We start from the raw sequence: 55,646 nt of genomic DNA, 5'->3' as shown, positions 1-55,646 counted from the left end.
TTTCAGGAAGCCGGGCGCCTTGATGTCCCGGCCCATCACATTTGCGATCTGCCGGGCGAGAAGTTTCGAAGAGAGCGGATAGCTCCAGCGGTAATGCATGGCCGGGCGCCAGAGCCATTCGTCGGCATAGTCTTCGATCAAGCGGCAGAGGAAGGCTTGGCCCGGGTCTTCCGGGAGGATCGGTGGGCTAGGGTGCTGGGTTTCGAACCAGTCGATCATCGGGCTGGAATCGGTCATCCAATGGCCGTCCGGCAGTTCCACGGCAGGCATCTGCATGGCGCCGGTCTTTTCAGGGATTGTGTGCATGAACTCCTGCGCGCTCATCGGGCAGAACTCGTAGGGGATTTCCTTGTAGCGCAGATAGGATTCCAGCTTGCCCGTGAAATAAGAAACCTTGAGCCCGTAGACTTTCAGCATGACGCCCTCCCCCGGCCGCATGTAACGGCACTTTAACTGTCAATAGTTGCATCATCTGCCAAAAAGCTGGCGGACTCAAGCGCCCATGACAAACAGGCGGCGGGCGGTGGCGGTGATGTGCGTCAGATACTGCTTCTGCGACCAGCCGCAGACCTGCGTCAGGTGTTCCCAGTTCGGCAGCAGCAAGAGCGTCCAGAGGAGATCCGTCGCTTGCGGTGCTGTCATGCCGGGGGCAAGGTCGCCGTCGCGTTTCAGGGCGTTGATGGCGGCTTCACAGCCTTCCCGCATGTCCTGCATCCGCTGGGCCCAGGCGCTGCGGGCTTCCTCATCCGTCGGGCTCATATCGATCAGCGCTCGCCCGATGGGATAGATCTCCGGCAGGTAACCGGCCCATGCTTCAATGAATGCGTCGAGGCGTTCCGAACCGGTCTTTGCCGCCCGGCTTGGGGCGAGGCGCGCGTCGGAGTCTTTCAACTCATCCACATAAAACGTGGTGGCGATCAGCAGGTCTGCGCGGTTGGCGAAGTGCAAATAGACCGCCTGCCGGCTGATGCCGGCGCGCTTGGCAATGTCTGACATCCGCACGCCAGTGCCGCCACCTTCAGTCAGGAGGTCGGCTGTGGCCTGGAGGATTCTTTTACGAGTATCGGGATTGGGGCTTGACATAGTGTCAAGTGATCACCTATTTGACGCCGTGTCAATTGACATCGTGTCAAGCAAAAGGAGGCAATCATGCGAATAGCAGTTTTCGGATCGACCGGCGGTGTTGGGCGGCACGTCGTTGCCCAGGCCCTCAAAAAGGGAATGGCTGTAACGGCGCTTGTCCGGTCCCCCGGCAAGTTGGCGGACCTGCCGCAGGGCCTGACGCTGGTTCCGGGCGATGTGTCGGATGAAGAGGCGGTCTATTACACGGTGGCCGGCGCAAATGCGGTGGTCTGCGCTCTTGGCGCACCCCTGCAGGACAAGAGCGGGATTCGTGCCAGCGGTACGGCCCAGATCATACGGGCCATGAAAGATGCCTGCGTCGACCGGCTGGTCTGCCTGTCCTCCATCGGGGCAGGGGACAGCTATCCCCTGATCCCGGCGCACTACAAATACCTGCTTGGCCCACTGATGATGGAGCACATGTTCGCCGACCATGAGGCACAGGAAGCAGAGATTGCTGCCTCAGGCCTCGACTGGATCATCGCGCGGCCTGGCCCCTACCGGGATGGCGACCGCACCGGCGCCTATGCGCACGGGTCCAGCAGCCTCGCACCGGACCGGAAGCTGAAATTCCACATCAACCGTGCCGACGTGGCGGATTTCCTGATCCGTCAGCTTTCGGACGATACCTATCTGCACAAACCGGCTTGGCTGACCAGCTGACCGGATCACCCAATCCCGCAAAGGAGACCTACATGACCCAACAATGGATGCTGTACGCCAGCGAATTTTCCGTGATCGCCTATGCCCTCGTGGCCGGCGTGTTCCTCACCTTTTCCGATTTCGTCATGCGATCGCTTGCGGCGACGCAGCCCGCTGGCGGGATCGAGGCGATGCAACTGATCAACCGCAAAGTGTTCCGTACGCTTTTCATGGTCCTGCTGATCGGTATGGCCGTCGTCTCACCGATAATGGCAGCCTTCGCGATCTGGCAGGAGGGCGGCCCGGCAGCCGCCTGGATCATCGCGGCAGCCGTCACCTATGTGATCGGCTCGTTCGGCGTGACCGCGGTATTCAATGTGCCCATGAATGAACGCCTTGACCGGATGGCACACGACAGCGCCGTCGCCGCAGCCTACTGGCACCGCTATGTCCCGGCCTGGAGTTTCTGGAACACCGTCCGCACGCTCGCCTCAGCCGCGGCTGCCGTCTTCATGCTGATGGCCGTTGTCGAATTGGCCTGACCTTCACTCACAGTCTTTTCAAAAGGAGAGCCCCATGTCCCGTTCCTTGTTTCCCTCTGCCGCATTGTTTCTTTCCGGCGTGATCGCCGTCCTGATCGGCGCGGCCATCGTTCTGGACCCTGCCGCATTCCATGCAACATCCGGTATTCATCTTGGCGCAGGGGATGCTGCGCTGCTGAATGAAATGCGGGCTGCAGGCGGACCTATTCTGGCCGCTGGCCTGCTGGCGCTTGCCGGCCTGTTTGTCCATCGCCTGCAGACACTCGCCCTGACCGCCAGCGCCGTTTTCTACACCGGCTACGGCTTGGCACGGCTCGCCAGCCTGATGGTGGACGGCGTTCCGGATCAGGCGATGGTGTGGATCACCGCGCTGGAACTGGCGGTCGGTGCGGTGTGTTTCCTGGCAGTCGCTGCGTCAGGCAGGACTGCCGCGCCCGGCTAGTCGTCAAAGCCAAGGAAGGTGGCGGCTTCGTCTACGGACTTCCGTTTCGAGACGACCGCATTGGCCGGGAAGGTGTCATCTGGCCAGCCCATGGCGACGCAGGTCTGGATCACCTGATCGTCCGGAATGCCCGCTTCCTCGCGCACAACCGGGCTCTGCATGATGCCTTGCGAATTGATCACGCAGCCGAGGCCGCGGTTCCAGGCGGCATTGACGATGCCGTTGACGACGCCGCCGCAGTCGAAAGGCGGAATGTCGCCGCCGGCCAGCGCCTTGTCATAGGTGACGACGATGGAGACCGGCGCATCGAATTGGCGGAAGCCGCGCAGCACCCAGTCCATCCGGGCTTCCTTGTCGTGGCGTTCGATGCCCATGGCCTGGAACAGCTGGATGGCGATCTCAACCTGACGTTCGCGGTGGACACCTTCATAGGGCGGGCCCATGCGGAATTCGCGGCTGTCGGGCACGCCCGCAACATTGCGCTCGACATTGCCCTTGCGGATCCGGTCCAGCACGTCGCCGGAGACGACATAGAAATTCCATGGCTGGGAGTTCAGCGAGGTTGGCGCGCGCATGGCGATTTCAAGGATCTCGCGGACGAGCGCTTTCGGGACCGGCTTCTTCAGGAAGCCCCGGATACTGCGCCGGCTGCGGACAACGTCATCATATTCCACGGTTGGACCTCCCAATCTCTTATCGGAACCCTTGTAGCGCACCCGCCGCGCCTGACATCCCCTGCCGCAGCGGAAACAAAAAACCCGCTCTTCCGAGCGGGTTTTTCAGGCTTTCGTACCTTTTCAGGCGATCAGCGCGGCGCCATGCGGATGGCACCGTCGAGGCGGACGTCTTCGCCGTTGAAGTAGCCGTTGCGGCACATTTCGGTGGCGAGCGATGCATACTCTTCCGGGTTGCCGAGGCGGGCCGGGTGCGGCACCTGGGCGCCGAGGGCCTGTTTGACCGGTTCCGGAGCGCCTTGCAGCAGCGGGGTGTTGAAGATGCCCGGCAGGATCGTGTTGACGCGGATCAGTTCGCGCGACAGGTCGCGGGCGATCGGCAGGGTCATGCCGACAACGCCGCCCTTGGAAGCGGAGTAGGCAGCCTGGCCGATCTGGCCATCTTCAGCAGCAACGGAAGCCGTGTTCACGATTGCGCCGCGCTCGCCGTCGATCGGGTCGAGGGTCATCATGCCAGCGGCCGATTTCGCGATGCAGCGGAAGGTGCCGACCAGGTTGATCTGGATGATCAAGTTGAACTTATCGAGCGGGAAGTGGCTGATTTCGCCGGTTTCCTTGTTGCGGCTGGCCGTCTTGATGGCGTTGCCGGTGCCGGCGCAGTTGATCAGGATGCGCTCCTGGCCGATGGCGGCACGGGATTTTGCGAAAGCGGCATCGACGCTTGCGTCGTCGGTCACGTTACACTCGCAGAACACACCGCCGAGTTCCTTGGCGAGGGCTTCGCCTTTTTCCACGTTCAGGTCGAACAGGGCGACCTTGACGCCATAGCTGGCCAGTTTCGTGGCGGTCGCGGCGCCGAGACCGGAGGCGCCACCGGTGATGACAGCTGAGATATTCGAATTGAGTTCCATGGGCCGCGGCCCTCCCTTGTTTCTGACAACTTTTCAGATGATCTATAGGTCTCACAGGAGGACGCAATGTCTGACGCAGCGGAAGTTATCAACACCGTTCTCAGCGAGGACGGACGCTATATCCCGAAGTCGATCGAGCGCGACGAGCGTACCTCGCGCGGGCTGATCCCGAAGCTGATGCGGATGGTGGGTAGAATCCCCTTCGCGGACGACCTTGTGGCGGCCTGGTACGCCGCGCGCGATCCGCACACGCCGATGCGGGCGAAGGCCGTCCTGTTTGCCGCCGTCGCCTATTTTGTCACACCGATGGACATGCTGCCGGACTTCATCACCGGTCTTGGATTTACCGACGACGCAACTGTGCTCGCAACAGCCCTTGGCCTGGTGGGCATGCATGTGAAAGAAACGCATCGGGCCGCGGCCCGGCGCCTGTTGCGGGTGCCGGAAGCGGTCAAGGAAGACTAGAAGAAGAAAACAGAGGGAGGCGGCCGGATGGCTGGGGAAACCGCCGTGCTTGCGGGCGCGATCGTGTTGGGCGTGATGTATTGGGCCGGCTGGTGCTGGCGAGAGGGCGGGGGGCTGCCCGGCCTGCTGGTAAAGACCGGGTCGACCGCGCTGTTGGCCTTGTTTGCCTTCATGGCAGATGGACCATGGCTGCTGGTTGCGGGGCTTGCCCTGTCGTCTGCAGGGGACGCTTTCCTCGCGATGGACAAGCCCGGCGAGGACAAATGGCTGAAGCCCGGCATGGCGGCTTTCTTCCTGGCGCATGTCGCCTATGTCGCCCTGTTCTGGGCCCTGCCACAGGCGGACCGGACGCTGCTGAACCTGACGGCCCAGATCGTGCTGGTGCTGGGCGGGGTGGTGTTCGTGCGCTGGCTCGCGCCATCCCTTGGGTCGATGCGGATTCCGGTCTTTGCCTATACGGCTATCATCCTTGTGATGGGGGCTGCGGCACTGCGGTTGCCGCCGCCCTTCCTGCTGGTGACGCTGGGGGCTGTGATGTTTGTCGCTTCCGACATGATCCTGTCGCTGCAGCTGTTCACCCGGCCGCCGGGCGCGGCGAAGCGCATGGGGCCATCGCTGGCCGTGTGGGGGCTTTATTTCTTCGGGCAGGTCCTGATCGCCTGGGGCGGGGTGTATCCCTTCATCTCCGTCGCTGAATAGAAACGCGGCGGCGTCCGGCTATCCGGAGGCCGCCGCATTCTGAACGGGTGTCTAAATTACCTAGCTATTCAAACCATTGTCCGGTGCCGACCGAGGCGCCGCCCTTGGAGTGGATCGTCAGGACACCGCGGCGCCCTTCATAATCGCCGGACTTGCCGATGAGGCCACCGACGCAGGACATTTCCCCGGCTTCCGGATTCAGAATGTTGCAGCCGGAATAGACGGTATAGTCGCCCTCCGGGCCAGTGCCGTCGCACACGCCGTGCACCATGAAGATGGAGTCCCTTGGCGGTTGGCTTGTGGAGACGCAGGTGAAGGTGCTGTTACTGACGGTACCGTCTGCCTGTGTGACCGTGGATGCACCGGTCCAGTATGCGCCGGCGACAGAGCCTTCCGGTGTCGATGCGCCGAGCGTCGTCGGCTCTTCCGACGTGGACTCAAAGGTGAAGGTTTGCGCCAGCGCGCCGCCACAAAGGGCCGCTGCCGCCACTCCGCAGGCCAGGGGGCGGATCATCCGCCCGAATTTGATCCTCATTGTTCCCTCCATAGGAATTGCAGTCCGCTCATCAGTGAGCAGATCGATTGGGCCGGATGGCTCAATGGCGTGGAGGTGGTCTCGATCAGTTGCGAACGTGGCTGTCAGTCAACGGCGTCCGCGGGCACGATAGGTGTCTCTGGTCCCACCCGTTGGCGGGAATATACTCCGAAAACAGACTTTTTCCAAGGTGTTGCGGGTGATTGCAACCGGTGGGGGCCTGGGGCGCGAGGGTTTGCCCTCCTAGCGTGGACGGTCGCCATTGATCGTGGCCCGGCGCATGTGGCGGCGGTGGCCATGGTAATCGTTGAGGGCATAGTGCCAGACACAGCGATTGTCCCACATGGTGACGTCGCCTTCCTGCCATCGGACGCGGCACGTGTTGCGCTCCTCCCGTGAGAGGTCGAACAGATAGTTCAACAGCGGCCGGCTTTCCTTCCGGCTCCACCCGGCAAAGCGCAGCGTGAAGGCGGGGTTGATGAACAGGCCCTTGCGGCCCGTTTCAGGATGGGTGCGGATCACTGGGTGTTCATATTCCGGCGCATCGGGGGCGGACTTGGCATCCATGGACTGGCGTACAGCGGCGGAATAGCCGTCCGCGCCATATTCCTTGCTGGCGGTGTGGATGGCGGTCATGCCTTCCAGCGTTTTCTTCAGACCTGGGGAGAGCCGGTCATAGGCGGCCTGCTGGTCTGCGAACAGTGTGTCGCCGCCAAAGGGCGGCACTTTGAGGGCATGCAGGATGGAGCCGAGGGCCGGTTCCTCCAGGAAGCTCATGTCGGAATGCCAGCCACCGCCGAAATTGGTCTTCTCCTCCGGCTCTTTGATGATCTCGAGCAGTTCCGGGTGACCCTCCATGCCCTTCACATAAGGGTGGATGTTCAGCGTGCCGAAGCGGCGGGCGAAGGCCTTGTGCTGGTCCGGCGTCATGCCCTGCTGCCCGCGCAGGACGATCACCTTGTAGTCGAGAAACGCTTGGTGGACCGCGTCGAACTCGGCGTTCGACAGATCCTGCTTCAGGTCCACGCCGTGGATTTCCGCGCCAAGGGTGCCGGTGAGGGGCTGGATCGTCATGCTCATGGGGGTCCTCCATTTTTCCGCGCAGCTTAGCAGGTCGCGGCATCAGGTCACGCATATATCAAGTCACAGAAAAGCCATTTGCGCGGACCTCCGAAATATGAGACAGACGCGGCGGGCCAGCATCCCCCAACGGATGCCAGCCTATCTGTAAGGATAGGAGTACAAACAGATGACGACCGTCGCCAAACCCGGCGTGCTGCCAGCATGCCCGCATTTTTCCTCGGGCCCGACTGCCAAGCGCCCAGGATTTTCCCTTGAAAAACTGAACACTGCCGCCCTTGGCCGCTCGCACCGCTCCGGTGATGCGAAGAAGAAGCTGAAAGCGGCCATTGAGCGGACCAAGACGATTCTCGGCCTGCCGGAAGGCTATCGCGTGGCCATCGTGCCGGCGTCCGATACCGGCGCCGTTGAAATGTGCATGTGGTCCATGCTGGGCGCGAAGCCGGTCGATGTCTTTGCCTGGGAAAGCTTTGGCCAGGACTGGGTGACCGACGCGACCAAGCAGCTGAAGCTGGCGGACTGCAACACCTATGTCGGCGATTACGGCGAACTGCCGCCCTTCGAGAAGGCGCGCGACGACGCCGACATCATCTTCACCTGGAACGGCACGACCTCGGGTGTGCGTGTCCCGAATGCCGACTGGATCAAGCCGAACCCGGACCGCGTCGTGATCTGCGATGCGACCTCGGCTGCCTTCGCGCAGGACATTGAGTGGGAGAAGCTCGATGTGGTGACCTATTCCTGGCAGAAGATCCTCGGCGGGGAGGCGGCCCACGGCATGCTGATCCTCAGCCCCAACGCCGTGAAGCGTCTGGAAACCTACACGCCGGACCGGCCGCTGCCGAAACTGTTCCGCATGACCAAGGGCGGCAAGCTGAATGAGGACCTGTTCGAAGGTTCCACGATCAACACGCCGTCCATGCTGTGCGTCGAAGATTACCTGCAGGCGCTCGACTGGTGTGAGGAACTTGGCGGCTGGAAAGCCCTGAAGGCCCGCTCCGACGAAAGCCTCGGCATTCTCACCGACTGGGTCGCGAAAACGGACTGGGTCGACTTCCTTTGTCCGGATGCAGACGTGCGCTCCAATACCGGCGTGACGTTCAAGATTGTCGATCCGCGGGTTGCAGGGCTCGATGAGGCCGGTCAGCGCGCCTTCGTGAAGGCGATGATGAAGCGTCTCGAAACGGAAAACGCCTGCTTCGACGCCGCCGGTTATGCCAAGGCCCCTCCCGGCCTGCGCATCTGGTGCGGCGGCACGGTGGAACCGTCCGACGTTGCGAAACTGACGCCGTGGCTCGACTGGGCCTTCGCTGAAGAAGTCGCCTCACTCTAGCACCTGAATCTGAATTGCGCCTTCACGAACAAGGCGAAGGCAGAGCGGCGCGGGCGATGGTCCGCGACAGCCGCGAGCAAAGGAAAAGACTATGCCTAAAGTCCTTATCGGAGACAAACTCTCCCCCGCCGCCGTGGAAATCTTCCACGCCCGCGGCATCGAAACGGTCACCAAGACCGGTCTGAACACGGAAGAACTGATTGCAGAGATTCCGGAATATGACGGCCTCGTCGTCCGCTCGGCCTGCAAGCCGAACGCCGACGTCATCGCCGCCGCGACGAACCTGAAAGTCATTGGGAGGGCCGGTATCGGCGTCGACAATATCGACATCAAGGCTGCGACCGCCAATGGCGTCGTGGTCATGAACACGCCCTTCGGCAACGCCATCACGACGGCAGAGCATGCCATCGCGATGATGTTCGCTGCAGCCCGCCAGATCCCGGCCGCCAATGCCGAGACGCAGGAGGGCAAATGGCCGAAATCCGGTTATATGGGGGTCGAGGTCTCGTTCAAAACGCTCGGCCTGATCGGGGCAGGGAACATCGGCTCCCGCGTTGCGGAGCGCGCCATTGGCCTGAAGATGCGTGTCGTGGCCTATGACCCGTTTCTGACGGAAGAGCGCGCGCTGGAACTTGGCGTGGAGAAAGTGGAACTGGACGAATTGCTGAAACGCGCAGACGTCATCACGCTGCACGTTCCGCTCACGGACCAGACCCGCAATATCCTCAGCCGCGAAAACCTTGGCAAAACCAAGAAAGGCCTGATCCTCGTGAACTGCGCCCGCGGAGGCCTGGTGGACGAGGAAGCCGTGGCTGACCTGCTGGAAAGCGGTCATCTTGCCGGTGCAGCCTTCGACGTGTTCGCCGTCGAACCGGCGAAGGAGAACGTGCTTTTCGGCAAGAAAAACTTCATCGCCACGCCGCACCTCGGCGCGTCCACGAACGAGGCGCAGGAAAATGTTGCCCTTCAGGTGGCCGAGCAGATGTCGGACTATCTTCTGTCCGGCGCCGTCACCAATGCGCTCAACATGCCGTCGATCACAGCGGAAGAAGCCCCGCGCATCAAGCCCTTCGCCACGCTGGCGGAAAAACTTGGCTCGTTCGCCGGCCAGATCTCCGACTTTGGCTACGAAGAGGTGGTCATCGAGTATGAGGGCGAGGTCGCAGACCTGAACCGAAAACCGATGACGGCAGCATTGCTCGCCGGCCTGCTGCGTGCCTCGCGCGGGGACGTCAACATGGTCTCGGCGCCGGCGATTCTGGCCGACAGCGGCGTCAAGCTGACCGAAACCAAGACTGAAGACAGCCCGGTCTATGACAGCCTCATCCGCGTCAAGGTGAAGACCAAGGCGACGAAGAACGCCCCGGAAGGCGGTTGGCGCACGCTGGCCGGCACGCTGATCGCCGGCAAGCCGCGCATCGTCGAGGTGAAGGGCATGGCGCTGGAAGGCGATTTCGCCCCGGTCATGCTCTACGTGAACAACCTCGACCAGCCGGGCTTCATCGGCGCGCTTGGCCAGATGCTGGGCGAGGAGCAGATCAACATCGCTACCTTCCACCTCGGCCGGACGACGGCAGGGGACGAGGCGATTGCCCTGATCGGCATCGATTCGACGCCAAGCGGCGGCCTGGTCGAGAAGCTGAACGGCCTGCCGCAGGTCCGCTACGCCAAAGTGCTGACGTTCTGACCTGTTTCAGGCGACAAGCCTGATTCGATATCTTGAGGACGGGCGGTCCGCCGGGCCGCCCGTTTTTCCATTCCGGGTGGAGGCGTTGTGTCCGTCCGGTTGCCTGTCCCCGCAAATTGACGTGAACGGCCGGTTTCACGCTTGACGGGCGAGTCCGGAAATTCTTACTCGCCCGTAATATTACAGGGAGTTTCCATGCGCCGTTACCTTCTTGCCAGCATCACCGCTGCAGCCTCATTCGCCGGATCCGCCTCTGCAGATCTCGTTAGCGAGATCCGCCTCGGCGTGATGCAGGAGAATGTCTGCGTCCTCGATTGCGACAATGCCAACAAGGAACCCGGCCAGAGCATCAATGGCGATATCCTCTTCAATTCCCCTGATTTTCTGAGCTTCATCTGGAGCCCGAAGCCCTATCTCATGGGCAGCGGAAACTTGCAGGGTGAGACCAGCTTCGGCGGCGTCGGGCTGCACTGGTCGTTTCCGATCACGAAAACCTGGCAGTTCGAACCGAGCTTCGGTTACGTCATCCATGACGGCGAGTTGGCGAGCCCGTATCCGGATGGCGACCCACGCAGCCTGGCATTTACGGAAGAGCACGTGCTGCTCGGGTCTCGCGACCTGTTCCGCACGACATTCGGCCTTCATCACGACATCAACGAAACCTGGGGCGTGGAGGTGATGTACGAGCACCTCAGCCACGGTCAGGTGCTCGGCAATGGCCGCAACCAGGGGCTCGACAATGTCGGCGTACGCTTCAGCTACAGTTTCGAGTAGCGCGCGGCCAAAGGCCACTTGCTTTTCTGCGCTGAATCCTGCCCTTGTCGCCGCGGACTGAACAGGAGCAGCACATGGCTGGAGTCGTAGTCGTAGGCGCCCAGTGGGGCGACGAGGGCAAAGGCAAGATTGTCGACTGGCTTTCTAGCCGGGCGGATGTGGTTGTCCGTTTTCAGGGCGGGCACAATGCCGGCCATACGCTGGTGATCGACGGCAAGGTGTTCAAGCTGGCGCTGCTGCCATCCGGACTCGTTCGCGGCGGCAAGCTTTCGGTGATCGGCAATGGCGTGGTCGTCGACCCTTGGCACATGCTGACCGAAATCGAAGGCATCCAGGGGCAGGGGGTCGAGGTTTCGCCGGAGACCCTGATCCTTGCTGACAATGCTGCGCTGATCCTGCCCTGGCACAAGGATATCGATGCAGCCCGCGAAGGCGCGCTGGGCGCCGCCCAGATCGGCACGACCAAGCGCGGCATCGGCCCGGCCTATGAAGACCGTGTCGGCCGCCGGGCCATTCGTGTGGCAGACCTTGCCGACCCGGCCGCGCTCGACATGAAGATTGAACGCCTGCTGGCCCATCACCGGCCGTTGCGCGCAGGGCTCGACCTGCCGGAACCGGATGGAGCGAAGCTGAAGGCAGACCTGCTGGAAATCGCCCCGAAGATCCTGGCCTACGCCCAGCCGGTCTGGAAGCTGCTGGACGAGCAGGTGAAGGCCGGCAAGCGCATCCTGTTCGAAGGCGCCCAGGGCGTGATGCTGGATGTCGATCACGGCACTTATCCGTTCGTGACCTCCTCCAATGTCGTTGCAGGGAATGCGTCGGCAGGATCGGGTGTCGGGCCGGGCGCGATATCTTATGTGCTGGGCCTCGCGAAGGCCTACACGACGCGGGTCGGCGCTGGTCCGTTCCCGACAGAGCAGAACAATGAAATCGGCGAACGTCTTGGGACGGTGGGCCGCGAGTTCGGTACGAATACCGGCCGGGCGCGGCGCTGCGGCTGGTTCGACAGCGTCATGGTGCGCCAGGCGTGTGCGACCTCGGGCGTCAATGGGCTGGCGCTGACCAAGCTCGATGTTCTGGATGGCTTTGACGAGATCAAGATCTGCACAGCTTACCGCCTGAACGGGCGAGAGATTGACTATTTCCCCGCCGGCTTGACCGATCAGGCTGCGGTGGAACCGGTCTACGAAACCATGCCGGGCTGGAAAGGCTCGACGGCAGGGGCGCGCTCCTGGGCGGACCTTCCGGCTGAAGCGGTGAAATATGTCCGCCGCCTCGAAGAGCTCGTCGGCAAGCCCTGTGCGCTGGTCTCCACCAGTCCGGAACGCGAGGACGTCATCCTCATGCGCGATCCGTTCGAAGGCTAGGCCGGGCCGTAGGCCGCGATCGATAGGCTCACTTCGCCGTCCTCATTGAAGATGAAGGTCTCCGCGACCTTCTCTTCACGATGGTTCGTGTAGAGAATGGTCACGGCGTCCGAACCGACCAGAACATTGTCGATCGCAAAGAAAAGAGACCGGGCCCTTGAGAGGGCCTCGGTCCAGTAAGCTTGCAGCGCTTTCTTTCCGCGGACGGTGGTGGCGTCATTTCCCATCACCAGGGCAATGCGCGGGCTGTGGAAGACGACATCGTCGGCATAGTGCGACAGGATACGGTCGATATCCCGGTCGTTCCATGCCGACAGCCAGTCATTGGCAAATTCTTCCGCGAAAGCGCGGCTCAGCATGATCAGCTGGCCTGGCCGTTCACGGCAAGTACGTCTTCCACCGTACGCAGGCCCGGCTTCGGAGAGGTCACCAGCACAGCCATGTTGCCCGGCAGGTGCTTGTTATCCAGCATCTTTTCGTGTGCAGCCGGAATGTCTTCCCACGGGAAGACTTCGGACATGCCCGGATCGATACGGCGGTTGATGACCAGGTCGTTGGCGGCAGAGGCCTGTTTCAGGTTGGCAAAGTGGCTGCCCTGAACGCGTTTCTGGCGCATCCAGAGGAAACGCGCATCCATGGTCAGATTGAAGCCGGTCGTCCCGGCACAGATCACCACCATGCCGCCGCGTTTCACCACGAAGACGGAGACCGGGAAGGTCGACTCGCCAGGGTGTTCGAACACGATGTCGACATCCTTGTTGCCGGTGATCTCCCACAGCGCTTTGCCGAACTTGCGGCTTTCGCGCATATAGTCCTTGAATTCCGGACCGTTCACGGTCGGCAGCTGGCCCCAGCAATTGAAGTCCTTGCGGTTCAGCACGCCTTTCGCGCCGAGGCTGAGCACGTGCTCTTTCTTGTCGTCACTGGAGACGACGCCGATGGCGTTGGCGCCGGTAACGGCACAGAGCTGGACACCGAAACTGCCAAGGCCGCCGGAGGCGCCCCAGACGAGGACGTTGTCGGCCGGCTTCACGATGTGCGGGCGATGGCCGAACAGCATACGGTAAGCGGTGGCGAGCGTCAGCGTGTAGCAGGCGCTTTCTTCCCAGGTGAGGTGCTTCGGGCGCGGCATGCACTGGCGGGCCTGAACGCGGCAGAACTGCGCGAAGGAGCCGTCCGGTGTCTCATAGCCCCAGATGCGCTGGGATGGGGAGAACATCGGGTCGCCGCCGTTGCATTCCTCGTCGTCGCCATCGTCCTGATTGCAGTGAATGACGACTTCGTCGCCCGGCTTCACGCGCTTCACCTTGCGGCCAACGGCCCAGACGATGCCCGCGGCGTCAGATCCGGCAATGTGATAGTCCTGCTTGTGGACGTCGAACACCGACACAGGCTCGCCCAAAGCGGCCCAGATGCCGTTATAGTTCACGCCGGCAGCCATCACGAGCACCAGCACTTCGTCGGAATCGATTTCCGGCACCGGAACCTGTTCCAGCTGCATGGCGGTGGCCGGACGGCCATGACGTTCCCGGCGGATCGCCCAGGCGTACATCATTTTCGGAACGTGGAATTCGGGCGGAATCTCGCCCAACTCATAAATGTCTTTGACTTCCCGGCTCATGGCGGAATGCCCTCCTCCTTTGTACTTTCTGCAAAAAACCCGGTGGTGCGATCTTGGTGCAGCTTCACAAGGCCCTCGGCGCGCGCCACCTTGGCGTCATGGATGCCCCGATGCAAGTTGTTTTGTTGCGGTGCACAATGACAAGTCTCAGGAGCGTGACAAAAATGACAATCGGCCGGACCGTCTATCTCAACGGAAAATTCTGTCCTGTTGAGGATGCAACGATTTCCCCGTTCGACCGGGGGTTTCTGTTCGCGCACGCCGCCTATGAAGTGACATCGGTATATGATGGCCGTTTCATCGATCTTGAGGGGCATCTTTCTCGTCTCCGGCGCACTCTGGAGGGCATATCCATCCCCAATCCCTATAGTGATGAGAAATGGGCTGAAATCCACTCAGACCTCGTCGACAAGAATGGGATGGAAGAGGGGACGGTCTATCTTGAGGTGACGGCGGGGGACTATGGCCTGCGCGATTTCGCCGGGCCGGAGACGTTCACGCCTACTGTATTTCTTTACGCAGATGCCCGGCCGCTGATTGGCGATGTGGCCCGGGAGGGGATCAGGGCAATCACGCTGGGCGATACGCGCTGGAAGCGCCGCGACATGAAGACGGTGCAGCTCCTCTCCCAGGCGCTGGCCTATCGCGCCGCCCGGGAGGAGGGCGCGGAAACGGCCTTCATGGTTGAAGACGGTCTGGTCACCGAGGCTGCCTCGGCCAATGCCTGGATCGTCGATGCGGAAGGGCAGCTGATCACGCGCGAGCTATCCCATTCGATCCTGCCGGGGATTACCCGGGCGGGGGTTGTTTCCCTGCTCGAAGGCGAAGGGTTGAAGATCGTGGAGCGCGCTTTCACGCCGGAAGAGGCCGCCGCGGCGAAGGAAGTGTTCACCACATCCTCCGGCGCAATCGTTGCGCCGGTCATCTCGCTTGACGGCAAACCGGTCGGTGATGGGAAGCCTGGCCCGGTTACACGGAGGGTCCAGCGTCTCTATTTTGAGGCAATGGGGGCCGATGTCGCCGCTGTGGCGCCATGGACGCTCGGCTGAGCCCGATCGTTCGCGCCGGGCTTTAGCGTTCGTCCGGCGAGGTAAATTCGCCTTCGATGATATCTTCTGGACCCCCGCTGGGGCGGCCTCCCGAGTGGAACGAGGCGTTCAGCTGCGTCGAGATGATGTTCGCCTGGTCTGCGGCGAGCCGGGCACTGGCGAGATTCATCAGGTAAACCGCGCCGGTCGTACCCCCTGCGATCAGCAGGTCCGGCCAGCCGAACCCCCGGGCGAGCGAGGTGTCCCGGAAAAGCGCCAGGATGCCGAGCGTTATGATGAAGATACCCAGCAACAGGCCGGTACGTGCTGCGAAACCGGGCCAGAAGGCGCCGGGATCCGGCATTCTTGTTTCGCCGGCCGCGCGCAGGAAACGGATTCGCTCGATCCAGGAAACCAGCATCATTCCGCCGGCCAGCAGGAGCAGCACAAGGAAGCTTCTCTGCATGACGGCGGCGAGGGCGGCCGCGGCAGGAAATGCAACCAGTGCGGCGAGGCGAAGGCGCAGCGCCAGCTGCAGGGAGCCGGCCGACAATCCTTCTGTCGGGCCCCCTGTCGGACCGCCGGATGAAACGTGTATCATGTGATATATGTGGCCCTGCCCGCCTGCGGCCGCAAGACGCTCCATCCGGTGTCTTGTCAGTCCGGTTTCCGGAGGGCATGTTGCGCCGCAACATAAAATCCTGCGTTGGGAGGCGCATGCCCCATGGCTGACACTCAGACTTCATTCCAGCACAATCCCGACCGGCCGTGGATCTTCCGCACCTATGCCGGCCATTCGACCGCCAAGAAGTCGAATGAGCTGTACCGGATGAATCTGGGCAAGGGTCAGACGGGCCTCTCTATCGCTTTCGACCTGCCCACGCAGACGGCCTATGACGCCGACCACATCCTGGCGCGCGGCGAAGTCGGCAAGGTCGGCGTGCCGGTCAAACATCTCGGCGACATGCGCGAGCTGATGGCGGAACTGCCGCTGGAGCAGATGAACACGTCGATGACGATCAATGCACCGGCGTCCTGGATGCTGGCGCTCTATGTCGCTCTTGCCGATGAGCGCGGAGACGACCGCAAGAAGCTGCGCGGCACAACCCAGAACGACATCGTCAAGGAATACCTCTCGCGCGGCACTTATGTGTTCCCGCCCGAGCCGTCGATGAAGCTGATCTCGGACATGGTCACCTGGTGCTACACCGAGGTGCCGAAGTGGAATCCGATGAATGTCTGCTCCTACCATTTGCAGGAAGCGGGCGCGACGCCGGAACAGGAGCTCGCCTACGCGCTTGCCACGGCCATTGCCGTGCTCGATACGGTAAAAGCTGGTGGCAAAGTTCCAGAAGAAGACTTTGAAATTGTTTTCGGGCGGATCTCATTCTTCGTGAACGCGGGTGTGCGTTTCGTTACAGAACTTTGCAAAATGCGTGCCTTTGTGGAACTCTGGGAGGAGATCGGCCGGGAGCGTTATGGCGTGACCGATCCGAAAGCCCTGCTGTTCCGCTATGGCGTTCAGGTGAACTCCCTTGGTCTGACCGAGCCGCAGCCCGAGAACAATGTCTATCGTATCCTTATCGAGGCGTTGGCCGTGACGCTGTCCAAGAAGGCCCGCTGCCGCGCGCTGCAGCTGCCCGCCTGGAACGAGGCGCTTGGCCTGCCACGCCCATGGGACCAGCAATGGTCTCTGCGCCTGCAGCAGATTCTCGCTTACGAAACAGACCTCCTGGAATATGAAGACCTGTTCGACGGCAGTCATGTGATCGAAGGCAAGACGGACGAACTGAAAGAGCTCGCCCGAACGACGCTCGCGGAAATCGATGCGCGCGGCGGCGCGACGAACTCCATCGACTTCATGAAGGAAAGTCTCGTCGGCGCACATATCGAGCGCGTGAAGGCAATTGAATCCGGCGCCCTGACCGTCGTTGGCGTCAACCGCTACACCGAAACGGAAGAAAGCCCGCTCGGCGGCGGCGACGGGGCGATCCAGACGGTCGATCCGGCCGAAGAGATGATGCAGGTCCGTGAACTGACGGCCTGGCGTGCGAACCGCGACAACGCCGCTGCTGAAGCCGCACTCGCCAGCCTCAAGGCTGCTGCGCAAGAGGGGACCAATATCATGGAGCCCTCCATCACCTGCGCCAAGGCCGGTGTCACCACTGGTGAGTGGGGTGAGGCGATGCGTGAAGTGTTCGGCGAATATCGCGGGCCCACCGGCGTGGCGGTCGTCATCAATTCCGACAGCGATGAAGACACCGAAGCCGTCCGCAAGGAAGTCGACCGGGTGTCCGATGCGCTCGGCCGCCGCCTGACCTATGTGCTCGGCAAGCCGGGTCTCGACGGCCACTCCAACGGCGCCGAACAGATCGCGGCGCGTGGCCGCGAGGTCGGCATGGATGTCGTCTATGAAGGCATCCGCTTCGCGCCCAATGAAATTGCCGCGCAGGCCAAGGAAGCCAATGCCCATGTGGTCGGCCTGTCCATCCTGTCGGGCAGCCATCTTGATCTCGTCCGCGAAACGCTGGCAGAACTTCGCAAGGTCGGTCTCGACAATGTGCCGGTTGTGGTCGGCGGCATCATCCCGCCAGAAGATGCTCAGGCTCTGCGCCAGATGGGGGTTTCCCGCATCTACACGCCGAAGGACTTCAAGATCACCGGCATCATGGGCGACGTCGTCGGCATCGTTGAAAAGGCCTGGCTTGTGAAAGGCTGAGCGCTATCAGGTTCTGGTTGCTTCCAGAAAAGCCAGAGATAGTCCGACAAAGCCAATCAGGAAAAAGAGAGGGAGCGCCTCAAGGAAGAAGACCTTGTGGCGAGGCCAACCGACGGTCTGTTTGAGGACCAACGTCAGCAGACGACCAAGTGCCAGACACATGAATAGCCAGAGCGCCATGTCAAAAAAGACAAGGCTTAATGCATTGCCGGCTCCGTGGTCGCACGCTACGCAGCGCATGAATTTCTGAAGTTCTAGGTTGAGGAACCACAAGATGGTTCCTGCTAAGCCCGTCAGCACAAGGTAGGAGCGCCAGCTCCAGGTAAAGCATGGCGCAATCACCCAGAGAGGGAGCAACCTTCCTATTACCTGGATGAGATCTTCCATGAAACTTCCGGCAGTTGAAGGGATGTTCGGGGCGTTACTTAAAATAGAAATTGTAGGCGACAATTTGTTGAACTTCGACTTTTTTCTCGACGGTCGTTCCCGGCTTTCTATCAGGTTAGAGGTGAGCCCTGTCATGTTCTTGCCGCTTGTGCTTGTCTTCAGGCAGGCATAAGCGGCGGAAAATTCTGACAGAGGCGCACTGACCATGCCCCACTCCAACCCGTTCGAGCTCGGCTGGGAAGAATGGCTGGCACTGCCAGACCTCGGCTTGCCGGCGATCAAGGCGAAGATCGATACGGGCGCGAAGACGTCCGCGCTGCATGCCAGCGTGATCGAGCCGTTTGGTCCGGTGACCAATCCGCAAGTACGGTTCCTGATCCAGCCCGACCCGAACGATCCGGCCCTGGAAGTGACCTGTTCTGCGCCCGTGGTTGACCGGCGCGAGGTAACGAGTTCCAACGGCGAGACCGAGCTGCGCTATGTGATCGAAACGGAAGTCCAGATGGGCGCCCGGCGCTGGCCCATCCAGCTGACTCTGACCAACCGCGAGAACATGATGTACCGCATGCTGTTCGGCCGCGGCGCCATGCAGCCGGACATGGTGGTTGACCCGAACGAATCCTTCCGCATGCCGGAACTCTCCTACAAGCTCTACAAGGGCTTGCCGAAGAAGAAGCCGGTGAAGCGCCCGCTTCGCATTGCGCTGCTGACGCGGGAGCCCAACAATTATTCCAGCCGCCGTCTTGTTGAGGCAGCGCGTGAACGTGGCCATGTGATCGAAATGATCGACACGGCCCGCTGCTACATGCAGATCGGCACGCTGGATCCGCAGGTGCATTATGACGGCAAGGCGCTGCCGCGATACGACGCTGTGATCCCGCGCATCGGCGCCAAGATTACCGACTATGGCATGGCCGTGCTGCGCCAATTCTCGAACACAGGTGCGGTTTGCCTCAACGGGGCAGGGTCGATCGGCCGGTCACGCGACAAGCTTCTGGCCCAGCAGCTGCTCGCCCGGGCGAAGATCGCCATGCCGGTGACAGCCTTTGCGCATAGCCCGAAGGATACGAAAGACCTGATCGGCCTCGTGGATGGGGCACCGGTCGTGTTGAAACTGCTGACCTCAACACAAGGACGCGGCGTGGTTCTGGCTGAAACGCGCAAGGCGGCCGAAAGCCTCGTGGATGCATTCCGCGGGCTCGATGCGGACTTCCTGGTTCAGGAATTCGTGGAAGAGGCCGCCGGGGCGGATGTGCGCGCCTTCGTGATCGGTAACAAGGTCGTCGGCGCCATGAAACGTCAGGCACAGAAGGGGGAGTTCCGCTCCAACCTGCACCGCGGTGGAACGGCATCCAGCATTCGCCTGACGGCGGAAGAACGGGAAACCGCTCGCGCAGCAGCGAAAGTGCTGGGGCTGAGCGTGGCGGGCGTCGACCTGCTGCAGACCAAGGACGGGCCGAAAGTGCTGGAGGTCAATTCCTCTCCCGGCCTCGAAGGTATCGAGAATGCCACCGGCAAGGACATTGCCGACAAGATCATCGAACACCTGGAGCGTCAGGTGCGTCCTCTGTCCAGCGACCGGGAAAACGTCACGCGCAGCAACCGCCGGATCAACGTGAACTGAACAGCTTGCCCTTTTCGGTGATCAGGATGATCGTGAGGGAAGAGAGACCGAGGCAGACAAAGCCGAGCATCAACGGGATCGTGGAGCCGTTGTATTGGCTGCCGATCAGCATGCCGATCAGGCTGGAGACGGTCGTCGTGGCAAATCCATATGCAGCGGATGCCGTCCCGGCGATGGAGCCCAGCGGTTCCATGGCGAGCGCCGAGAAGTTCGAGCCCAGCAGGCCGAAACAGGCGAATGTCAGGATGAACAGCGGATAGAACCAGAGAAGGTTCTCGCCCATGAAAAAGGTGATCGCTGCAGACAGGGCCGACAGCCCGGTGAACAGGAACAGGGCTGAATGGCTGATCCGGCGCATGCCGATCTTCTCGACCAGTCTCGAGTTGGCGAAGTTGGCCACGGCCAGCATGGCGGCGATTCCTGAGAACCAGAGAACGAAGTCCTGACCGCGGCCAAAGACTTCCCGGAAAACCTGTTCAGACGTCGCGATGAAAGAGAAGAGCGCGCCGAACACGATACCGGACGCACACATGTATCCGAATGTGACCGGCGTGCGGATCACTTGTGCATAGGCACCGAGTGCATTGCCGAGGTTCAGCGGCCGGCGGTTTTCAGTCGGCAGCGTTTCCGGCAGGCGGGCCCATGTCCAGCCAAGCATGCCAAGTCCGAACACGACCAGCGCGCCGAAGATCCACTCCCAAGGCGCTACCAGGAGAATGGCTTGTCCGACGGCCGGGGCGATGATCGGGATGATCATGAAAATGGTCATCACCAGCGACATGAAACGGGCCATCTGCCGTCCGGCGAAAAGGTCACGGACGATGGAGACAGCCACCAGCCGGGCACCGGACGAGAACACGCCCTGCACAAAGCGTGCGGCCAACAGGGCATGGAACTCCCGCAGTGTGATGCACAGCGATGCCATGACGATGTAGCCGATGAGGCTGACAAAGAGCGGGCCGCGGCGCCCGAACCGGTCGGTGATCGGCCCCCAAAGGATTTGGGGCGCTCCAAAACCGAGGATGTAGGAGAAGATGATGAGTTGCTGGCGGTTGTCGCTCTCGACGCCTTCAGCCGTCAGGCCGACGGCATGCGCGATCTCGTTCAGGGCCGGGAGCATGATGTCGATGGCCAGCGCGTTCAGGGCCATCAGACCCGCGACCATGACCACCATTTCCATCTGCCCCGGAACCTTCCGGTCGGGCAGTGTTTCGGGCGTCGGTGCCTTTGTTTCAGTATCGGGCACCGCGTGCGCCTTTCGAGCCAGTGAGTTTCTGGGAAAGGCTATCTGGACCCGTCAGGCCATCATTACCAGAGCTGCCGGCAGAAAACTGTCAGACGGGCCTGCGCCCGCTCCGAATGGCGGGGCGGGTTACTCGAATTCTGACGGTGTGAAATCCAGAGACCAGATCAGGGTTGCGGGCGCACGATGCTGCCGGAAAGGTTCATGATAACCTGGTCTGCATCGAAATAGGCCGCGTCATCAGGCTTTGGCCCTTTGCCCATCAGGATCTCCGCCGAAGCAATGTAGCGCGTCGACTCCCTGTATTCAGCCGAGCCCCAATAAGGGTCGTAATAGCCCCAGCGCGGCCAGAATGGATCCGGATAATAGGGCCGGGCGCGATAGTAGGCCGCGCTCGGCCCGTAATAATAATAGTCGAGATAAAAGTGATCGTAGAATGGCGAGTAGGGTCCGCCGCCTGTCGGCACCAGCCGGCTTTTCGCGTCCGTATCCCGGTGCACGACCCGGAAATGATCATACCCGTTCAGTTTGGTCAGCTCTGCTGCGCGGTAGAGCAGGTAGGTTTCCACTGTCTTGCGGTCTGTCAGGCTGTTGCCGGCAAACTGGACGCGGAACCGGTTGTTCTCGATCTGCTGTTCGGAATAGCCGCGGCTGGAGGAGTCGATGGCCGCCTGGTACGGCGTCGCGGTCGCGCAGGCACCAAGCAGGGCAAGTGCTGCTATCGCAGCAGGAAGAACAAGTTTCCGCATCTGGGAGTACCTCCGGCGCACAGTCGTTTGAGTGTATTATATGGATCGTTGTAGCTGAACGCCAGTTGAACCATGTCGCAGCCGGCCGCTGACGGCATGAAGATGTTGTTATGTTTGACCTCTTGTCTGGTCTGCCGGGCCTGCTCGTATACGCTTCGTGAATTACGCGGAGGCGCCGTATGCGGTTGAGTGATGCAGTCACAAAATGGATCACCGGGACATGTCTGCTCGGCCTGGCTGCTTGTGGAGGCGGTGGCAGCAGCAATGGTACCGCGCCTCCGGCCAACCAGCCGCCGGTCTTTTCGAGCGCGACAAGTGTCAGTGTCGCCGAAAACACGAGCGGCACATTTTACACCGTCAGTGCGTCTGATCCGGATGGTGGCGCGGTGACGCTGAGTGTCGTGTCTGGCGGGGATGAGGGGGCATTCACCATCGACTTGGAGGCGCGGACGATCGCTTTCGCCTCGCCCCCCGATTTCGAAGCGCCACTCGATGCGAATTTGGACAACACTTATGGACTGACCCTGGAAGCACGCGACGCGGGCGGGTTGACCGCACGGCTCAGCCTAACCGTGACGGTGACGGATCTGACGGAAGGACTTGCCCTGCAGCGCACCGGATCCGGTTTTTCCACGCCACTGTTCGTTATCCAGTTGCCCGGCACCGAGCAGCTTGTCGTGCTGGAAAAGGGCGGACTGGCGCGCCTGCTCAATCGGCAGAACGGCACAATTAGGAGCGTACCATTTCTGGATGTGTCCGGATCGATATCCACCGATGGAGAGCGGGGCCTTCTGGGACTGACATTCTCGCCGGATTTCGCGACTGACCGGACTTTCTACGTGAATGTCACCAACCCGGCGGGAGATACGGAAATCCGCCGTTACCAGACTTATACAACTTCACCAGGGCAGGCGGATCCAACGACAGAAGAATTGGTCCTGACGATTCCGCAGGAAGGGAACAACCACAATGGTGGTTGGCTGGATTTCGGCCCGGACGGCCTGCTCTATGTTGCCATGGGCGATGGTGGAGGAGCAGGCGATCCGCTTGAGCGGGCGCAGGACCCTGACTTCCTGCTCGGAAAGCTGCTGCGGATTGATGTGACCTCGGATGATTTTCCAGCCGATCCCGATCGCAATTACGCAATACCTGCCGGGAATGCGTATCCGGGCGGAGCGGGCGGGCGGCCTGAAATCTACGCGCTCGGCCTGCGCAATCCCTTCCGATGCAGCTTCGATGCGGCATCCGGAGACCTGTTCATCGCCGATGTCGGCCAGGGCGTAGTCGAGGAGATCGACCGGATCGGCACGAACGAACCCGGCGTCAATTTCGGCTGGGACAATCTCGAAGGAACGGAGATCTACGAAGGCCCGGACGATCCGTCCTTCCGACACCCTGTCGCACAATACTTCCATGGATCTGCTGCGAACCAGGGCAATTCGATCACGGGTGGATATGTCTATCGCGGAAGCATCGCGGCCATTCGGGATCACTATGTGTTTGCAGATTTCGTCAACAGCAATGTCTGGTCGATCCCGGAAGCAGATCTTGTGAATGGTTCAACAGTCGCCGTGACAGCCGGGATGCGCCTCAATGACCAGCTGGTTCCGGATCAGGGAAGCCTCTCAAATGTGTCGAGTTTCGGAGAGGATGCGGACGGTAATCTTTATATCGTCTCGTACGGGAGTGGAGACATCTTCCGATTTGTCAGTATACCCTGATAATCGATGACGATGAAATCAGCGCATAATAAAAGGGCGGCCCCGCGAGGCCGCCCTTTCGAATTCAGGATCTGGCTGGATCAGGCGGCCTTGTAGCCGATCACTGCCTTGACCTCGAGGAATTCCTCAAAGCCTTCCTCGCCCCACTCGCGGCCATTGCCGGACTGGCCGTAGCCACCGAACGGCGCCGTGAAATCAGGGCGTGCGCCATTGACCTGGATCTGGCCAGCGCGGATGCGATTGGCGACCTTGTTGGCTTCATCTTCAGGGCCCTGCACATAACCAGCCAGGCCATAGACCGTGTCGTTCGCCATTTCGATGGCGTCTTCAACGTCCTCGTAGGGCAGGATGCAGAGCACCGGTCCGAAGATTTCCTCGCGAGCGATCGTCATGTCGTTGGTGACGTTGGCGAAGACGGTCGGGCGGGCGAAGTAGCCCTTGTTGAAGCCTTCCGGACGGCCCGGGCCACCGGCGACCAGCGTTGCGCCTTCTTCGATGCCCTTCTGAATGAGGTCCTGTACCTTCTGGTACTGGTTGCCATTCGAGATCGGGCCGATGGCACCAGGGGTTGCTTCCGCCGGCATCATAACCTTCACGGACTCAGCGGTCGCCTTGGCGATTGCGATCGCTTCGTCCTGCTGGTCCTTCTGGACGAACATCCGGGACGGGGCGTTACAGGACTGACCGGAATTGGTCATCATCTGGATGACACCGCCGGAGACAGCCTTCTGCAGGTCTGCGCTCGGCAGGACGATGTTCGGGCTCTTGCCGCCCAGTTCCTGCGCAACGCGCTTCACGGTCGGTGCTGCGGCCTGTGCCACGAGCACGCCCGCGCGGGTGGAGCCGGTGAAGGACATCATGTCGACATCCGGATGCGCGGACAGCGTTGCGCCGACGCCCGGGCCGTCACCGTTCACGAGATTGAACACGCCTTTCGGCACGCCGGCCTCATGGATGATTTCAGTCAGGATCATGGCGTCGATCGGGGCGATTTCAGACGGCTTCAGCACCATGGTGCAGCCTGCGGCGATGGCCGGGGCCACTTTGCAGGCGATCTGGTTGATCGGCCAGTTCCACGGCGTGATGAAGCCGCAAACACCGATGGGTTCTTTGCGCAAAAGGGTCGTGCCCTTCACTTCTTCCCATTTGTAGTTCCGCAGGATCGCGGCGGTCGTTGCGAAGTGACCCATGCCGGACGGCACCTGGGCTGCATTGGCCAGCCACATCGGCGCGCCCATTTCGGTGGAAACGGCTTCAGCCAGTTCCGGCAGACGGGCCTGAATGCCTGCTGCGATCTTGTCGAGCAGCTCGGCGCGGTATTCCACGGTCGTCTGCGAGAAGGCCGGGAAGGCTGCCTTGGCGGCGGCCACGGCCTTGTCGACGTCTGCCTTCGAGCCGAGCGAAATGACGGCAAAGTTTTCCTCGGTTGCCGGGTTCTCGACTTCGAGCGTTTTCGGTGTCACGGGATCGACCCATTCACCATTGATGTAGAATTTCAGATACTCTTTCATGCCGCTCGGGCCTCCCTCCAAAGGTGTCAGACTATAATAAGTATAGGGGCAGGACCCGCGACCCGCGAGTCCTTACCCGACGATATGTCCGCTTTGTCATCGGCGATTAGCCGTGAACATTGTCCACATCATAGGCGGCAATCGTGGCGAGGTTCACGATATCCCCGACCGTCGCGCCCAGCGAGGCGATCTGCACCGGCTTTTCGAGGCCAAGCAGCATCGGGCCGATCACGGTAGCGCGGCTCATCGATTCCAGAAGCTTGGTCGAAATCGATGCGGCGTGAATGGCTGGCATCACGAGAACATTGGCCGGACCGCTGAGACGCGAGAACGGATACAGCATCCAGTGGTTCGGATTCAGCGCGACGTCCGCTGACATGTCGCCCTCATACTCGAAGTCAATGCCATCCATCTTGTCGAGAATGGCGACAGCCTCACGGACTTTCTCACCCCGTTCGCCCATCGGGTTGCCGAAGGTGGAATAGGACAGGAAGGCGACCCGCGGGATAAAGCCGACCGATTGAACGGCGCGCGCTGCCTCAATGGCGATGTCGGCAAGCTCCGGCCCGCCCGGCAGTTCGGTTACGCTGGTGTCCGCGATGAACACCGTCTTGCCGCGGTTGATCACCATCGACATGCCAATAACGGCCTGGCCCGGGATCGGGTCCAGCACCATCTGGGCGTCTTTCAGGGCAACATCATAGTTGCGGGTGACGCCTGTGACCATGCCGTCGGCATCGCCATTCTTCAGCATGCAGGAGCCGAATATGTTGCGGTCGTTGTTGACGAGGCGCTGCACGTCCCGCTTGAGGTAGCCCTCGCGCTGAACGCGGGCATACAGCATGTCCGTGTAGACTGGGTTATTGTCCGACAGGCGGGCATTGATGATTTCCAGCGATCCGGTCGGAACGCCCATCATTTCCATCGTCTGCTCAACCTGGGCTTCGCGGCCGATCAGGATCGGATGACCGAGGCCCTGATTCTTGAAGCTGTAGGCGGCGCGGACGACCGCCGGTTCTTCACCTTCCGCGAACACGATCCGCCGTTGTACTTCCTTGCAGCGCGCCTGCACGCCTTCGAGGAAGGCGGCGGCCGGATCGGAGCGGCGCTTCAACTGGGCACGGTAGGCATCCATGTCCGCGATGGGTTTGCGGGCAACGCCGGTGTCCATGGCGGCCTGCGCCACGAAGGGCGGGACGTGCGAGATGAGGCGCGGATCGAACGGAGAGGGGATGATATACTCCCGTCCGAAAGAGGGGCGTGATCCGTGATAGGCGGCCGCCACTTCATCCGGCACGTCTTCACGTGCGAGTTCCGCCAAAGCGTAAGCGGCGGCGACCTTCATCTCTTCATTGATGCTGCGTGCCCGGACATCGAGCGCGCCGCGGAAGATGTAGGGGAAGCCGAGGACGTTGTTCACCTGGTTGGGATAGTCCGACCGGCCCGTCGCGATGATGGCATCATCACGGACGGTCTTGATCTCTTCCGGAGTGATTTCCGGGTCCGGATTGGCCATGGCAAAGATGATCGGGTTCGGCGCCATTTTCTTGACCATGTCCGCCGTCACGGCGCCCTTGATCGACAGGCCGAGGAAAATGTCCGCGCCTTCCATGGCTTCGGTCAGCGTCCGCTTGGTCGTCTTCACGGCGAAGGCGGATTTGAACTGGTCCATCCGTTCGGTGCGGCCTTCATAGACCACGCCCGTCGAGTCGCACATCAGGATGTTTTCCGCCTTCACGCCAAGATGGCGGATGAGGCCAGCGCAGGAGAGGCCTGCGGCGCCCGCACCGGAGACGGCGACTTTCACGTCTTTCAGGTCACGGCCTGTGATATGGCAGGCATTGATGATGCCCGCTGCGGCAATGATGGCCGTGCCGTGCTGGTCGTCATGGAAGACCGGAATGTCCAACTCTTCGCGCAGGCGGCTTTCAATGACGAAACAGTCCGGAGATCCGATGTCTTCCAGATTGATGCCACCCCATGTGTCGCCAATGTTGCGAACAGTCCGGATGAAATCTTCCGCATCCTTCGTATTCACTTCGACATCGATACTGTCGATATCGGCGAAGCGCTTGAACAGGACGGACTTGCCTTCCATCACCGGCTTCGAGGCCATCGGGCCAAGATCGCCAAGGCCGAGAATGGCGGTGCCGTTTGAGATCACGGCGACCATGTTGCCCTTTGACGTATAGTCATAGGCCTTGTCTTCATCCTCTGCGATGGCAAGCACGGGAACGGCCACGCCCGGGCTGTATGCCAGCGACAGGTCCCGCTGGGTCCCCATGGGCTTGGTCGGCGCCATGGAAATCTTGCCGGCGGTCGGCTTGGAATGGAAATCAAGGGCTTCCTGATCGGTGAAGCTGGGGCGCTTTGACGTCATGACTTGGGGTCTGTTCTACGGGTCTGTTTCGGTTCTCGATTGGGGCCGGACCCTAGGCCGCACCGGGGAGGCTGCCAACTGCCTAAATGACCGAAAAGCATGCGATTTCAGCAAGGCTGGCCAGATGCTTTGCGAATCCCCTGGCAAACGGCTAGCGTCCGCGCAACATGGCTGACACTGCAACCTCCTCTCCTGCGAGCAAGACTTCTGCGCCGACCCCGTTCATGGCGCAATATCTTTCCATTAAAGCGCAGCAACCCGATGCGCTTTTGTTTTTTCGCATGGGAGATTTCTACGAACTGTTCTTCGACGATGCCGTAGACGCTGCGCGCATCCTCGACATCACGCTCACCTCGCGCGGGGAACATGAGGGCAAGCCGATCCCGATGGCCGGTGTGCCCTACCATGCGGCCGAAGGATATCTTGCCCGTCTGATCAAGGCCGGATGCCGTGTGGCGGTGTGCGAACAGACCGAAAGTCCGGCCGAAGCGAAGAAGCGCGGCTCCAAGGCGATCGTGAACCGGGAGATTGTGCGGATCGTCACGCCTGGCACCCTGACGGAGGAGGCCTTGCTGCCCGCCCGACAGGGACAGGCGCTGGCCGCCATTGCTTTGGGGGCAGGGGGAACAGAAGCGGCGATCGCCGTTTGCGACGTGTCGACAGGCACATTCGACGTCGCGGCGGTCGCCCCGCCTGCACTCGCCGACATGTTGATGGCCTGGCCGCTGTCGGAATTGCTGGCAGCCGACGCCGACAGCGGCAAACCGCCGATCATTTCGGCGACCGCGGCGTCTGCTGCACCGGTCACGTGGCGGCCCGCGCGGGCGGCGACGCACAAGACCGGGGAGGCGCTCCTGAAGGAAGCCTTCGATATCGCCGCCATCGATGCGCTCGGGGACTTCAGCCGTACCGAGCTTTCCGCCATCGGCCTGCTGCTCGACTATGTGAAGCTGACACAGGCAGGCAGCGAGATCCGCCTCGATCCGCCGCGCCGGCCCGATCCATCCGGGCATCTGTCGATTGATCCGGCAACCCGGGCCAGCCTCGAGATCGACCGGGCCATGAATGGCGGACGTGACGGATCCCTCCTCGGCACGATCGACCGGACGGTTACCGCGCCCGGCGCGCGCCTTCTGGCGGCCCGCCTCGCACGGCCTTCACTCGACAAGGCGGAGATCGAGGCCCGTCTCGATGCTGCGGCTTGGTTCGTGGACGACACATCTGCACTTGAGGATCTAAGGGCCCGGTTGCGCCAGGCCCCGGACCTGGAGCGTGCCCGGACGCGTCTCAATCTTGGCCGAGGAGGCCCACGCGACCTGCTTGCCATTGCCAATGCGCTGCAGGCGGCAAGCGAAGGGGCGGGTCTTCTGAAACAATCCGGCGCATTGCCGGACCAGCTGGCGCGTGCCTGCGAGCAGCTGGACCTGTCAGGCCAGCCTGGCCTTGCGGAACTTGCAGGGGACATGGCGCGCGCCATCAAGGAAAGTCCGCCAACTCTCGCACGAGATGGCGGGTTCGTTGCAACCGGATGGGACAAGGCACTGGACGATGTCCGGGCGTTGCGGGACGACAGCCGCAAGATCATTGCGGAGATGCAGGCGCGCTATGCCAGCGACACCGGTATTTCTGCATTGAAAGTCAAGTTCAACAATGTGCTCGGCTATTTTGTCGACGTGCCGGCAAAGCACGGCGACACATTGATGACGCCCCCCTGGTCGGAGACCTTCATTCACCGGCAGACGCTTGCCGGGAATGTCCGCTTTTCGACCAGCGAACTGGCGGACCTTGCCGGACGGATCTCGCGTGCGGAGGAAGAGGCCAAGGCGCGGGAACTGGCGATCTTTGATGAGCTGTCAACGCGCGTGTCAGCGGCCAGTGCTGAATTGTCCGCGAGTGCCGGGGCGATTGCCAGACTGGATGTGGCCGCTGCGACGGCAGCCTGGGCTCTGGAAGCAGAGGCTGTCCGTCCTCGGATTGAAGAAGCGCCCGTCTTCGAAGCAGATGCCCTGCGCCACCCAGTTGTCGAAGCCGCGCTCAAAAAGGAGGGGCAGGGCTTTACCGCCAATGCCCTGACGCTTGATGCGCATGGTGGAGACGCGCCGCGCCTCCTGCTGGTGACCGGGCCGAACATGGCCGGCAAGTCCACCTATCTGCGCCAGTCGGCGCTTGCAGTGATCCTGGCGCAGGCTGGTTTGTTCGTCCCGGCGCGCAGCATCCGGGTCGGTCTCGCGGACCGTGTTTTCTCCCGTGTGGGTGCGTCCGACGATCTGGCGCGCGGACGGTCCACCTTCATGGTGGAGATGGTCGAGACCGCCGCGATCCTGACCCAGGCGACCAGCCGCAGCTTTGTCATCCTCGACGAGGTCGGCCGGGGCACGTCGACCTGGGACGGGCTGGCCATCGCCTGGGCGGCGGTCGAACATCTGCACTCGACCAATGGCTGCCGGGCCCTGTTTGCCACGCACTATCATGAGCTGACGGGACTTGCAGATGATTTGGCCGGCGCGGCCAATGCGTCTTTGCGGGCCCGTGAATGGAAGAACGATCTGGTCTTCCTGCATGAAGTACAACCAGGGCCTGCCGACAGGTCTTACGGGGTCCAGGTTGCGCGTCTTGCGGGCCTGCCGAAAAAGGCGGTGACGCGCGCCGCGCAGATCCTGAAGCGTCTCGAAACCGATCCTTCATCGGCCGAAACCCTGCCGCTGTTTGCAGCGTCGCCTCTGAGTGTCGAAGAGGAGGAGGCCGACGCGCCTGCGCCATCCGGAGCTGGCCACCGGCTCGCGAGCCTGCTGGAAGATATCGATCCGGATTCCCTGACACCCCGGGAGGCATTGGACCTGGTTTACAGGCTGAAGGACGAAGCGAGGAACGAGGACTGAGGCCTGGCTCGATCGTTCAAGAGCTTCGAGAATGTGGATTGCGGCGCGCAGGGACTGGTCGTTTTCGATCCGGTCGATCAGCCGTTTGCCGTCTCGGCGCAGGCCCATGATCTTCAGGTCCCGCTCGGCTTTTCCGGATGCAGGAAGTTCAATGACAAAAGGTTCGTAGAAAAAGTCGATCGGCTTGTTGAGGGCCATCGCCACATCCCGCAGGCGTCCCGCAGAGAGACGGCTCTGACCGGCCTCGTATTTCTGGATCTGCTGGAATGTGATCCCCAACAGGGAGGAAAGCGCTTCCTGGGTCAGGCCGAGTTCCCGCTGGGCCTGTCTCACTTTCTGACCCACGTAGCGGTCGGCGTCGTTTGGCTTCCGCGCCTCGTAGCCATTCGGATTGGCCAAGTTGGGCATGTCTGACTTCCTGGTACTGGATGTCGCAATCGAATTGGTATGCAAACACCGGACCGATAACTACCTGGACGTGTAAATTTTAGAAGCCCGGCCTCGAAACCTGCATCAGAAATGGAAAACCGCAGGCAGCTGCCTGCGGCTTGATCCGGAAATCATTGTCAGTGTCCCTTCGTTGCGATCAGTTCGGGTCGAGGCGGATGATGTCGTCATCCTCACTCGCGGCAAATGCGTCGTCTTCGCCGGCGAAGACGGGACCGGGAACATCCTTGTTGAAATCAACGGACCCCAGCTGATCGGATCCGATGAGCCGGGGCTCGCTGGATGTGCCGCCAAGGTTCAGGTTCAGCGTGCCGCCGGAAACGGAGGTTTCCTGGACCGATCCGGGCAGGGAAAGGTTCAACGTGCCCGCTGGCTCCTGCACAGCGACCGTGTCAGTTGTTTCCGGAGAGGCCTTTGAATTCGATTCCGAACAGGCGACACCAGCGAAAGCAGCTGAAGCAACGGCGAGGACGGTCATAAGTTTCATATTCATGTCCCTGATCTTGTCCCTGAGACTAGCGGCCTGCAAGCCTCTCCTGCACAGAGTCCCAGAAAATGGCAGGGATATCAATGCCGCTTAATTTCTTGATGGCCTGAACGCCTGTGGGGGACGTGACGTTAATCTCGGTCAGCCGTCCGCCGATGACATCGATACCGGTCAGAACCAGGCCGCGCTTGCGCAGTTCAGGGCCGATGGCGTCACAGATCCGCTTGTCGGCGTCGCTGAGATCGGATTTTTCCGCCGTTCCGCCAACGACAAGGTTTGAGCGCACCTGACCGGATTTCGGGCGCCGGTTCAGCGCGCCGACGGCCTTGCCATCGACCAGCATGATTCGCTTGTCGCCCTCGCTGACCGCCGGAAGGAAGGCCTGCACCATGACGGGCTCGCGGGATTTCGAGAAAAATAGCTCAAGCAGGGAGTCGAGATTGGAATCGTCTTCTTTCAGCCGGAATACGCCGGCACCGCCATGTCCGTAGATCGGCTTGACGATGATGTCCTTGTAGCGCTCCCGGAAATCCTCGATTGCCGCCGGGTCGCGGCTGACCAGTGTCGGCGGCATCAGGTCCGGGAACATGAGCGGCAGAATCTTTTCCGGGCTGGAGCGAACCCCAGCCGGATCGTTCAGCACCAGCGTCTCGCCACTGATCAGCTCCAGCATGTGACAGGCGGTGATGTAGGAAAGGTCGAACGGCGGATCCTGACGCATCAGCACGACGTCGACGTCCTTTGCGAGGTCGAGCGTCACCGCTTCGCCGAAGACGCCTGGGGCACCCGGAACCCGCTGGACTTTTGCCGGCCGCACCCGCGCCGTCACGCGTGTGCCTTCCAGGCTCATATCCTGCGGACCGTAGACAAAAAGCTCCATGCCACGGGCCTGCGCCGTCTCGGCCAGGGCAAAAGATGTGTCGCCATCGATTTTGACGTGCTCAAGCGGATCCATCTGGATCGCGACGCGAAGACTCATTGGGCGCTCCCGGTTGCAGGAACGCGAGCAGGGCGTCCCGTCAGTAACTTGCGCCGAGCAGCTCGGCGTCCGACCCATATGAGGTATCAGGGGCGTTTTGGTAAGAGGTCGGCTGGCCCTGCAGTTCCGGTTCCGGCGCATGGACCTCCGGTTCGAGCAGGCGGACATAGGATACGACCTGCTTTACCCCCGCAACCACACTTGCCTCCTCGGCGGCTTTTTTCAGCTCTTTTGCCGAACGCGCGGTCCCCATGAGATAGACGATGCCGTCATAGGTCTCGATGTTGAAATTGAGGCTCTTGACCGTTTTGGAGCCGATCAGCCGCGCCCGGACACGGCCGGTGATGACCTCGTCAGAGACATTGGCGATGAAGCCGCCCGGCGGTTCGATCTTGATCTCGTTTGCCACGTCTTTCGTGAGGGCAGCGCTCCATGCGATGCCTTCCGCCTTGACCCGGTCTTCCGGAAAATTCACCCGGCCGCTCAGCAGGACGAGGCCGTTTGCGACCTCGACATCCACCTCGGAGAATTTCTCGGTGTTTTCAGACAGGAGTTTCGCCTTGATCTGGTTGGACACGTTTGCGTCATCCAGTGCCTGGCCCATCGTCTTGTCCTGCGCCGCCGTGAGTCCGACAGCGCCCGCCGTTCCCACCGCTGCGACCACACAACCGCCCAGCGGCAGCAGGAGTGTCAGGGACAGGGCGAGAGCGGGAAGGGGGGATTTCATAGGCAACTCCGGAACGTTCGGGCGACGGTAGCGGCTTCTACTCGCAGCTTGGGGCGAAATTCTGGCAAGATGGCCGGTTGCAGCCCGGAGGCTGCAGTCAGCGCACCGGTGACAGACAATACGGGTTTCTTCTGGTTGTGAAGCGCCCCGCGTGATAATATGTGAGGATGAGTAACCAGAAGGAATGAAAACCCTGACTTCCAGCGCTCCGCGGCTCCAGGCCGCAAAGCAGGCCACCATCGAGGATATCCGTGCCGTGGCCGAGTCTCTCGCAAAGTCCCTTGAAGACGATAAGGCTGAAGATCTTCTCTTCATCGACCTTCAGGGCAAATCCTCGCTTGCCGATTTCATGATCATCGCGTCCGGCCGTTCCGGTCGCCACGTGGCTGCGCTTGCCGATCACATTTCACAGGAAGCGAAGAAACTCACCGGCCGTCCGGCGAGCGTCGAAGGCATGCCGAATGCAGACTGGGTCCTGATCGATACAGGGGATGTGATCGTCCACCTGTTCCGGCCTGAAGTCCGGGAGTTCTATAATCTGGAAAAGATCTGGGCATCAGATTCAGCCAACATGCGCAGCAAGGCCAACTAGGCGCCATGCGCCTGACTTTCCTGGTGGTCGGCAAGATGAAGTCCGGCCCGGAACGCGAGCTTGCTGACGAATACATCAAGCGCGCCCGGCCTGTGGCGCGTGGATTGGGCTTCCGGGGCATCGAAGAAGTCGAAGTCGCCAGTGGCGGCGGACTGGATGCCGAAGCCGAACGCCTCCTCGAAAAAATTCCGGCAGGCGCGCGTGTTCTGCGCCTTGATGAGTTCGGGCCAGCCATGGGCTCAACCGATTTTGCCGGGAAACTCGCAAACTGGCGGGATCAGGGCACGCCGGACCTGGTTTTCCTGATTGGTGGGGCTGAGGGTTATGGCGATGCGGTGCGCAAATCCGCGCCGGACACGCTGGCATTCGGGCCACAGACCTGGCCGCACCGTTTCGTACGGGCGATGCTGGCAGAGCAGGTTTACCGGGCGATGTCGATTCTTGCGGGAACGCCTTATCACAAGGCCTGACAGCCTGTGGGCGGCGAGGTCGTTCAGCCGGCGTAAAGCGAGGGCTGCGGAGCGAACGCCATAACGAACAGCACGCCCGCCAGCGCTGCAAATGTTGCAAGCGTGACCCATCTTGAAAGGGCGGTCTGGGCGTTCATTCTTGGCATCCTTCTGGCCGGTTTCCTTACCCGTCCCGATATGGGGACGGTGTCTCTTGATGAACACTTTCCAAACGGAATGGGTTCCATGCGCGGCTTGAATAAGGCAATTTCCGGGCCAGCGATGACACCTCGTTCATCTTGTTGATCCCACCCCGTTCCCGGCCTAGACCAGAAATCGACATCAAGCCGGTGCGGGAGACGAAGCAATGTCAGGTTGGCGGGATTTCCTGAAAGTGTACTGGCCGCTGATTGCAGTGGCCGCCGTGGGCCTGATCGCCGCCATGATGCTGATGGACCCGGCGCCCCCGAAAAAGATCCGCTTTGCGGCTGGCTCGCCCGGCGGCGCCTATCATGCGTTTGCCGAGCGGTATCAGCGCCTGCTGCAGGAGCAGGGGGTGCAGGTCGATCTCGTCGACACGGCAGGATCCATCGAAAATCTTCGGCTCCTCGACGATGGCGATGTGGACGTCGCCCTGGTTCAGGGTGGCCTTGCCTCACGGCAGGATCGTGAAGTGCTGCACTCGCTGGGCGGCCTGTTTCCGGAGCCGTTCTGGGTCTTCGTGCGCGCTGGCAATGGCATCAACGCGTTCGGGGACCTGCGCGGCTATCGCTTTGCGATTGGGCCGGCCGGATCGGGCACGCGCTCCCTCGCATTGTCCCTGCAATCGGAATTTGGTGGTACCTGGCCAGCCAGTGCGCAGCTGACCCTGGCGGGTAGCGAAGCGGCCGATGCGTTGCGTGCCGGCACGGTGGATGCGGTGGCTTTCGCAGCATCGGTCGAGGCGCCTTATGTGCAGGACATGCTGCGCGACCCGGCCGTGGAATTGCTGCCGTTCGAACGGGCGCCGGCGCTGGCACGGCGGCAGGACGCCCTTTCTGCGGTCACACTGCTGCGCGGCGTCGTCGATATTGGTGCCGACATTCCGTCGGCGGACGTGCCGCTGGTCGCTCCGGTTGCTCAGCTCGCTATCCGCAAAGATGTGCATCCGGCCATCGAAGCGTTGCTGATCGATTCCGCGATGGCCATTCATGGGGATGGTTCCCTGTTGTCAGCGGCTGGCACCTGGCCGGACCCCGATGCGACGGACCTGCCGGTCTCCAGCCAGGCCCGGCGGTATTACAGGGATGGCCCGTCTTTCCTGCGGCGGTATTTCTCGTTCGATGTTGCCAACTTCCTCGACCGGGCCTGGGTGCTCGCCATCCCGCTGCTGACGCTGTTGTTCCCGCTCGTTCGTGCAGCGCCGCCGATCTATCGCTGGCGCGTGCGGCGGAAAATCTATGTCTGGTACAAGGACATCCGGGAACTTGAATCCCGAGGGCGGGCTTCGCCAACCCCGGAAGAGCGGGCGCAGATCGTCAAGGAATTGCAGGAGCTGCAGGAAGAGATCGGTGCGGTGGACGTGCCGCTGTCCTATACCGACGACCTCTACCGCCTGCGCAGCCATGTCGAGTTCGTCAAACAGCTGGTGATGAACCCGAAAGGCTCTGTTTCGGCGCCAGCTCTCGGCGCTTAGGGCTTACCAGGTTTCGCACCAGGGCCTGAGATCCAGTTCGTGCGTCCAGGCAGAGCGATGCTGCTGGTGCAGCCAGACATAGTTCTTTGCAATCTCGTCCGGGATGAGCAGTCCGTCCCGCGCGCGCCGATCAGCGGCGTCCGGCAGCATGTCCCGGATGAAAGCTGAATCGATGGCGCCATCGATCACGACATGGGCCACATGGATGCCCTTCGGGCCAAGCTCCCGGGCCATCGACTGGGCAAGCGCCCGGAGCGCGTGCTTGGCACCGGCAAAGGCCGAGAAGCCGGCGCCGCCCCGCATCGCGGCCGTGGCGCCGGTGAAAATGATCGTGCCGCGCGCTCGTGGGCTCATGACGCGGGCGGCTTCGCGTCCAGTGAGGAAGCCGGCAAAGGCCGCCATCTCCCAGACCTTGTGGTAGACGCGGCTGGTCGTGTCGGTGACCGGGAAGTGGACGTTCGCGCCGATATTGAAAACGCAGGCTTCGATGGGGCCCACTTCCGCCTCCACCTGGTCGAACAGGGCGACGGTTTCGTCTTCGCTGCGGGCATCAACGCCGAAGGCGCGGGCCTTGCCGCCTTCGGCCTCAATCGATCCGACCAGCGCATCGAGATCGGAGAGGTTGCGGGGGCGGCGGGTGACACAGGCCGTCAGGCCTTCGCGCGCGAAGGCTTTGGCAATTGCGCCGCCGGTCGCATCGCCCGCCCCAATGATCAGAGCTGCACCGTTTGCCATGCCGAAAGCCTCCTCCAGTGTTTTGCAAACGCTCGCCGATCAAAGTGAGTTTGTAAAGAGAACTCACTCTTCAGCTGGGCTGAACCTGAGCGGTTAGCGCTGGCAGGACGGGCAGTAGAAGGTCGAACGGCCTGACTGGACGAGGCGTTTGATTGTAGCGCCGCAGGCCGGGCAGGGCTGGCCCTCGCGGTCATAGACAGCGAAGCGATGCTGGAAATAGCCGAGCTCCCCGCTGGCGCTGGCGAAATCCGAGATGGAGGAACCGCCCGCCTCGATGGCCTCGGCGATGACATCATTGACGGCCGGGGCAAGCCGCGCGGCGCGCTGGCCGGGGATGCTTTGCGACAGGCGTTTCGGCGAGATCTTTGCCCGCCACAGCGCCTCGCAAACATAAATGTTTCCAAGGCCAGCGATGACCGACTGGTCCAGCAGGGCGGCCTTGATCGGGGCCTTCTTGTCCTTCAGGGCGGTGTCGAGATAGGCGGCGGAGAAATGATTGCTCAGCGGCTCCGGACCCATGGCCATTAACCGTGGATAAGCCTGAAATTGCTCGGCAGGCCAGAGCTCCATGAAGCCGAACCGGCGGGGGTCATTATAGGTGACTATGTCATGACTATCGAGGACCATAACGACATGATCATGGGCCGGATCTGTGCCTGTTTCGTGCTTATAACCGGCTGTCGCATGACCACTCACCGTGAAGCGTCCGGTCATGCCGAGATGCATCACCAGAACCTCGCCGGAAGAGAGCTCCACCGTCAGGAATTTTGCCCGACGCCCGAGGCGCACAACCTTCTGCCCAGACACCCGTTCGGCGAAGCGTTCAGGGAAGGGGAAGCGCAGGTCTGCCCGGTTCTGGGTCAGCGATACGATCGTGCGGCCCTCCATGACGGGGGCGAGTCCGCGGCGAACTGTCTCGACTTCAGGTAATTCAGGCATGGTTATGGCATATAGCCTAGGCAGTACGGGGTAACTATGGTGGCGCGCATGTCTGCTGAACCTGAAACAGAGCGCCCGGACGGCGAACGCAAGGTTTCCTTCGGATTCGAAGAGGTGACCGAAAGCGAGAAGGTGGCGCGCGTCAAAGGCGTGTTCCGTTCCGTCGCGTCGCGCTACGACCTGATGAACGACCTCATGTCCGCCGGCGTGCACCGACTGTGGAAGCATGATGCGATGAACCGCGTGAACCCGCAGCCGGGTGAGCGTCACCTGGATGTGGCGGGCGGTACGGGCGAGCTGGCCCGGGCCTTCCTGGAACTCGCTGACAAGGCCGGCAAACGGCGCGGCATCGACAAGCCGGCGACCGCCATCGTGTCAGACATCAATGACGCCATGCTGGAAGCGGGCAAGGCACGTGCCGACAATGCGAAATGGGAAGGCCGACTGGACTGGGTCTGCGCCGATGGCCAGAACCTTCCATGGGCGGACAACAGCTTTGACGTGGTCACCGTGTCTTTCGGTATTCGCAACTTTGCCGACCGGGTGGCCGGCCTGAAGGAATTCCGCCGCGTGCTGAAGCCGGGCGGCCGTCTCGCCGTGCTGGAATTCAGCCACATGACGGCGCCCGCCCTGCAGGCGGCGTATGACAAATACAGCTTCAATGTGATCCCGCAGCTGGGCAGCCTCGTCGCGGGCGACAAGGAAAGCTACCAATATCTCGTGGAGTCGATCCGGAAGTTCCCCGATCAGGAGACCTTCCGTGCCGAGATCGAAGGGGCGGGGTTCTCGAACGTGTCCGTCACGAATTATTCGGGCGGCATCGCAGCCCTGCACTTCGGCTGGGCCGTCTGACGATGGGGATGATCGGGGATTACCGCCGCTTGATGCGGGCCGGGGTGGCGCTGGCGCGGCATGACGTGATCCTGCCGGCGGACTACCAGTCGCGCCTGCCGATGGCGGCGCGCATTGCCGGCGGTACGCTGCGTCTGGTCACGGGCGGGGCTCGCGGACGTCCGGGTCAGCGTCTGGCGCGTGCACTTGAAGGATTGGGCCCGGCCTATATCAAGCTTGGCCAGTTCCTCGCCACGCGGCCGGACGTGTTCGGTACCGAAGTCACTTCCGATCTCGACCATCTGAAAGACAAACTGCCGCCTTTCTCCATGAAAGCGGCCCGCGCGGCCCTCGTGGCGGAATTTGGCGCTGCAGAAGCAGACCGTCTGTTTGCAGACCTTTCAGAACCCGTGGCTGCCGCTTCATTGGCGCAGGTGCACCGGATGGACCTGCCCGATGGCGCACGGGCCGTGAAGATCCTGCGCCCGAAGATCGAGGAACAGCTGTCAAAAGAACTGTCGGCCATGAAGCGGGCCGCGCGCACCATCGAAGGGGTCTCCGCCGAGAGCCGCCGCCTGAAGCCGGTCGCCTTCACCGAAACCATCGCCACCGCCATGATGCGCGAGACCGACCTTCGCCTTGAAGCAGGCGGGGCCGACGAGATGCGCGCGCTCAGCGAGAAGAATGGCTATTTCCAGGTTCCGAAAATCGACTGGGACCGGACAGGCCGCCGTGTGCTGACCATGGACTGGGTGGAAGGCAAGTCATTGACCGACCCCACCGCGCTGGACCGGCCGGATATCGACCGCAAGACGCTGGCGAACGACATCACCCGCGGTTTCCTGACCAATGCGATCGAGCATGGTGTCTTCCATGCCGACATGCACGAAGGCAATCTCATCCTGACGCCGGACGGGAAGATCGCCCTCATCGATTTTGGCATTATTGGCCGGATCGGCATGACCGAGCGACGCTTCCTGGCGGAGATCCTGTGGGGCTTCCTGAAGCGTGATTATGTCCGCGTCGCGGAAGTCCATTTCGAGGCTGGCTACGTTCCGGCGTCCCAATCGGTGGGTGAGTTCGCGCAGGCGCTGCGCACCATTGGTGAGCCGATCCATGGCAAACCGGCCGAGGAAGTCTCCATGGGCCGGGTGCTGCTGCAGCTGTTCGACTACACCCACACATTCGGCATGGCGCTACGCCCGGAACTTGTCCTGCTGCAGAAGACGATGGTGCAGGTGGAAGGTGTCGCGCGCGCCATCGACCCGGCGCACAATATCTGGAACGCCTCCGAACCCGTCGTTGAAAGCTGGATCCGCCGCAGCTTCGGCCCGCAGGGCGCCGCGAAGCTCATCTCGGACAATGTTCGTGAGGTGACGAATCGCCTGAAACGCCTGCCGGAAGTGATGGACCGGTTCGAAGCCTTCATGGAGCATGAGCTGGAAGAGGCGCCCGCGCCGCCGAAGAAGCCGTTTGCGCCCTGGTGGGGCTGGTTCGGGCTTGTCGTGGCGCTTGCCGGTCTGGCAGTATGGGCCCTCAAATAGGAGGGCCAATCTATGGCGCACACCGGTGGATGCCAGTGCGGTCGCGTACGCTACGAAATGGATGTGCTGGAGCAGGCCCATGCCTGCCATTGCCGCATGTGCCAGAAGGCGACCGGCGGCTTGTTTGCCGTGCTCGTCGGTGCGCCCAAAGACAAGATCCGCTGGACAGCCACGCCGCCTGAAGAATTTCAGAGTTCGAACCTCGCACGGCGCGCCTTCTGCAAGGCCTGCGGCACACCGCTTGGCTTCACCTATGAACTGCCCGATGCGCGCCAATATGTGACCATCGGTAGCCTGGACCATCCGGAGAATGCGCCGATCCAGCACCAGTTTGGCCTCGAGTCGAAAGTCCCGTTCGTGTCCTTCTGCGAGGATGTGCCGGGCGAGCGCACCGGCGATACGCCAGCCATAAGTGAATTTCTCGCGGGTATGACGTCCAACCAGGCGTGAACTCTCCTTAATGGAGTAAAGTGTTAACGCGCCTTAAGCATCGCCCTAGACTGGCAGCAGCTCCCGATGAAAGGACCTGCCATGAAGGGCTTCATTGCCTACGCACTGCTTGGCGTTTTGCTGGCTTCGCCGGTTGCGGCCCAGATTGCTGGGTCTGGAAAGCGCACACCGGAGGCAGAAGCGCAGCTGGCGAAGATCCGGAAAGTGCCGCCAAAGCCGACCGCAACGTCTCGCGCCGAACCGAAGCTGAGCGGCGCGCCACATGGCGGAAAACGCACGAGTCCCGTTGTGATCGTGGATGTCCGCGCCGCAAAAGGACTGGCCGCAACTTCCGGGGTTCGTGTTTTCCGGGGCAGCCGCGTTTCGCTGGTGAGGCCGGGTGTTCGCCAGCTGGCGAAGGCACCGGCAATCGGCAAGCGGCGCAGCCAGATGAAGCTGGTCCGCGTTGGCGCAAGCCCCCGCACCACTTTCACCGCCTATGGGATCGACCTCGCCGAACGGCATGAGGAAATGCCGGTTCGCCCGCCGACGATCCGTGTGAATCCTTAACGCACACTGTGTTTTCACGCGAATTTCATGGCGGTCGCGCAAGGATTCTGGGTTAAGAGAGACCTGAAAAGACGACCCGGGACCTATGAGCGACAAACGCATCCTCCTGATCATTGGCGGCGGCATCGCCGCCTATAAAAGCCTCGAGCTGATCCGAGAGCTCGGCCGGCGCGGCATTGCCTGCCGTTGCATTCTGACCTCCGGCGGATCGCAATTCGTGACGCCGCTGTCTGTATCTGCCCTGTCCGGCGAGAAGGTTTTCACCGAACTTTTCGATTTGGATGACGAGGCCGAGATGGGCCATATCCAGCTGTCACGCTCGGCCGACCTCGTCGTCGTCTGCCCGGCAACGGCGGACCTGATGGCGAAGGCCGTGCATGGCCACGCCAATGACCTTGCCTCCACCACGTTGCTCGCCACCGACACGCCGGTGCTGATGGTGCCGGCCATGAATGTCCGTATGTGGCAGCACGCAGCGACCGTGCGGAACGTCGCCCAGCTCCGTGCCGACGGGGTCTCCGTGATGGAGCCCGACGAGGGCGCGATGGCGTGCGGCGAGTTCGGCCCTGGCCGCCTGCCGCAGGTCCCGGCGATCGTGGCCGAGATCGAACGCCAGCTGGAAGGCCAGACAGAGGGCAAGGGAGGTGGCCTGCTGGAGGGCACCCATTGCGTGGTCACCGCCGGCCCGACGCGCGAACCGCTGGATCCGGTCCGCTTCCTGTCGAACCATTCTTCCGGCCGGCAGGGTTATGCCATTGCCGGGGCGCTTGCGGCCGAAGGCGCGCGCGTGACGCTTGTCTCCGGGCCGGTCGCGATTGAGCCGCCGCGCGGTGTGGGCCTCGTAAAGGTCGAGACAGCACGCCAGATGCTGAAGGCTGTCGAAGAGGCGCTGCCGGCAGACGTGTTTGTTTCCGTCGCCGCTGTGGCCGACTGGCGCCCAGCCCGCGCCGCCACGAAGAAGCTGAAGATCAAGGGCGCCGGCAGTGCGACGCCCTCCATGGAACTCGCCGAGAACCCGGACATCCTTCGCACCATCTCGAACAAGCGTAAGCACCGCCCGGCGCTGGTCGTCGGCTTTGCCGCCGAGACCAATGATGTCGAAGAGCATGCCGCCGCCAAGCTGAAGCGGAAGGGCTGTGACTGGATCGTCGCCAATGACGTCTCCGGCGATGTCATGGGCGGCACGGAAAACGAGATCGCGCTTGTCACCCGCGACGGTGTCGACCGCTGGCCTCGCATGGGCAAGGACGAGGTCGCCCGCCGCCTCGCGCAGAAGATCGCGGACGCCCTCGATGGTTCCGATGACGATGTGAGATTGGCTGCCGAATAGCGGCGTCTCTGCCTGCTTGACTTGGCCTGCCGACTCCCGCACCGCTGCGGGCATGAACGAGGTTAATGTCGCGGTCCTGCCGCTCCCGCATTTCGAAGGGCTCCAGCTGCCCACCTATGAAACCGCCGGTTCCGCCGGAATGGATGTGCGCGCCGCCGTGCCGGCAGGGGAACCGATGGTATTGGCCCCGGGTGAACGGGCCATGGTGCCGACCGGTCTCCGCGTGGCGATCCCGCAAGGCTATGAGATTCAGGTGCGTCCGCGCTCCGGCCTCGCGGCCAAGCACGGCCTCACCTGCCTCAATACGCCCGGCACGATCGACAGCGATTATCGCGGTGAGATCAAGGTGATCCTCATCAATCTCGGCCAGGACGCCTTCACCATCCAGCGCGGTGAACGTATCGCCCAGCTGGTGCTTGCCCCGGTGACCCGCCTTGCCTGGCAGGCGGTCGACAGTCTCGACGAGACCGAGCGGGGCGCCGGGGGCTTCGGCTCTACAGGGCGATAGGATCTGGCCGCTAGGGTCTCGGCGCTCGCTTCCGGGCGATCCTTCCCGTTTTTCCGTTTTCATGCGATTTTCCTTGAACCGGTGTTCAGGGATCACCATATATCGTTTGTCGATATGAAGGAGGACGGGGTTTATGGATCCGTTTCAGATGGTTGTCGTCATCGTGGCGATTGTTTTCGGGACGAAAGCCTGGCGTGACCACATGCGCTTCAAGGAAATGCGGGCCAATGAGCGGGCCTCCGATGCCGATTTCGACCGGATGACGCAGGAAGTCGCTCGCCTGAAGGAACGTGTTCGCGTGCTCGAACAGATCGTCACCGATGGTGACAAGCGTCTCAGCGAGGAGATTTCCCGGCTCGCATGAGCCCGTTTTGCCGTCCCGTCCACCCCCTGAACAGGAGATAAGATAATGCCCTTGCTGTATCCTTTTGTAGTCTTCCTCCTGTTGCTGATCCTGGCCACACTGATCCGCGGGCCCGAGCGTCCGAAGGCGTCCAGCCAGAAGGATGAGGAGCTCTCCCGGCTGCGCGACCGCGTGGAGGTTCTTGAGCGTGCCGTACTGGATCAGGACCGCGAGCTGCGCCGGAAATTCGACGGTCTTTGATCCCCGCTATTCCGGCAGGGCCGCCAGCCAGTCCGTGATCGCGCTTGCAAGTTCGCCTGGTACTTCCGGCAACAGCGCGTGGCCAGCTCCATCGATCCGGACAGCCGTGACCTGGTCCCCCAGTTCCGCTTCCAGCAGGTCAATCGTATCGGCCGGTGGGGCGATCGAATCCTGCAACCCGGTGATGACCAGCATTGGCTTGCCGCCTGCCTCCCACCAGAGCGGAGACTCCACAGAACGGGTTGCCGCGCCCTGCAAGCGGGCCGTTTCCATGTGCCAGCCACGCAGCCAGTAATCCGGAATGTCGTTACCCTCTGCGAAGAATCCGTAGCGGACTGCTTCCCGGTGTTCTTGCGGCGTCAGGCGCGGATCGAAGCTCTGCATCAGGGCGGTGTTTGCCTTTTCCGGTATCGGCTTCAGCCCGCCGGCGGCCAGCAGGATGACACCGCGCACCTGATCCGGGTGCCGCGTGGCGACGGCACGGGCAAGCCGGTTGCCGAAGGCGTGGCCCAGCACAACAACAGGCGCGTCCCGCGTTTCCAGATAGATGGCGGCATCATCGGCCAGGTCGAACAGGTTGGGGGCCTCAACGGATGCCTGTGTTCCGTTGATTGCCGGGGCTTCGAACAGCGTGACGCTGTATCCGGCGCCCGTGAGATGCTGCGCAAGTTCGTTGAAATCGCTGGCTTCGCGCCCGGCGCTGGCAAACATGACGACCTCCGGTCCTGTGCCGGAGCGATAGGCTTTCAGCCGCGTCGAACCCTCCTCATATCTCCAGGTATCGCCGATCGGGGCGCGGGCGATATCACCGGGGGCATAAGGAGAAGGGGACATACAGGCGCTCACAAGGCTGGCGAGAAGAAACAGGGGCAGGGCGAAAAGGGATCTCATCATGTTTTGTCTTTCGGCGCTAACAGGCGGGGCAAAGTCTCGCTGAAAGCCTTGTCAGGCAAGGTGCTTAACGCGGCCCGAAAAATTCGATCTGCCGCTTTTGGCAAACCTCCAGAAGATTGTGGTTCTATCAACCCAAGAGAGAGGAAAATGCCATGACGACGCAGAAACCGGTCTTCGGGAAGAAAACGTCCGCGCAGACGCGCCGGGCGGTCCCGCGCCCTGCTGCGTCTCAGGCGCTTTCTGAAAAGGCCGAAGCCTTCCTGCAGCGGGAACGCGAGGCGGCAGGTGAAAAAATCCACGATGCGGATGGTGCCTCTTCTTCCTCTGCAAACAGCGGTGTATCCGGGGGCAAACCCGTTTGGGGACGCCGCGTCTTCGCGCGGATTTTCGATGAACTACTGGTTTGGGGGCTGCTCTTCCTGATGTTCCACGAGGACATTGGCCGGCAGCTTTCCGTTTATATCGAAGCGCCGATGGGCAGTGCCCAGGAGGATGCGGCGGGTGTCGGCCTGATCGGATACGCCCTGATCTGGGCTCTCATAGAATGCGCTTACAATATCGCGATGGAAGCGTCCCGCCTTCAGGCGACGCTTGGCAAGTTGTTGGTCGGAGCGGTCGTGACAGACCGCGATGGCGGCAAGCCCAGCCTTCGCGCCGTGGTCATGCGCAATTCGCTCGGGCGGTTTGCGGTCAACCTCATTCCGTTCAATGCCGGTTACCTTATGGGCCTGTTCAAAAAAGACCGCCGGTGTGTGCACGACATGATAGCCGGCACGATGGTGCGCAAGCGGGTACCTGTGGCGGCGTCTGCCGGATACAGCGAAGTGTTTGCCTGATCTGATCGCGGGTCAGACCATCAGATCAGCACGCTGTCATCCTTGGAGAATTTCGCGAGCAGATAGGCGTCCGTATCCTCGATCGTATCGAGTTTTCCGAAGGCAAATGCCTCCCGGTCAAAAACCAGGTCGCGCGGGCGGAGCGGCCGGCTGATCTCGAGCCCCTCCAGCGTGCGCGCGCGGGAAAAGGCAACATAGGTCTGTCCGTGTGCGAACATGCCATGGTCGAAATCGATATAGACCTTGTCCAGCGTCAGGCCCTGCGCCTTGTGGATCGTGACGGCATAGGCGAGCCGCAATGGCATCTGCTTGAATGTGCCGACGACTTCGCGCTTCACCTTCTTTGTTTCAGGGTCGAGTTCGTAGCGGTACTTCTCCCAGGCTGCCGGCTCAATCTCGTAGGCATGTCCGTCTATGTCGACGATCACGCTTTGGCTGGTGAAGCCGGCGACCACCGCGAGGGAACCGTTGACCCATCGCCCTTCCGGGTCGTTGCGGATCAGCATGACCCGCGCGCCTTCTTTCAGCTCCAGTTCGGCTTCTGTGGGATAGGCCTTTTCGTCAAATTGCCCCTGAACATCGGCAAAGAAGGGGTGAGGCTTTCCGGGCAAGCCTTCCAGGCGCGCCTGGTTGATGCGGAAGGCATTCGCATTGTTGGGCGTCAGAACAACATGAGTTTCCGAGGCGTCCACGGCAGACCGGCTGGAGACGATACTTTGCAGGATCGCTTCGTCTGCCGGTGTGACTCGGCCCGTGCGGAGCGCCCCGAGCAGGGCGAGGAAGCGCGGGTCTTCCTGACGGAACACATGTTTCAGCGCCAGCAGTGCAAACTCCGCTTCCCGGAAGGCATCGCAATTGAAGAAATACTGCCCGCCATGGCGTTCCTTCAGGATCGGCGCCTCCTGACCGGAAACGACTGGCGGCAACTGATGGAGATCGCCTGACAGGATCATCCGTACACCGCCGAAAGGACGTTTGGAGGCGCGGTTCAGCTTCAGTGACTTGTCGATGGCGTCCAGCATGTCTGACCGGACCATCGAAATCTCGTCGATGATCATCGTGTCGATCGCCTTGATCAGGCGGGTCGAGCGCAGGCGCCTGATATCGGCCGGCTCGATCAGGCGTGGCGGGAATTTGAAGAAGGAATGGATCGTCTGCCCGCCCGCATTCATCGCGGCGACGCCCGTGGGCGCGAGGACGACTGCGCTGTCGCCCGCCTGGGCGAGGAATTTCCGCAGCATCGTGGTTTTACCGGTACCAGCCCGCCCGGTCAGGAACAGATTCCCCTGCGCGCCTGCGCCGCTGGCGACCCAGCGCGCCGGCGCGGCGTAGAGGTTGTCAGGAGTATCTTTTGCGCGGCCAGACATGCTCCGGACTTAGCGGTCTTTGCCGGGGAAGGCGAGGCCTGCCGGGCGCCGCTAGTGCGGTTCTTCCAGATAGGCCGCCATGACCGCCTGTTCGACCATGGCGCGGACCTGGCGGGGCAGGAACGGTTTCGGGATCAGGAAGGCCGGTTCGGAATTTTCCCCGGTCAACAGGCGCTTGGGGAAAGCGGTGATGAAGATCACCGGAACCGGTCGTGGCAAGCTTGCCTGGATCTCGGCCACGGCTTCCGCACCTGAGGATCCGTCCGCCAGGGCGATATCCGCCAGGATCAGGCCGAACTTGCCCGACGTCGCCAGTTCCACTGCCTGCTTGTGGGTTGTGGCGATGCCCAGCACGGAATGCCCCGCTTCCAGGACGATACCCGCCAGCATTTCGGCGATCAGGATTTCGTCCTCGATGACCAGCACGGTCGTGGCCAGGGCCGACTGCAGGGACGTTTCCGCATTGGTGAGGGCTTCCTCCACAAAGCTGGTCGAGGTGCAAAGGATTTCGGCGGTTTCAAAAATGCTGAAACCTTCGACCGCCGTCAGCATCACGGCGCGGCGTTCGTCCGTTGTCATGGTGCGCAGGATCTTGGCGACTTCCTGATTGAGCTTGCCCTTGGACAGCTCATCCATGATCGTTTCATCGAGTGCCCGGAACAGATCCTTGCGCTGGGCAATGGTCTTTCCCTGACCAAGCATAACGAGCATCTTTGTTTCGAGCATGGTTTCAACAGCCGCATCGCCTGCGCTTCTGGTCCCGAGAAGGGCCCGTGCGTAGCGACGCAAATATGGCAGTTCACCCGAGATCAGATCAGCCAGCAATGAAGGTTCCCCCGAACCAGTTTTTCAACCGAGAATCACATACTACACAGGGACGCTTTCAAGTAAAACATACCCATGACTACCATCATGTTTGGCCTGTTGTTTGTGCAGCAGGCTCGAGCACTTCAACTCACCAAGCGTAGCACGCTTCCTGCAGCGGATCACTTGTTCATTCCTGAAGTGCCACGCCAAAAAAATTGGCTCGCTTGGATTTAAAAAAAGTCAGCGGATACGGATGACGATATCGTAGCCGGCAATGGTCCTGCCATTGGGGGCAACCGGCAGGGTTTCCAGCGCCAGCTGGCCGTCCGGTATGTCCGTCAGCTCGCCGGTCCGCTCATCCAGGAAATGATGATGCGGATGTGTGTAGGTATCGAAGACGATATTGTCCTGCCCGGTGCCGCGGACCATGCGCAGCGCGCCGGCATCTGCCAGGCTGTGCAGCGTATTGTAGATGGTGGCGAGGGCGACAGGTTCGCCTTGCTGGCTCACCTCTTCAGCCAGCCATTCGGCCGTGACGTGACGGTTCTTGCCATCTGAAAACAGGATGCGCGCGATCGCCTGCCGCGGGCGTGTGGCGCGCAGGCCCAGTTTTTCCAGATAAGAGGCGGCGTTGAATTCCGTCATGGGGGCAAATTAGTTCCCGGGTGGCGCTCCTGCAAGCTGGTGTCACAGCATGAAAAAAGCCCCCGGAAATCATCCGGGGGGTATAGTGATGTCCGCGGAAAAATCTTGTTGAACGGGCCCTTCGGATAGTGTGCTACTTTGAGGCGCACGAACACGAAATTAGGACTCGCAAATGCTAAAGTTTCTCTGCCTGGTATTGTCCACTTTTTGGTTCAACTTTGCGGCTCGTGGCGAAACGTTGAGCTCAAAAATTCCACTAGATGGGTTTCAATGCTCAGCCAGCGTTGTGGGCGTTTGTTCAGAATCGAAGTGCGGAGAGGATCGGATGCATCAGCAGCTAACGGTAAATCAGAACCTTGGCATTGTAGAAATGTGCGTCCTTCACCCCGACAACCTAAAATGTGTCGATTTGCACATCGATGACGTCTCAGCAACAAAGTACGCTAAACGCTATGAGCTTTCACAGAACTCGAATTCGACGATAACACTCATCGTCAACGAGGCTGGGCAATTTCATTTGATCCGCACAGACGCGGTCGGCGCCTTATTGAACACCTTTACGACCGCAGGACTGTGCTCTTTGAAACAACAATAGTCGGCAACCCTCCTAAGAGCCTGCTTGAGCAAGGCGACTTTTGGGTGGTTGGGCATCCTTGGGTCGAACAAGTGAGCATCCCACGCCAACTATTTCTGGAAGGGCACTTTTTTCATGAAGTAGCTATCGTAGTACGTGACAATAGCTCTGGGGAGATAGTCTGCATCAAGAGGATGCTGATCCAGCATATGTTCCAAGTACTCCCCGAAATCTTGACACTGCCAAACTTTTGAAGCTTTCGCCCCCAGCTCATACCATCGATCCTGCCACTTTGAAAAAGGAGCTGGTTGGTTGTCCGCTTGAAATGCGCATGTGTCGCGCAAGCACAATTTTGCCAGTCTTACGCAGTCCTTAGCAGCTTCAGGACGAACCATCTCTGACGGAGAACGAACTGAACTCTCGTTGTCAACATCGGTGTACATGGACGGCTCGCGTCCGTCCTTCAGCGCAATCCCATAGTCCGTGATCTTGAGGAAGTTGGCCCGCAAATCCTTGGCAGAAAAATTCTTGAGTGAGGAAGAGAACGCCGCTGTGATCTTCTTCGAATGATCTCTCAGGTCTAAGTTTATTTGCCGTTGGACACCTGGACTTTCAAGCTTTCGGCCACGGCCCACGAATGCAATGCTGGCTTTTCCAATTTCTTCAATCGCAGCAACGCTGAGAAAGTAGGCACGAGCGAAGTGCTTATGGATAACAAGCAATTCAGCTTCCTCTAGCAGCTCGCTAGCGTTCTTCAACGCTGCAGTTTCGTATTGCTTCAGCAGGCCCTCGTCAAAATTCACGTTAGTGACTTCGCCGCCCATGACTCCTAGCCCCCCCCCCTCTGTCGCTTCCGCGTCCATTCTCTACACTAGCCGAACAAACCGATCTTTGACCAAATCACAACGGATCAGAAACCCCTGCCAACCTGCTCGTCGCGCTGTCTCTGAAAGTGGCTTGCGAGGTTCGAACATTTCATTGGTTTGCAAGTCTGCAGACAAGAAGAAGATCGAACACGACTTTTGCGCATCTGCAGTTAACACAACAAACAGGGGAAAAAATATCGCAGCTTCCATCCGCTCACGTTGCGGCCCCCAGGCTGCCCCTAAAAGCTGCTTAGGCATGACGTTCACATCGGTTACTTGCGCTGTTTTGACCTGAGCCAGATAACCACAAAAATCACAGACCAGATCGGCACATTTGAAGTTAGTGGGAAGCAACTTCATCGTCTTGGAACGCTTGCATTTAGGGCATGCGCAATTGGTTGCGACCTGGTGCTCACCCCAATCCCCCAAAGCTTTCTTGTCAGACGGCATTGCTGATGACTTCTCCAACACCCTAGATCTAACGGTTCATGATATCAGTGGTTTTCGGTGCCCCGCAAAGGTCGAGACACTGGTCGCAGAGAGTCGTTAGAGGACCAAAAACCGGAACTTTTCCGAGCTTACTTTTCTCTCCATAGCGAAGGCGCCCGGAGGCGAGCAGATCAGAGACAATTGCCAAGACGCCTTTATCGAGATCCTTAATATCGGCTCCGAGAGCTTCGCACATCTCCCAACACGCCATCAAATCATGGCTGAGCTTCCGGACTGTGTCCTCATCGATACCTTGGTCGAGCAAAAACGCTTTCAAAGAGAGCTCAATTGAATGAGCACACAACGTCATAACAGGCGGGGGAGCAGCAATTTCATAGCCGGGCCAATGACCTATGTAGTCGTCAGCGGATTTCGCGGCTTCGAAGTTGAGCCGAGCCAAGTACTTATAGTAGTTCGGGCGATTAGCTGCATCAACGGAGAACATCTCCTTTGCCTCTCTCTTGTTTGCCCTACCGGCGTCGAATGGGTCCAGAGCGATCGTTTTCGCGGGTGCCACCAATTCAAACCTTTTCAATCAATGTGCGCACCAGCTCCGGATTTACCCTTACTACCCCATCACTCTGCAAATCAAAATCCGCTCCTGAAAACGTCTCAGTCCGGATCAGCTCCAGGATCCTGCGATCCGCAACAGGCCTAAGCGGCTCCATCTGATCGAATACGAATGAATGTCGATCCGGGCTGATGCGATCATGCATGATGCCAATGCTGGGATCAAAGCCATCTGCTATGGCCCTGATGCGCACCTCACTTTCCAGAAGGGCATAGGCATAATTCAACATCGCATTGATGGGATGGGTCGCATGCTGGTTCTGTATATACCGGTCACCCCACTTGAGCGATGAGCGAGAGAAGAAGGTTTGCCATTCATCGGGCACGGGGTGGCGTTTGGTCGACTTCCATTGGATGTCGAGCGCGCGCCAAGCAAAGAAATAGCCCTGTGCTACGAGCCCCTCGAGGCCATGCAGCCTGGATACAGACGCAGGTGGCGATGCCTTCAATTCTGCAAGCGCTGCCTTAGCCGTTTCAATCGCCTTGGTCCTGGAAGGACTATCAGGCAGCAGGTTTTCGAGATTGAAGAGCGCTTCCTGAATTTTCTTGCGAATGAGCGGAGCGGCAAATTTCACGCGAGCTGGTTCGCTGGCTCGCGTTTTTCTTTGCCAGTCGACTTTCTTCGGATCTGCCGCATAGCCATTCGCTGAGAAGACCGATTGCACCCGTCCGTCATAGCGCAGCCGGATCAGGTCGATGGATTGTTCCTGCATCCAGTCCAGCGCATCCAGCGTGATGTTGCCATTGCCATCCACGATTACGATGCGGGGTGGAAGGTCGAGACCGCCTTTGAAGAACACGGTTTCAGCAGGCTTCGATGGGACATGCGTGAGCCCATCCTTGATGACGAGCCTCCCCTTGTCGACGTGGATCGAAAGGCCGTGGCCGGTCAGGACCATGGGCCGGGATTGCTTTTCTCGGCGCTTGCGTTTGGGTTTATTGGCCTCGGATAAGTTATTCCAATAGGCGCAGCGGTCAGCCCAATTATCTGCAGAATCAGTTATATTACTCGCGAGCATATTCACCATTATGTACCGCCCTGAATTGTCGGTGTTTTTTAACATGAGCGATAATTGGAAAATAGACCTAATGCGGCGTGAAAAATTAGAAACCGCATGGGAATATTATTCGGATTTGATTGTGCCCGGCCACAATTATCGAGATGAATTACGGAAACTACGCCAAGGAGAACGCAGCGAGACTCCGGAAGAAACCAAGAAGCGAATTAAGCTGCTACATCAGCGCGAGGACAGCCTAAAGCGGCAGTTTTTATCCTTTATTCCCGATGGCTTTTTCTATGTGTTTGGGTGCGAACTAAGTTCAGCGACGGCGACTCATGATCCGACGCCCATCAATCACACACTGTTTGACCAAAATCTGAGTGGCTCCAAAATTACGTGGGAGCAAAATAGCCTGGAAGTTCTCGGCAGAACCTTCATTGGTTTGGAGTTTCGACCCAATATCGAGGTCATTCAGGACGCTTGGTCAGGGCACGATTTTTCCCAGGATGTTGAAGGGTTGCAGAACCCTGAACCTCGCCAGCTTCCTTCGGCTGTTGAGGAGGTCGAACTGAAAGAGCCAACCACGCCGAAAAAGAAAAAGGGTGGACGTCCAAAAACTCAAGACGTTGTGAAAGCGAAAATTCGCGAGATGATCGGCACGCAGGTATTGGACAAACTGCCCAATCGGTGGGATCAGGCCATTGAAGTCCGCGTGCGATTGAAGGGTGAAGAGACCCGCGATCATCATGGTATGGCCGGTTACAAGACTGACGTCATCGCAAGGTGGATCGGTGAAGTTGCGAACGAAGAAACACCGCCATCTGAATAAACTGCGTAAACTGCATAAACCAGTTTAGCCAGATTATTCTTTGTGTTTTCAAAATACTAAATCGGCATCGGTAAGGCATTCAGCGCTGCGAGGCGCGTCAGGGAATGCTTCGCCATGGCTCGCCAACGCGACTACAAAGCAGAATACGCCCGCCGTATTGCACGCGGCAAAGCCCTGGGGCTTTCGCGCTCCCAGGCACGCGGACACCCTCGTGAGGGTGAGCCGCCCGCGAGCTCCCCTGCGGCAAAGCCCAAGCTCGATGACAAGACCGCATTTGCCATAAGGCAGATGCATCAGGGCGCGTCCATGACCGCAGCCGCAAGAGCGGCGAGCATGTCATCCAAGCGGCTCAGCAAGTTCATACATGCGCACAAGGTTGCTCGCAGGAAGGGCAACAAGTGGGTGATGACGGATCGCCTGATGCGGCAGGTCCCGATGATTTTGGATGCCAGGACGAAGGCAATCCTGGTTCCCGGCTTCGATGAAGCAAGCCGTGTTGGAAAATACCACAATGCGGTTGGCCAATTTGTTCGGAACCCGGACCCGATCATCCTGAGGCCCTTCGAAGGCAAAGGCGTCACTGACGTCAAAGGCCGCTTCCACCCATTCGAGACCGACCCCAACGCGCTCATTCGCTACGCGCTGAAGGATGAGCCCGAGTTCCACGAAATCTACCAGATCATTCAAACCTGAAAGGAAACCCCCATGACTGAAATCCTGACCCCTGAAGAACTGCGCCGCGAGAAAGACTATCGGAGGCTCGGAACGCGAAATCCGATATGCCTGCACTGCAGCTACTCAAATCATCCCGCCGCGATGGAACTCGCGCACATCGCTCCGCGCAAGTTTCATGATGATGCCGGCGTCTTATGCAGCAACTGCCACCGCGAAATGAGCGATCCTGAAAAGGATCATCCGTATGCACCTCAGACGATCAATCCGCAAATGGAGATCATCGGGCGCTACCTTGTCGCCCTTGCAGAATGGTTCCGCCGCATCGCTGAAACCATAGCCGCATTCGGTGCCTGGCTCCTGGAGCAGGCCGAACATGTGCCCGCCTATGAAGGGGAGGCCATCTGATGTCAGATTCATTCTACAGCCCGATTTATCTTCGAGCCTACACCGAGAAGACCGGCAAGAAACCATTGGCCCAAAGAGGCACCACTTCCGGGCTTGATGAGCCTTCACCGCTTACGATCATCTTCGATACCGAAACTACGACCGACGCGGCGCAAAGCCTGCGCTTCGGCGTCTGCCAGATCCGAAAAGGAGAGACCCTCAACAGAACGGTGCTGTTCCACGCCGATGAGATCTCGCAGAGCGATTTGGAGGTTCTCACCGGGTACGCGGCTGAACACCGACTCGAGCTCATGTCGGTCGACAAGTTCCGAAAGTCGATTGTTGTGAAGCTGGGCTATTTCGCCAACGCGGCCATTGTGGGTTTCAATCTTCCCTTCGACATCGCCCGCTTTGCTTTGTCTCATAGCGAAGCCAGAGGGGATCCCATGCGTGGCGGATTTTCATTCGCGATGTCAGGTTACAAGTCGGAACCTAACATTCGAGTGAAACACCTTAGCGCATCCGCGGCTCTGATCGATTTCGCCAAACCCGCAATACAGCTCACCGGACGCGGCATGCGCAAACGGGGTTTCGAAGCGCAGCACAATCGAGGCTATTTCTTCGATGTCAAAACCATTGCAATGGCCCTCACTAGTCGGAAGCATTCGCTGAAGAGCCTTGCAGAATTCCTCCAGGTTCCGACGCAAAAGCTTGAGACCGAAGAACACGGCGGCGAGCTGTCAGAAAGCTATCTCGACTATGCCTGCGCGGACGTTCAGGCCACCTGGGAATGCTTCGAAGAGCTGAAGCGCAGGTACGACAGCCATGGGCTCCAAACGCCTCTGCACAAGATCCTGAGCGAAGCCAGTATCGGCAAGGCCTATCTCCGTCAGATGGGCATCCAGCCCCTGCTCAAATGCCAGCCCGATACGCCGAGAGAAAGCTTCGGTCGGATCATGTCCGCCTATTATGGCGGAAGGGCAGAAGTGGGCATCCGGCGGCTAGTCACCCAAGTCCTCTATTGCGACTTCAAGTCTATGTATCCGACCGTCAATGCCCTCATGGGGCTCAACCGGTTCGTGGTCGCGGATGGATATACCGAATGTGACGCGACAATCGAGGCGCAAGCCTTCTTGGATGCGGTATCGATTGAAGACCTGCAGATGGCATCGACTTGGCGCCAGCTCACGACGCTGGTGAGGCTTCGCCCGGATTGCGATGTCCTACCGGTCCGAACAAAATACTCGAAGCCTGCGGACAAGACGAAAGACAATCTGACCATCGGGCTCAACCACCTGACGTGCGAGACCCCACTCTGGTACACGCTTGCGGATGTCCTGGTCTCGAAAATCCTGACCGGTAGAACGCCGCGCATTCTGGAAGCGATCCGTTTTGAACCAGGACCTGTCCAGGAGGGGCTTGACCCCATCAACCTGTTTGGCCGCCCGGAATACGGCATCGATCCCAACAAGGATGACATGTTCACCCGGCTCATCGACATGCGGGATGAAGCAAAGGCCCGCAAGGATGCCCTGCAACAGCAGATCAAGATCATCGCCAATTCGACGTGCTATGGCATCTTTGTGGAAGTGAATCGGGACGATGCGCCGAAACCCGAAGCCCTGACCCTTTACGATGCTGGCGGCAACGCTTTGGAGATTGCGTCGACCGCGCTGGAAGAGCCAGGACGCTATTTCAATCCGATGCTGGCTTCACTGATAACCGGGGCCGCGCGATTAATGCTGGCAACGGCTGAGCGGCTTGCGTCTGATCAGGGACTTGGTTGGGCCTTCTGCGATACAGACAGCATTGCCATGGCCAAACCGGATATTATGGACAGCGACGAATTTTATTCGCGTGCCCAGAAAGTAATTGACTGGTTTGAGCCCCTTAATCCCTACAGGAATCCCGGATCCATCCTGAAAATCGAGGATGCGAATTATAATTCTGCAGGAGTTATTGAGCCGCTTTATTGTTTTGCGATTTCTGCAAAGAGATATGCGCTATTTAATCTCAATAAAGATAATGATCCGGTGCTCAGAAAGGCCTCGGCGCATGGTTTAGGGGCATTTATGCCGCCTTATTCGGAGGAAAACCCGAGTAAAATAATACCAAAGCCGGTTTATCCACTAAGGGAATTAGGGGTAAATCTCTGGCAGCACGATTACTGGCATAATTTAATTACTGCGGTTCTGGCAGGTGATCCGGATTGTGCCCCACTTAATTATCACCCGGCTTTACAGACACCGGCTATTCGTCGCTATGGAGCCACAAGTCCTGCCCTTCTGAGGTGGATGCGGTGCTTTAACGACGGAAGGCCGATCGGTGAGCAAGTGAAGCCGTTCGGCTTCATGGTTGCACCGATGGCACGGACGGGTGCCTGGTCAGAAACTGACGAGCCTGAGATCCTGGCCGACGTGAAGCGTGGCAGGCCGACCAAAGCGAGATGCTGGAAGCCGATTGCGCCGTTTGAGCGCGACGCGTCCAAAGCCGCGGAGCAGGCTTTTGACCGGGAGACGGGCGAGCCTGTGCCGGTCGAGGATCTCAAGACGTACGCTGAGGCGCTGGCGCTCTTTCACCTCAGCCCCGAGGACAAGTTTGAGAATGGAGCGCCGTTGGATCAAGGGCCGACGCAGCGAAGACATGTGAATGCAACAGAGGTTGCGCTCATAGGGAAAGAAGCCAACAAGGTCGGAGTGAACCGCCCCGGTAACCCCGGAGGCAATTC

At 60.5% G+C, this 55,646-nt stretch carries 58 protein-coding genes and 1 pseudogene (1 of these 59 running past the window's edge); 31 read left to right on the top strand and 28 right to left on the bottom strand.

The genetic code is table 11. The annotated features are described in order from the left end of the window. Together HY26_RS04435 and HY26_RS04430 are read right to left on the bottom strand one after the other, a co-directional pair. Nucleotides 1-417: the beginning of a glutathione S-transferase family protein gene (locus HY26_RS04435; RefSeq protein WP_158531418.1), read on the bottom strand. It extends 672 nt beyond the left edge of the window; the window shows 417 of its 1,089 coding nt (coding positions 1-417); its start codon is at nt 415-417; its stop codon lies off the left edge, out of view. Between the two features lie 75 nt (nt 418-492). Beyond that, the gene (locus HY26_RS04430) at nt 493-1,083 is read right to left on the bottom strand and encodes a TetR/AcrR family transcriptional regulator (RefSeq protein ID WP_112073018.1); all 591 of its coding nucleotides are present in this window, start codon (nt 1,081-1,083) and stop codon (nt 493-495) included. 66 nt (nt 1,084-1,149) lie between these two features. Here HY26_RS04430 and HY26_RS04425 point away from each other — a divergent pair, with 66 nt between their 5' ends. From HY26_RS04425 to HY26_RS04415, 3 genes are read left to right on the top strand one after another with little or no spacing between them, the layout of a single operon-like run. Then, complete coding sequence (locus HY26_RS04425) at nt 1,150-1,785, top strand: NAD(P)-dependent oxidoreductase (protein WP_034761550.1); 636 nt, start codon at nt 1,150-1,152, stop codon at nt 1,783-1,785. 32 nt (nt 1,786-1,817) lie between these two features. Then, nucleotides 1,818-2,306 carry a DUF1772 domain-containing protein gene (locus tag HY26_RS04420; RefSeq protein ID WP_233351535.1) on the top strand — a complete coding sequence of 163 codons (489 nt, stop codon included), beginning with the start codon at nt 1,818-1,820 and terminating at the stop codon, nt 2,304-2,306. Nucleotides 2,307-2,340: 34 nt separating this feature from the next. Beyond that, nucleotides 2,341-2,748: a DUF4345 family protein gene (locus tag HY26_RS04415; RefSeq protein WP_112073016.1), complete on the top strand. Its 408-nt coding sequence runs from the start codon at nt 2,341-2,343 to the stop codon at nt 2,746-2,748. Here HY26_RS04415 and HY26_RS04410 read toward each other — a convergent pair. Together HY26_RS04410 and HY26_RS04405 are read right to left on the bottom strand one after the other, a co-directional pair. Further along, entirely contained in the window at nt 2,745-3,422 is a 678-nt protein-coding gene (locus tag HY26_RS04410) for a nitroreductase (protein ID WP_034761553.1), read from the bottom strand. The genes HY26_RS04415 and HY26_RS04410 overlap by 4 nt on opposite strands. Before the next feature lie 131 nt (nt 3,423-3,553). After that, nucleotides 3,554-4,333 carry an SDR family NAD(P)-dependent oxidoreductase gene (locus HY26_RS04405; RefSeq protein ID WP_034761557.1) on the bottom strand — a complete coding sequence of 260 codons (780 nt, stop codon included), beginning with the start codon at nt 4,331-4,333 and terminating at the stop codon, nt 3,554-3,556. A 66-nt stretch (nt 4,334-4,399) separates the two neighbouring features. Here HY26_RS04405 and HY26_RS04400 point away from each other — a divergent pair, with 66 nt between their 5' ends. Both HY26_RS04400 and HY26_RS04395 read left to right on the top strand, forming a co-directional pair. After that, nucleotides 4,400-4,798 (top strand): YkvA family protein, encoded by a 399-nt coding sequence (locus HY26_RS04400; protein WP_034761559.1) that lies wholly within the window; start codon nt 4,400-4,402, stop codon nt 4,796-4,798. 27 nt (nt 4,799-4,825) lie between these two features. Beyond that, on the top strand, nt 4,826-5,497 hold the full coding sequence (locus HY26_RS04395) for a lysoplasmalogenase (protein ID WP_112073015.1): 672 nt from the start codon (nt 4,826-4,828) through the stop codon (nt 5,495-5,497). 64 nt (nt 5,498-5,561) lie between these two features. On the opposite strand, the gene HY26_RS04390 is transcribed toward HY26_RS04395, so the two are convergent. Both HY26_RS04390 and HY26_RS04385 read right to left on the bottom strand, forming a co-directional pair. Next, nucleotides 5,562-6,032 carry a hypothetical protein gene (locus tag HY26_RS04390; RefSeq protein WP_112073014.1) on the bottom strand — a complete coding sequence of 157 codons (471 nt, stop codon included), beginning with the start codon at nt 6,030-6,032 and terminating at the stop codon, nt 5,562-5,564. Between the two features lie 243 nt (nt 6,033-6,275). Beyond that, nucleotides 6,276-7,112, bottom strand: coding sequence for a TauD/TfdA family dioxygenase (locus HY26_RS04385; RefSeq protein ID WP_112073013.1), 837 nt, complete (start codon nt 7,110-7,112; stop codon nt 6,276-6,278). 169 nt (nt 7,113-7,281) lie between these two features. Between HY26_RS04385 and HY26_RS04380 the strand changes: the two genes are divergently transcribed. The 4 genes from HY26_RS04380 to HY26_RS04365 all read left to right on the top strand — a co-directional run bounded on the left by HY26_RS04380 (nt 7,282) and on the right by HY26_RS04365 (nt 12,273). Further along, nucleotides 7,282-8,445, top strand: a complete 1,164-nt coding sequence (locus HY26_RS04380; RefSeq protein ID WP_034761567.1) for a phosphoserine transaminase — start codon at nt 7,282-7,284, stop codon at nt 8,443-8,445. A gap of 91 nt (nt 8,446-8,536) precedes the next feature. Further along, nucleotides 8,537-10,132, top strand: a complete 1,596-nt coding sequence (gene serA / locus HY26_RS04375) for a phosphoglycerate dehydrogenase (RefSeq protein ID WP_034761569.1) — start codon at nt 8,537-8,539, stop codon at nt 10,130-10,132. Between the two features lie 195 nt (nt 10,133-10,327). After that, a complete protein-coding gene (locus HY26_RS04370; RefSeq protein WP_112073012.1) occupies nt 10,328-10,906 on the top strand; it encodes an acyloxyacyl hydrolase in 579 nt (192 codons plus the stop codon). A 74-nt stretch (nt 10,907-10,980) separates the two neighbouring features. Further along, the gene (locus HY26_RS04365; protein ID WP_112073011.1) at nt 10,981-12,273 is read left to right on the top strand and encodes an adenylosuccinate synthase; all 1,293 of its coding nucleotides are present in this window, start codon (nt 10,981-10,983) and stop codon (nt 12,271-12,273) included. On the opposite strand, the gene HY26_RS04360 is transcribed toward HY26_RS04365, so the two are convergent. Then, nucleotides 12,270-12,632, bottom strand: a complete 363-nt coding sequence (locus HY26_RS04360) for a nuclear transport factor 2 family protein (RefSeq protein ID WP_112073010.1) — start codon at nt 12,630-12,632, stop codon at nt 12,270-12,272. The two genes, HY26_RS04365 and HY26_RS04360, sit on opposite strands and share 4 nt — an antisense overlap. A gap of 2 nt (nt 12,633-12,634) precedes the next feature. Then, nucleotides 12,635-13,894, bottom strand: coding sequence for a crotonyl-CoA carboxylase/reductase (gene ccrA, locus HY26_RS04355; protein ID WP_034761576.1), 1,260 nt, complete (start codon nt 13,892-13,894; stop codon nt 12,635-12,637). 164 nt (nt 13,895-14,058) lie between these two features. Between ccrA and HY26_RS04350 the strand changes: the two genes are divergently transcribed. After that, complete coding sequence (locus tag HY26_RS04350; protein ID WP_051599522.1) at nt 14,059-14,943, top strand: aminotransferase class IV; 885 nt, start codon at nt 14,059-14,061, stop codon at nt 14,941-14,943. Between the two features lie 22 nt (nt 14,944-14,965). On the opposite strand, the gene HY26_RS04345 is transcribed toward HY26_RS04350, so the two are convergent. Next, nucleotides 14,966-15,523 (bottom strand): hypothetical protein, encoded by a 558-nt coding sequence (locus HY26_RS04345; protein ID WP_155843500.1) that lies wholly within the window; start codon nt 15,521-15,523, stop codon nt 14,966-14,968. Nucleotides 15,524-15,646: 123 nt separating this feature from the next. Here HY26_RS04345 and HY26_RS04340 point away from each other — a divergent pair, with 123 nt between their 5' ends. Continuing rightward, nucleotides 15,647-17,641 (top strand): protein meaA, encoded by a 1,995-nt coding sequence (locus HY26_RS04340; RefSeq protein WP_112073009.1) that lies wholly within the window; start codon nt 15,647-15,649, stop codon nt 17,639-17,641. Nucleotides 17,642-17,647: 6 nt separating this feature from the next. Here the strand turns inward: HY26_RS04340 and HY26_RS18825 are convergent, their stop codons facing one another. Next, the gene (locus HY26_RS18825) at nt 17,648-18,235 is read right to left on the bottom strand and encodes a hypothetical protein (protein WP_146740180.1); all 588 of its coding nucleotides are present in this window, start codon (nt 18,233-18,235) and stop codon (nt 17,648-17,650) included. On the opposite strand from HY26_RS18825, the gene rimK reads away from it, so the two are divergent. Then, entirely contained in the window at nt 18,234-19,652 is a 1,419-nt protein-coding gene (gene rimK / locus HY26_RS04330) for a 30S ribosomal protein S6--L-glutamate ligase (RefSeq protein ID WP_112073007.1), read from the top strand. The genes HY26_RS18825 and rimK overlap by 2 nt on opposite strands. On the opposite strand, the gene HY26_RS04325 is transcribed toward rimK, so the two are convergent. Together HY26_RS04325 and HY26_RS04320 are read right to left on the bottom strand one after the other, a co-directional pair. Next, nucleotides 19,639-20,898 (bottom strand): multidrug effflux MFS transporter, encoded by a 1,260-nt coding sequence (locus tag HY26_RS04325; protein ID WP_233351534.1) that lies wholly within the window; start codon nt 20,896-20,898, stop codon nt 19,639-19,641. The genes rimK and HY26_RS04325 overlap by 14 nt on opposite strands. Nucleotides 20,899-21,062: 164 nt before the next feature. Beyond that, nucleotides 21,063-21,644 (bottom strand): hypothetical protein, encoded by a 582-nt coding sequence (locus HY26_RS04320; RefSeq protein WP_034761587.1) that lies wholly within the window; start codon nt 21,642-21,644, stop codon nt 21,063-21,065. 185 nt (nt 21,645-21,829) lie between these two features. On the opposite strand from HY26_RS04320, the gene HY26_RS04315 reads away from it, so the two are divergent. After that, a complete protein-coding gene (locus HY26_RS04315) occupies nt 21,830-23,365 on the top strand; it encodes a PQQ-dependent sugar dehydrogenase (protein ID WP_158531417.1) in 1,536 nt (511 codons plus the stop codon). 80 nt (nt 23,366-23,445) lie between these two features. Here HY26_RS04315 and HY26_RS04310 read toward each other — a convergent pair whose 3' ends face one another. After that, the gene (locus HY26_RS04310; RefSeq protein ID WP_034761589.1) at nt 23,446-24,876 is read right to left on the bottom strand and encodes an aldehyde dehydrogenase family protein; all 1,431 of its coding nucleotides are present in this window, start codon (nt 24,874-24,876) and stop codon (nt 23,446-23,448) included. A 106-nt stretch (nt 24,877-24,982) separates the two neighbouring features. Then, nucleotides 24,983-27,256 (bottom strand): NADP-dependent malic enzyme, encoded by a 2,274-nt coding sequence (locus HY26_RS04305; protein ID WP_112073004.1) that lies wholly within the window; start codon nt 27,254-27,256, stop codon nt 24,983-24,985. Between the two features lie 167 nt (nt 27,257-27,423). Between HY26_RS04305 and mutS the strand changes: the two genes are divergently transcribed. After that, entirely contained in the window at nt 27,424-30,135 is a 2,712-nt protein-coding gene (gene mutS / locus HY26_RS04300) for a DNA mismatch repair protein MutS (RefSeq protein ID WP_233351533.1), read from the top strand. Nucleotides 30,136-30,363: 228 nt separating this feature from the next. Here the strand turns inward: mutS and HY26_RS19390 are convergent. The 4 genes and pseudogenes from HY26_RS19390 to HY26_RS04280 all read right to left on the bottom strand — a co-directional run. After that, a pseudogene (locus HY26_RS19390) lies at nt 30,364-30,543 on the bottom strand (helix-turn-helix domain-containing protein); the annotation flags it as partial. A 178-nt stretch (nt 30,544-30,721) separates the two neighbouring features. Then, on the bottom strand, nt 30,722-31,075 hold the full coding sequence (locus HY26_RS04290; RefSeq protein ID WP_112073001.1) for a hypothetical protein: 354 nt from the start codon (nt 31,073-31,075) through the stop codon (nt 30,722-30,724). A 22-nt stretch (nt 31,076-31,097) separates the two neighbouring features. After that, nucleotides 31,098-32,048, bottom strand: coding sequence for a glutathione synthase (gshB, locus tag HY26_RS04285; RefSeq protein ID WP_034761599.1), 951 nt, complete (start codon nt 32,046-32,048; stop codon nt 31,098-31,100). A 40-nt stretch (nt 32,049-32,088) separates the two neighbouring features. Further along, on the bottom strand, nt 32,089-32,775 hold the full coding sequence (locus tag HY26_RS04280; protein ID WP_034761601.1) for a BON domain-containing protein: 687 nt from the start codon (nt 32,773-32,775) through the stop codon (nt 32,089-32,091). Between the two features lie 184 nt (nt 32,776-32,959). Between HY26_RS04280 and rsfS the strand changes: the two genes are divergently transcribed. From rsfS to HY26_RS04265, 3 genes are all read left to right on the top strand, one after another. Next, nucleotides 32,960-33,367 carry a ribosome silencing factor gene (gene rsfS, locus HY26_RS04275; RefSeq protein ID WP_112073000.1) on the top strand — a complete coding sequence of 136 codons (408 nt, stop codon included), beginning with the start codon at nt 32,960-32,962 and terminating at the stop codon, nt 33,365-33,367. A 5-nt stretch (nt 33,368-33,372) separates the two neighbouring features. Beyond that, complete coding sequence (locus HY26_RS04270; RefSeq protein WP_112072999.1) at nt 33,373-33,837, top strand: 23S rRNA (pseudouridine(1915)-N(3))-methyltransferase RlmH; 465 nt, start codon at nt 33,373-33,375, stop codon at nt 33,835-33,837. Nucleotides 33,838-34,183: 346 nt separating this feature from the next. Continuing rightward, nucleotides 34,184-35,491, top strand: coding sequence for a TAXI family TRAP transporter solute-binding subunit (locus tag HY26_RS04265; protein ID WP_051599525.1), 1,308 nt, complete (start codon nt 34,184-34,186; stop codon nt 35,489-35,491). Between the two features lie 3 nt (nt 35,492-35,494). Here HY26_RS04265 and HY26_RS04260 read toward each other — a convergent pair whose 3' ends face one another. Both HY26_RS04260 and mutM read right to left on the bottom strand, forming a co-directional pair. Further along, nucleotides 35,495-36,226, bottom strand: a complete 732-nt coding sequence (locus HY26_RS04260; protein WP_112072998.1) for an SDR family NAD(P)-dependent oxidoreductase — start codon at nt 36,224-36,226, stop codon at nt 35,495-35,497. Between the two features lie 93 nt (nt 36,227-36,319). Continuing rightward, nucleotides 36,320-37,165: a bifunctional DNA-formamidopyrimidine glycosylase/DNA-(apurinic or apyrimidinic site) lyase gene (mutM, locus tag HY26_RS04255; RefSeq protein ID WP_112072997.1), complete on the bottom strand. Its 846-nt coding sequence runs from the start codon at nt 37,163-37,165 to the stop codon at nt 36,320-36,322. A 48-nt stretch (nt 37,166-37,213) separates the two neighbouring features. Between mutM and HY26_RS04250 the strand changes: the two genes are divergently transcribed. From HY26_RS04250 to HY26_RS04215, 8 genes are all read left to right on the top strand, one after another. Further along, entirely contained in the window at nt 37,214-38,017 is an 804-nt protein-coding gene (locus HY26_RS04250; RefSeq protein ID WP_112073043.1) for a class I SAM-dependent methyltransferase, read from the top strand. A gap of 8 nt (nt 38,018-38,025) precedes the next feature. Continuing rightward, a complete protein-coding gene (gene ubiB, locus HY26_RS04245; RefSeq protein ID WP_233348575.1) occupies nt 38,026-39,540 on the top strand; it encodes a 2-polyprenylphenol 6-hydroxylase in 1,515 nt (504 codons plus the stop codon). Between the two features lie 12 nt (nt 39,541-39,552). Then, on the top strand, nt 39,553-39,990 hold the full coding sequence (locus tag HY26_RS04240; RefSeq protein ID WP_034761613.1) for a GFA family protein: 438 nt from the start codon (nt 39,553-39,555) through the stop codon (nt 39,988-39,990). A 66-nt stretch (nt 39,991-40,056) separates the two neighbouring features. Further along, nucleotides 40,057-40,539 carry a hypothetical protein gene (locus HY26_RS04235; RefSeq protein WP_139068963.1) on the top strand — a complete coding sequence of 161 codons (483 nt, stop codon included), beginning with the start codon at nt 40,057-40,059 and terminating at the stop codon, nt 40,537-40,539. 85 nt (nt 40,540-40,624) lie between these two features. Beyond that, on the top strand, nt 40,625-41,869 hold the full coding sequence (coaBC, locus tag HY26_RS04230; protein WP_034761617.1) for a bifunctional phosphopantothenoylcysteine decarboxylase/phosphopantothenate--cysteine ligase CoaBC: 1,245 nt from the start codon (nt 40,625-40,627) through the stop codon (nt 41,867-41,869). A 52-nt stretch (nt 41,870-41,921) separates the two neighbouring features. Then, nucleotides 41,922-42,377, top strand: coding sequence for a dUTP diphosphatase (dut, locus tag HY26_RS04225; RefSeq protein WP_112072996.1), 456 nt, complete (start codon nt 41,922-41,924; stop codon nt 42,375-42,377). Nucleotides 42,378-42,510: 133 nt separating this feature from the next. Then, nucleotides 42,511-42,741: a hypothetical protein gene (locus tag HY26_RS04220; protein WP_034761622.1), complete on the top strand. Its 231-nt coding sequence runs from the start codon at nt 42,511-42,513 to the stop codon at nt 42,739-42,741. A gap of 45 nt (nt 42,742-42,786) precedes the next feature. Further along, complete coding sequence (locus HY26_RS04215) at nt 42,787-42,981, top strand: hypothetical protein (RefSeq protein ID WP_112072995.1); 195 nt, start codon at nt 42,787-42,789, stop codon at nt 42,979-42,981. A gap of 6 nt (nt 42,982-42,987) precedes the next feature. Here the strand turns inward: HY26_RS04215 and HY26_RS04210 are convergent, their stop codons facing one another. Next, nucleotides 42,988-43,875 carry an alpha/beta fold hydrolase gene (locus HY26_RS04210; RefSeq protein WP_112072994.1) on the bottom strand — a complete coding sequence of 296 codons (888 nt, stop codon included), beginning with the start codon at nt 43,873-43,875 and terminating at the stop codon, nt 42,988-42,990. A gap of 152 nt (nt 43,876-44,027) precedes the next feature. On the opposite strand from HY26_RS04210, the gene HY26_RS04205 reads away from it, so the two are divergent. Beyond that, the gene (locus HY26_RS04205) at nt 44,028-44,711 is read left to right on the top strand and encodes an RDD family protein (protein WP_112072993.1); all 684 of its coding nucleotides are present in this window, start codon (nt 44,028-44,030) and stop codon (nt 44,709-44,711) included. Nucleotides 44,712-44,731: 20 nt separating this feature from the next. Here HY26_RS04205 and HY26_RS04200 read toward each other — a convergent pair whose 3' ends face one another. The 3 genes from HY26_RS04200 to HY26_RS04190 form a co-directional block, all read right to left on the bottom strand. Further along, nucleotides 44,732-46,078: an ATP-dependent RecD-like DNA helicase gene (locus tag HY26_RS04200; RefSeq protein ID WP_112072992.1), complete on the bottom strand. Its 1,347-nt coding sequence runs from the start codon at nt 46,076-46,078 to the stop codon at nt 44,732-44,734. A 51-nt stretch (nt 46,079-46,129) separates the two neighbouring features. Further along, a complete protein-coding gene (locus HY26_RS04195; protein ID WP_112072991.1) occupies nt 46,130-46,903 on the bottom strand; it encodes a PhyR family response regulator anti-anti-sigma factor in 774 nt (257 codons plus the stop codon). A gap of 222 nt (nt 46,904-47,125) precedes the next feature. Further along, nucleotides 47,126-47,530 (bottom strand): Fur family transcriptional regulator, encoded by a 405-nt coding sequence (locus HY26_RS04190; RefSeq protein ID WP_034761630.1) that lies wholly within the window; start codon nt 47,528-47,530, stop codon nt 47,126-47,128. A 172-nt stretch (nt 47,531-47,702) separates the two neighbouring features. Here HY26_RS04190 and HY26_RS18980 point away from each other — a divergent pair, with 172 nt between their 5' ends. Beyond that, entirely contained in the window at nt 47,703-48,125 is a 423-nt protein-coding gene (locus HY26_RS18980; protein WP_158531416.1) for a hypothetical protein, read from the top strand. A gap of 89 nt (nt 48,126-48,214) precedes the next feature. Here the strand turns inward: HY26_RS18980 and HY26_RS04180 are convergent, their stop codons facing one another. From HY26_RS04180 to cas1, 4 genes are read right to left on the bottom strand one after another with little or no spacing between them, the layout of a single operon-like run. After that, entirely contained in the window at nt 48,215-48,928 is a 714-nt protein-coding gene (locus tag HY26_RS04180; RefSeq protein ID WP_158531415.1) for an AbiV family abortive infection protein, read from the bottom strand. Nucleotides 48,929-48,970: 42 nt separating this feature from the next. Next, a complete protein-coding gene (locus HY26_RS04175; RefSeq protein WP_112072988.1) occupies nt 48,971-49,420 on the bottom strand; it encodes a DpnI domain-containing protein in 450 nt (149 codons plus the stop codon). Between the two features lie 28 nt (nt 49,421-49,448). After that, entirely contained in the window at nt 49,449-49,994 is a 546-nt protein-coding gene (locus tag HY26_RS04170; protein ID WP_158531414.1) for a hypothetical protein, read from the bottom strand. Beyond that, complete coding sequence (cas1, locus tag HY26_RS04165; protein WP_158531413.1) at nt 49,981-51,057, bottom strand: CRISPR-associated endonuclease Cas1; 1,077 nt, start codon at nt 51,055-51,057, stop codon at nt 49,981-49,983. Before cas1 ends, HY26_RS04170 begins: the two co-directional genes overlap by 14 nt. Before the next feature lie 34 nt (nt 51,058-51,091). Here cas1 and HY26_RS04160 point away from each other — a divergent pair, with 34 nt between their 5' ends. The 4 genes from HY26_RS04160 to HY26_RS04145 all read left to right on the top strand — a co-directional run. Beyond that, the gene (locus tag HY26_RS04160) at nt 51,092-51,859 is read left to right on the top strand and encodes a hypothetical protein (RefSeq protein ID WP_146740177.1); all 768 of its coding nucleotides are present in this window, start codon (nt 51,092-51,094) and stop codon (nt 51,857-51,859) included. Between the two features lie 114 nt (nt 51,860-51,973). Then, nucleotides 51,974-52,552 carry a hypothetical protein gene (locus HY26_RS04155; RefSeq protein WP_112072984.1) on the top strand — a complete coding sequence of 193 codons (579 nt, stop codon included), beginning with the start codon at nt 51,974-51,976 and terminating at the stop codon, nt 52,550-52,552. Nucleotides 52,553-52,564: 12 nt separating this feature from the next. After that, nucleotides 52,565-52,939 carry a hypothetical protein gene (locus HY26_RS04150; protein WP_112072983.1) on the top strand — a complete coding sequence of 125 codons (375 nt, stop codon included), beginning with the start codon at nt 52,565-52,567 and terminating at the stop codon, nt 52,937-52,939. After that, on the top strand, nt 52,939-55,646 hold a 2,708-nt coding region (locus HY26_RS04145; protein ID WP_112072982.1), incomplete at its 3' end, for a DNA polymerase. The genes HY26_RS04150 and HY26_RS04145, both read left to right, overlap by 1 nt.

This window comes from Hyphomonas sp. GM-8P (assembly GCF_003263315.1).
Lineage (GTDB): Bacteria > Pseudomonadota > Alphaproteobacteria > Caulobacterales > Hyphomonadaceae > Hyphomonas.
This window is presented reverse-complemented; position numbering and strand designations above follow the sequence as displayed.

Coding starts and splice junctions, on each gene's coding strand:
- HY26_RS04415 (WP_112073016.1), top strand. CDS start 2,341: ATGTCCCGTTCCTTGTTTCCCTCTGCCGCATTGTTTCTTTCCGGCGTG.
- HY26_RS04215 (WP_112072995.1), top strand. CDS start 42,787: ATGCCCTTGCTGTATCCTTTTGTAGTCTTCCTCCTGTTGCTGATCCTG.
- HY26_RS04160 (WP_146740177.1), top strand. CDS start 51,092: ATGAGCGATAATTGGAAAATAGACCTAATGCGGCGTGAAAAATTAGAA.
- gshB (WP_034761599.1), bottom strand. CDS start 32,048: ATGAGTCTTCGCGTCGCGATCCAGATGGATCCGCTTGAGCACGTCAAA.
- HY26_RS04260 (WP_112072998.1), bottom strand. CDS start 36,226: ATGGCAAACGGTGCAGCTCTGATCATTGGGGCGGGCGATGCGACCGGC.
- HY26_RS04235 (WP_139068963.1), top strand. CDS start 40,057: ATGAAAGGACCTGCCATGAAGGGCTTCATTGCCTACGCACTGCTTGGC.
- HY26_RS04405 (WP_034761557.1), bottom strand. CDS start 4,333: ATGGAACTCAATTCGAATATCTCAGCTGTCATCACCGGTGGCGCCTCC.
- HY26_RS04350 (WP_051599522.1), top strand. CDS start 14,059: ATGACAATCGGCCGGACCGTCTATCTCAACGGAAAATTCTGTCCTGTT.
- HY26_RS04425 (WP_034761550.1), top strand. CDS start 1,150: ATGCGAATAGCAGTTTTCGGATCGACCGGCGGTGTTGGGCGGCACGTC.
- ubiB (WP_233348575.1), top strand. CDS start 38,026: ATGATCGGGGATTACCGCCGCTTGATGCGGGCCGGGGTGGCGCTGGCG.
- HY26_RS04175 (WP_112072988.1), bottom strand. CDS start 49,420: ATGCCGTCTGACAAGAAAGCTTTGGGGGATTGGGGTGAGCACCAGGTC.
- ccrA (WP_034761576.1), bottom strand. CDS start 13,894: ATGAGCCGGGAAGTCAAAGACATTTATGAGTTGGGCGAGATTCCGCCC.
- HY26_RS04420 (WP_233351535.1), top strand. CDS start 1,818: ATGACCCAACAATGGATGCTGTACGCCAGCGAATTTTCCGTGATCGCC.
- HY26_RS04265 (WP_051599525.1), top strand. CDS start 34,184: ATGTCAGGTTGGCGGGATTTCCTGAAAGTGTACTGGCCGCTGATTGCA.
- rimK (WP_112073007.1), top strand. CDS start 18,234: ATGCCCCACTCCAACCCGTTCGAGCTCGGCTGGGAAGAATGGCTGGCA.
- HY26_RS04200 (WP_112072992.1), bottom strand. CDS start 46,078: ATGTCTGGCCGCGCAAAAGATACTCCTGACAACCTCTACGCCGCGCCG.
- coaBC (WP_034761617.1), top strand. CDS start 40,625: ATGAGCGACAAACGCATCCTCCTGATCATTGGCGGCGGCATCGCCGCC.
- HY26_RS04190 (WP_034761630.1), bottom strand. CDS start 47,530: ATGACGGAATTCAACGCCGCCTCTTATCTGGAAAAACTGGGCCTGCGC.
- HY26_RS04395 (WP_112073015.1), top strand. CDS start 4,826: ATGGCTGGGGAAACCGCCGTGCTTGCGGGCGCGATCGTGTTGGGCGTG.
- HY26_RS04250 (WP_112073043.1), top strand. CDS start 37,214: ATGTCTGCTGAACCTGAAACAGAGCGCCCGGACGGCGAACGCAAGGTT.
- HY26_RS04370 (WP_112073012.1), top strand. CDS start 10,328: ATGCGCCGTTACCTTCTTGCCAGCATCACCGCTGCAGCCTCATTCGCC.
- HY26_RS04320 (WP_034761587.1), bottom strand. CDS start 21,644: ATGCGGAAACTTGTTCTTCCTGCTGCGATAGCAGCACTTGCCCTGCTT.
- HY26_RS04310 (WP_034761589.1), bottom strand. CDS start 24,876: ATGAAAGAGTATCTGAAATTCTACATCAATGGTGAATGGGTCGATCCC.
- HY26_RS04305 (WP_112073004.1), bottom strand. CDS start 27,256: ATGACGTCAAAGCGCCCCAGCTTCACCGATCAGGAAGCCCTTGATTTC.
- HY26_RS04155 (WP_112072984.1), top strand. CDS start 51,974: ATGGCTCGCCAACGCGACTACAAAGCAGAATACGCCCGCCGTATTGCA.
- HY26_RS04150 (WP_112072983.1), top strand. CDS start 52,565: ATGACTGAAATCCTGACCCCTGAAGAACTGCGCCGCGAGAAAGACTAT.
- HY26_RS04210 (WP_112072994.1), bottom strand. CDS start 43,875: ATGATGAGATCCCTTTTCGCCCTGCCCCTGTTTCTTCTCGCCAGCCTT.
- serA (WP_034761569.1), top strand. CDS start 8,537: ATGCCTAAAGTCCTTATCGGAGACAAACTCTCCCCCGCCGCCGTGGAA.
- HY26_RS18980 (WP_158531416.1), top strand. CDS start 47,703: ATGCTAAAGTTTCTCTGCCTGGTATTGTCCACTTTTTGGTTCAACTTT.
- HY26_RS04205 (WP_112072993.1), top strand. CDS start 44,028: ATGACGACGCAGAAACCGGTCTTCGGGAAGAAAACGTCCGCGCAGACG.
- HY26_RS04180 (WP_158531415.1), bottom strand. CDS start 48,928: ATGGGCGGCGAAGTCACTAACGTGAATTTTGACGAGGGCCTGCTGAAG.
- dut (WP_112072996.1), top strand. CDS start 41,922: ATGAACGAGGTTAATGTCGCGGTCCTGCCGCTCCCGCATTTCGAAGGG.
- mutS (WP_233351533.1), top strand. CDS start 27,424: ATGGCTGACACTGCAACCTCCTCTCCTGCGAGCAAGACTTCTGCGCCG.
- HY26_RS04340 (WP_112073009.1), top strand. CDS start 15,647: ATGGCTGACACTCAGACTTCATTCCAGCACAATCCCGACCGGCCGTGG.
- cas1 (WP_158531413.1), bottom strand. CDS start 51,057: ATGGTGAATATGCTCGCGAGTAATATAACTGATTCTGCAGATAATTGG.
- HY26_RS04385 (WP_112073013.1), bottom strand. CDS start 7,112: ATGAGCATGACGATCCAGCCCCTCACCGGCACCCTTGGCGCGGAAATC.
- HY26_RS04430 (WP_112073018.1), bottom strand. CDS start 1,083: ATGTCAAGCCCCAATCCCGATACTCGTAAAAGAATCCTCCAGGCCACA.
- HY26_RS04360 (WP_112073010.1), bottom strand. CDS start 12,632: ATGCTGAGCCGCGCTTTCGCGGAAGAATTTGCCAATGACTGGCTGTCG.
- HY26_RS04380 (WP_034761567.1), top strand. CDS start 7,282: ATGACGACCGTCGCCAAACCCGGCGTGCTGCCAGCATGCCCGCATTTT.
- mutM (WP_112072997.1), bottom strand. CDS start 37,165: ATGCCTGAATTACCTGAAGTCGAGACAGTTCGCCGCGGACTCGCCCCC.
- HY26_RS04400 (WP_034761559.1), top strand. CDS start 4,400: ATGTCTGACGCAGCGGAAGTTATCAACACCGTTCTCAGCGAGGACGGA.
- HY26_RS04365 (WP_112073011.1), top strand. CDS start 10,981: ATGGCTGGAGTCGTAGTCGTAGGCGCCCAGTGGGGCGACGAGGGCAAA.
- HY26_RS04290 (WP_112073001.1), bottom strand. CDS start 31,075: ATGAATATGAAACTTATGACCGTCCTCGCCGTTGCTTCAGCTGCTTTC.
- HY26_RS04240 (WP_034761613.1), top strand. CDS start 39,553: ATGGCGCACACCGGTGGATGCCAGTGCGGTCGCGTACGCTACGAAATG.
- HY26_RS18825 (WP_146740180.1), bottom strand. CDS start 18,235: ATGGTCAGTGCGCCTCTGTCAGAATTTTCCGCCGCTTATGCCTGCCTG.
- HY26_RS04390 (WP_112073014.1), bottom strand. CDS start 6,032: ATGAGGATCAAATTCGGGCGGATGATCCGCCCCCTGGCCTGCGGAGTG.
- HY26_RS04220 (WP_034761622.1), top strand. CDS start 42,511: ATGGATCCGTTTCAGATGGTTGTCGTCATCGTGGCGATTGTTTTCGGG.
- HY26_RS04280 (WP_034761601.1), bottom strand. CDS start 32,775: ATGAAATCCCCCCTTCCCGCTCTCGCCCTGTCCCTGACACTCCTGCTG.
- rsfS (WP_112073000.1), top strand. CDS start 32,960: ATGAAAACCCTGACTTCCAGCGCTCCGCGGCTCCAGGCCGCAAAGCAG.
- HY26_RS04270 (WP_112072999.1), top strand. CDS start 33,373: ATGCGCCTGACTTTCCTGGTGGTCGGCAAGATGAAGTCCGGCCCGGAA.
- HY26_RS04345 (WP_155843500.1), bottom strand. CDS start 15,523: ATGATACACGTTTCATCCGGCGGTCCGACAGGGGGCCCGACAGAAGGA.